Source organism: Chromohalobacter canadensis, assembly GCF_034479555.1.
GTDB classification, from domain to species: domain Bacteria; phylum Pseudomonadota; class Gammaproteobacteria; order Pseudomonadales; family Halomonadaceae; genus Chromohalobacter; species Chromohalobacter canadensis.
The window spans coordinates 567,373-625,043 of sequence record NZ_CP140151.1 but is presented as its reverse complement, the minus strand read 5'-3'; the positions used below and the strand labels follow the sequence as shown (position 1 = coordinate 625,043).

At 60.5% G+C, this 57,671-nt stretch carries 48 protein-coding genes and 3 rRNA genes (2 of these 51 only partly in view); 29 read left to right on the top strand and 22 right to left on the bottom strand.

Going from position 1 to position 57,671, the window contains the following annotated elements:
• The 4 genes from leuC to asd all read left to right on the top strand — a co-directional run.
• A protein-coding gene (gene leuC / locus SR908_RS03020; protein ID WP_246920471.1) for a 3-isopropylmalate dehydratase large subunit crosses the window boundary here: on the top strand, positions 1 to 381 show its end. 1,083 nt of this gene lie to the left of the window's left edge; the window shows 381 of its 1,464 coding nt (coding positions 1,084–1,464); the start codon falls outside the window, past its left edge; its stop codon occupies positions 379 to 381.
• A 2-nt stretch (positions 382 to 383) separates the two neighbouring features.
• The gene (gene leuD, locus SR908_RS03015; protein ID WP_097024127.1) at positions 384 to 1,031 is read left to right on the top strand and encodes a 3-isopropylmalate dehydratase small subunit; all 648 of its coding nucleotides are present in this window, start codon (positions 384 to 386) and stop codon (positions 1,029 to 1,031) included.
• Positions 1,032 to 1,134: 103 nt separating this feature from the next.
• On the top strand, positions 1,135 to 2,214 hold the full coding sequence (leuB, locus tag SR908_RS03010) for a 3-isopropylmalate dehydrogenase (RefSeq protein ID WP_246920473.1): 1,080 nt from the start codon (positions 1,135 to 1,137) through the stop codon (positions 2,212 to 2,214).
• A 56-nt stretch (positions 2,215 to 2,270) separates the two neighbouring features.
• Positions 2,271 to 3,386 carry an aspartate-semialdehyde dehydrogenase gene (asd, locus tag SR908_RS03005; RefSeq protein ID WP_246920476.1) on the top strand — a complete coding sequence of 372 codons (1,116 nt, stop codon included), beginning with the start codon at positions 2,271 to 2,273 and terminating at the stop codon, positions 3,384 to 3,386.
• A 78-nt stretch (positions 3,387 to 3,464) separates the two neighbouring features.
• Here the strand turns inward: asd and aceA are convergent, their stop codons facing one another.
• The 8 genes from aceA to SR908_RS02965 form a co-directional block, all read right to left on the bottom strand.
• Positions 3,465 to 4,775, bottom strand: coding sequence for an isocitrate lyase (gene aceA, locus SR908_RS03000; protein ID WP_097024124.1), 1,311 nt, complete (start codon positions 4,773 to 4,775; stop codon positions 3,465 to 3,467).
• Positions 4,776 to 5,060: 285 nt separating this feature from the next.
• Positions 5,061 to 5,486, bottom strand: a complete 426-nt coding sequence (locus SR908_RS02995) for a GNAT family N-acetyltransferase (protein ID WP_246920479.1) — start codon at positions 5,484 to 5,486, stop codon at positions 5,061 to 5,063.
• Positions 5,479 to 6,672 carry a cupin domain-containing protein gene (locus SR908_RS02990; protein ID WP_246920482.1) on the bottom strand — a complete coding sequence of 398 codons (1,194 nt, stop codon included), beginning with the start codon at positions 6,670 to 6,672 and terminating at the stop codon, positions 5,479 to 5,481. The genes SR908_RS02995 and SR908_RS02990 overlap by 8 nt, the downstream gene beginning before the upstream one ends.
• Before the next feature lie 109 nt (positions 6,673 to 6,781).
• Positions 6,782 to 8,146, bottom strand: a complete 1,365-nt coding sequence (purB, locus tag SR908_RS02985) for an adenylosuccinate lyase (RefSeq protein ID WP_097024121.1) — start codon at positions 8,144 to 8,146, stop codon at positions 6,782 to 6,784.
• Positions 8,147 to 8,192: 46 nt separating this feature from the next.
• A complete protein-coding gene (gene hflD, locus SR908_RS02980; RefSeq protein ID WP_097024120.1) occupies positions 8,193 to 8,837 on the bottom strand; it encodes a high frequency lysogenization protein HflD in 645 nt (214 codons plus the stop codon).
• Positions 8,834 to 9,988 carry a tRNA 2-thiouridine(34) synthase MnmA gene (gene mnmA, locus SR908_RS02975; protein WP_097024119.1) on the bottom strand — a complete coding sequence of 385 codons (1,155 nt, stop codon included), beginning with the start codon at positions 9,986 to 9,988 and terminating at the stop codon, positions 8,834 to 8,836. The genes hflD and mnmA overlap by 4 nt, the downstream gene beginning before the upstream one ends.
• 85 nt (positions 9,989 to 10,073) lie before the next feature.
• On the bottom strand, positions 10,074 to 10,523 hold the full coding sequence (locus tag SR908_RS02970) for an NUDIX hydrolase (protein WP_246920486.1): 450 nt from the start codon (positions 10,521 to 10,523) through the stop codon (positions 10,074 to 10,076).
• Positions 10,520 to 11,119 (bottom strand): pseudouridine synthase, encoded by a 600-nt coding sequence (locus SR908_RS02965; RefSeq protein WP_246920489.1) that lies wholly within the window; start codon positions 11,117 to 11,119, stop codon positions 10,520 to 10,522. Before SR908_RS02965 ends, SR908_RS02970 begins: the two co-directional genes overlap by 4 nt.
• Positions 11,120 to 11,345: 226 nt before the next feature.
• On the opposite strand from SR908_RS02965, the gene clpS reads away from it, so the two are divergent.
• Both clpS and clpA read left to right on the top strand, forming a co-directional pair.
• Positions 11,346 to 11,741: an ATP-dependent Clp protease adapter ClpS gene (clpS, locus tag SR908_RS02960; RefSeq protein WP_097024116.1), complete on the top strand. Its 396-nt coding sequence runs from the start codon at positions 11,346 to 11,348 to the stop codon at positions 11,739 to 11,741.
• Between the two features lie 111 nt (positions 11,742 to 11,852).
• Positions 11,853 to 14,114, top strand: a complete 2,262-nt coding sequence (clpA, locus tag SR908_RS02955; protein WP_097024115.1) for an ATP-dependent Clp protease ATP-binding subunit ClpA — start codon at positions 11,853 to 11,855, stop codon at positions 14,112 to 14,114.
• A gap of 116 nt (positions 14,115 to 14,230) precedes the next feature.
• On the opposite strand, the gene infA is transcribed toward clpA, so the two are convergent.
• The 3 genes from infA to aat form a co-directional block, all read right to left on the bottom strand.
• Complete coding sequence (gene infA / locus SR908_RS02950) at positions 14,231 to 14,449, bottom strand: translation initiation factor IF-1 (RefSeq protein WP_011507732.1); 219 nt, start codon at positions 14,447 to 14,449, stop codon at positions 14,231 to 14,233.
• A gap of 175 nt (positions 14,450 to 14,624) precedes the next feature.
• On the bottom strand, positions 14,625 to 15,380 hold the full coding sequence (locus SR908_RS02945; protein WP_097024114.1) for an arginyltransferase: 756 nt from the start codon (positions 15,378 to 15,380) through the stop codon (positions 14,625 to 14,627).
• Positions 15,377 to 16,102, bottom strand: coding sequence for a leucyl/phenylalanyl-tRNA--protein transferase (aat, locus tag SR908_RS02940; protein ID WP_246920536.1), 726 nt, complete (start codon positions 16,100 to 16,102; stop codon positions 15,377 to 15,379). The genes SR908_RS02945 and aat overlap by 4 nt, the downstream gene beginning before the upstream one ends.
• A 292-nt stretch (positions 16,103 to 16,394) precedes the next feature.
• Here aat and SR908_RS02935 point away from each other — a divergent pair, with 292 nt between their 5' ends.
• The 3 genes from SR908_RS02935 to SR908_RS02925 all read left to right on the top strand — a co-directional run bounded on the left by SR908_RS02935 (position 16,395) and on the right by SR908_RS02925 (position 20,773).
• Entirely contained in the window at positions 16,395 to 19,601 is a 3,207-nt protein-coding gene (locus SR908_RS02935) for a DNA translocase FtsK (RefSeq protein WP_378075363.1), read from the top strand.
• Between the two features lie 127 nt (positions 19,602 to 19,728).
• Positions 19,729 to 20,355 (top strand): outer membrane lipoprotein chaperone LolA, encoded by a 627-nt coding sequence (gene lolA / locus SR908_RS02930; RefSeq protein ID WP_246920491.1) that lies wholly within the window; start codon positions 19,729 to 19,731, stop codon positions 20,353 to 20,355.
• Between the two features lie 112 nt (positions 20,356 to 20,467).
• Positions 20,468 to 20,773 carry an MTH1187 family thiamine-binding protein gene (locus tag SR908_RS02925; RefSeq protein ID WP_246920492.1) on the top strand — a complete coding sequence of 102 codons (306 nt, stop codon included), beginning with the start codon at positions 20,468 to 20,470 and terminating at the stop codon, positions 20,771 to 20,773.
• A 20-nt stretch (positions 20,774 to 20,793) separates the two neighbouring features.
• On the opposite strand, the gene SR908_RS02920 is transcribed toward SR908_RS02925, so the two are convergent.
• Positions 20,794 to 21,702, bottom strand: a complete 909-nt coding sequence (locus tag SR908_RS02920) for a LysR family transcriptional regulator ArgP (RefSeq protein WP_246920493.1) — start codon at positions 21,700 to 21,702, stop codon at positions 20,794 to 20,796.
• Between the two features lie 109 nt (positions 21,703 to 21,811).
• Between SR908_RS02920 and SR908_RS02915 the strand changes: the two genes are divergently transcribed.
• From SR908_RS02915 to SR908_RS02905, 3 genes are all read left to right on the top strand, one after another.
• Positions 21,812 to 22,423, top strand: a complete 612-nt coding sequence (locus SR908_RS02915; RefSeq protein ID WP_246920494.1) for a LysE/ArgO family amino acid transporter — start codon at positions 21,812 to 21,814, stop codon at positions 22,421 to 22,423.
• A gap of 124 nt (positions 22,424 to 22,547) precedes the next feature.
• The gene (locus SR908_RS02910; RefSeq protein WP_246920495.1) at positions 22,548 to 24,359 is read left to right on the top strand and encodes an acyl-CoA dehydrogenase C-terminal domain-containing protein; all 1,812 of its coding nucleotides are present in this window, start codon (positions 22,548 to 22,550) and stop codon (positions 24,357 to 24,359) included.
• A gap of 150 nt (positions 24,360 to 24,509) precedes the next feature.
• A complete protein-coding gene (locus SR908_RS02905; protein WP_097024108.1) occupies positions 24,510 to 25,601 on the top strand; it encodes an AI-2E family transporter in 1,092 nt (363 codons plus the stop codon).
• Between the two features lie 88 nt (positions 25,602 to 25,689).
• Here the strand turns inward: SR908_RS02905 and trxA are convergent, their stop codons facing one another.
• Positions 25,690 to 26,013, bottom strand: coding sequence for a thioredoxin (gene trxA / locus SR908_RS02900; RefSeq protein WP_075369080.1), 324 nt, complete (start codon positions 26,011 to 26,013; stop codon positions 25,690 to 25,692).
• Positions 26,014 to 26,272: 259 nt separating this feature from the next.
• On the opposite strand from trxA, the gene cysB reads away from it, so the two are divergent.
• Positions 26,273 to 27,244, top strand: a complete 972-nt coding sequence (gene cysB / locus SR908_RS02895) for an HTH-type transcriptional regulator CysB (RefSeq protein WP_040242243.1) — start codon at positions 26,273 to 26,275, stop codon at positions 27,242 to 27,244.
• Positions 27,245 to 27,364: 120 nt separating this feature from the next.
• On the opposite strand, the gene SR908_RS02890 is transcribed toward cysB, so the two are convergent.
• The 4 genes from SR908_RS02890 to pabB form a co-directional block, all read right to left on the bottom strand.
• Entirely contained in the window at positions 27,365 to 27,985 is a 621-nt protein-coding gene (locus SR908_RS02890) for a phosphoadenosine phosphosulfate reductase domain-containing protein (protein WP_097024107.1), read from the bottom strand.
• Positions 27,986 to 28,151: 166 nt separating this feature from the next.
• Entirely contained in the window at positions 28,152 to 28,934 is a 783-nt protein-coding gene (locus SR908_RS02885) for an ABC transporter ATP-binding protein (protein WP_097024106.1), read from the bottom strand.
• Positions 28,931 to 29,989: a FecCD family ABC transporter permease gene (locus SR908_RS02880; protein ID WP_246920496.1), complete on the bottom strand. Its 1,059-nt coding sequence runs from the start codon at positions 29,987 to 29,989 to the stop codon at positions 28,931 to 28,933. Before SR908_RS02880 ends, SR908_RS02885 begins: the two co-directional genes overlap by 4 nt.
• An 8-nt stretch (positions 29,990 to 29,997) precedes the next feature.
• On the bottom strand, positions 29,998 to 31,380 hold the full coding sequence (pabB, locus tag SR908_RS02875) for an aminodeoxychorismate synthase component I (protein ID WP_246920498.1): 1,383 nt from the start codon (positions 31,378 to 31,380) through the stop codon (positions 29,998 to 30,000).
• A gap of 174 nt (positions 31,381 to 31,554) precedes the next feature.
• Here pabB and SR908_RS02870 point away from each other — a divergent pair, with 174 nt between their 5' ends.
• From SR908_RS02870 to tusA, 16 genes are all read left to right on the top strand, one after another.
• On the top strand, positions 31,555 to 32,427 hold the full coding sequence (locus SR908_RS02870; protein ID WP_246920500.1) for an alpha/beta fold hydrolase: 873 nt from the start codon (positions 31,555 to 31,557) through the stop codon (positions 32,425 to 32,427).
• 130 nt (positions 32,428 to 32,557) lie between these two features.
• On the top strand, positions 32,558 to 33,334 hold the full coding sequence (locus SR908_RS02865; protein ID WP_246920502.1) for a GntR family transcriptional regulator: 777 nt from the start codon (positions 32,558 to 32,560) through the stop codon (positions 33,332 to 33,334).
• Positions 33,331 to 34,212, top strand: coding sequence for a methylisocitrate lyase (gene prpB, locus SR908_RS02860; RefSeq protein ID WP_246920504.1), 882 nt, complete (start codon positions 33,331 to 33,333; stop codon positions 34,210 to 34,212). Before SR908_RS02865 ends, prpB begins: the two co-directional genes overlap by 4 nt.
• Positions 34,213 to 34,281: 69 nt before the next feature.
• A complete protein-coding gene (gene prpC / locus SR908_RS02855) occupies positions 34,282 to 35,409 on the top strand; it encodes a bifunctional 2-methylcitrate synthase/citrate synthase (protein WP_246920505.1) in 1,128 nt (375 codons plus the stop codon).
• A gap of 68 nt (positions 35,410 to 35,477) precedes the next feature.
• Positions 35,478 to 36,962 (top strand): 2-methylcitrate dehydratase, encoded by a 1,485-nt coding sequence (gene prpD, locus SR908_RS02850; protein WP_246920506.1) that lies wholly within the window; start codon positions 35,478 to 35,480, stop codon positions 36,960 to 36,962.
• Between the two features lie 504 nt (positions 36,963 to 37,466).
• Positions 37,467 to 39,006: ribosomal RNA gene (locus SR908_RS02845) — 16S ribosomal RNA — on the top strand.
• A 165-nt stretch (positions 39,007 to 39,171) separates the two neighbouring features.
• Positions 39,172 to 42,060 (top strand): 23S ribosomal RNA (locus SR908_RS02840).
• Between the two features lie 109 nt (positions 42,061 to 42,169).
• Positions 42,170 to 42,285, top strand: a 5S ribosomal RNA gene (gene rrf, locus SR908_RS02835).
• Together the 16S, 23S and 5S rRNA genes form the textbook arrangement of a ribosomal RNA operon.
• Positions 42,286 to 42,684: 399 nt before the next feature.
• On the top strand, positions 42,685 to 43,398 hold the full coding sequence (locus SR908_RS02830) for a response regulator (protein WP_246925441.1): 714 nt from the start codon (positions 42,685 to 42,687) through the stop codon (positions 43,396 to 43,398).
• Between the two features lie 47 nt (positions 43,399 to 43,445).
• Positions 43,446 to 44,837, top strand: a complete 1,392-nt coding sequence (locus SR908_RS02825) for an ATP-binding protein (RefSeq protein ID WP_281505496.1) — start codon at positions 43,446 to 43,448, stop codon at positions 44,835 to 44,837.
• 358 nt (positions 44,838 to 45,195) lie between these two features.
• Complete coding sequence (locus SR908_RS02820) at positions 45,196 to 46,449, top strand: ABC transporter substrate-binding protein (RefSeq protein ID WP_246925422.1); 1,254 nt, start codon at positions 45,196 to 45,198, stop codon at positions 46,447 to 46,449.
• Positions 46,450 to 46,521: 72 nt separating this feature from the next.
• A complete protein-coding gene (locus tag SR908_RS02815) occupies positions 46,522 to 47,451 on the top strand; it encodes a carbohydrate ABC transporter permease (RefSeq protein WP_246925419.1) in 930 nt (309 codons plus the stop codon).
• Positions 47,444 to 48,322 (top strand): carbohydrate ABC transporter permease, encoded by an 879-nt coding sequence (locus SR908_RS02810; RefSeq protein WP_246925416.1) that lies wholly within the window; start codon positions 47,444 to 47,446, stop codon positions 48,320 to 48,322. The genes SR908_RS02815 and SR908_RS02810 overlap by 8 nt, the downstream gene beginning before the upstream one ends.
• Positions 48,323 to 48,336: 14 nt before the next feature.
• On the top strand, positions 48,337 to 49,470 hold the full coding sequence (locus SR908_RS02805; RefSeq protein WP_246925413.1) for an ABC transporter ATP-binding protein: 1,134 nt from the start codon (positions 48,337 to 48,339) through the stop codon (positions 49,468 to 49,470).
• 116 nt (positions 49,471 to 49,586) lie between these two features.
• Positions 49,587 to 50,660 (top strand): 23S rRNA (cytidine(2498)-2'-O)-methyltransferase RlmM, encoded by a 1,074-nt coding sequence (rlmM, locus tag SR908_RS02800; protein ID WP_246925410.1) that lies wholly within the window; start codon positions 49,587 to 49,589, stop codon positions 50,658 to 50,660.
• Positions 50,661 to 50,717: 57 nt separating this feature from the next.
• Complete coding sequence (tusA, locus tag SR908_RS02795) at positions 50,718 to 50,972, top strand: sulfurtransferase TusA (RefSeq protein WP_040239149.1); 255 nt, start codon at positions 50,718 to 50,720, stop codon at positions 50,970 to 50,972.
• Positions 50,973 to 50,984: 12 nt separating this feature from the next.
• Here the strand turns inward: tusA and SR908_RS02790 are convergent, their stop codons facing one another.
• The 5 genes from SR908_RS02790 to SR908_RS02770 all read right to left on the bottom strand — a co-directional run.
• Entirely contained in the window at positions 50,985 to 51,686 is a 702-nt protein-coding gene (locus SR908_RS02790) for a hypothetical protein (RefSeq protein ID WP_097023097.1), read from the bottom strand.
• Between the two features lie 167 nt (positions 51,687 to 51,853).
• The gene (locus tag SR908_RS02785) at positions 51,854 to 54,031 is read right to left on the bottom strand and encodes a TRAP transporter permease (protein WP_246925408.1); all 2,178 of its coding nucleotides are present in this window, start codon (positions 54,029 to 54,031) and stop codon (positions 51,854 to 51,856) included.
• A gap of 83 nt (positions 54,032 to 54,114) precedes the next feature.
• Positions 54,115 to 55,092 (bottom strand): TAXI family TRAP transporter solute-binding subunit, encoded by a 978-nt coding sequence (locus SR908_RS02780; RefSeq protein ID WP_246925405.1) that lies wholly within the window; start codon positions 55,090 to 55,092, stop codon positions 54,115 to 54,117.
• Positions 55,093 to 55,366: 274 nt separating this feature from the next.
• Complete coding sequence (locus SR908_RS02775) at positions 55,367 to 56,752, bottom strand: sigma-54-dependent transcriptional regulator (RefSeq protein ID WP_246925402.1); 1,386 nt, start codon at positions 56,750 to 56,752, stop codon at positions 55,367 to 55,369.
• Positions 56,745 to 57,671 carry the end of a sensor histidine kinase gene (locus tag SR908_RS02770; protein WP_246925399.1) on the bottom strand. It continues 987 nt past the right edge of the window, so the window shows 927 of its 1,914 coding nt (coding positions 988–1,914); its start codon lies off the right edge, out of view — the gene reads right to left on this strand; it ends in the stop codon at positions 56,745 to 56,747. Before SR908_RS02770 ends, SR908_RS02775 begins: the two co-directional genes overlap by 8 nt.

Genomic DNA, 57,671 nt, shown 5'->3' with positions numbered 1-57,671 from the left:
CGCGAAGCGGCCAAGGTCGCCAAGGGGCGCAAGGTGGCGGATTCCATCCAACTGGCGATGGTCGTACCCGGCTCCGGGCTGGTCAAACGCCAGGCCGAGGAGGAAGGGCTGGACAAAATCTTCCTCGAGGCGGGCTTCGAATGGCGCGAGCCGGGGTGCTCCATGTGCCTGGCGATGAATGCCGACAAGCTGGGTACCGGCGAGCATTGCGCTTCGACGTCCAATCGTAACTTCGAGGGACGCCAGGGCTACGGAGGCCGCACGCATCTGGTGAGCCCCGCCATGGCAGCCGCCGCCGCCATCGCCGGACACTTCGTCGACGTGCGCGATTTTGGGGCCGAGCGTGCCGCCAACGATGACAGCCAAGTACAGGAGGCGTGAGCATGCGACAGTTCGATCGTCATCAGGGCCTCGTGGCGCCCATGGATCGCGCCAACGTGGATACCGACCTGATCATTCCCAAGCAGTTTCTGAAGTCGATCAAGCGTACCGGCTTCGGCCCCAATCTGTTCGACGAGCTGCGCTACCTGGACGAGGGCTATCCGGGCCAGGACGTCGCCAACCGCCCGCTCAATCCGGATTTCGTGCTCAACCAGTCGCGTTACCAGGGCGCCAGTGTATTGCTGGCACGCCGCAACTTCGGCTGCGGCAGTTCGCGCGAGCATGCCCCCTGGGCACTGGAGGACTTCGGATTTCGCGTGATCATCGCACCGAGCTTCGCCGATATCTTCTTCAACAATGCCTTCAAGAACGGCCTGTTGCTGATCACGTTCGACGAAGCCACGGTGGATCGGCTGTTCCAGGAAGCTGAGGCCGAGGAAGGCTATCGGCTGGACGTCGACCTGGAGACGCAGCAGGTCACCACGCCCAGCGGTGAAGTGCTGGCCTTCGAGGTCGACTCGTTCCGCAAGCATTGCCTGCTCGAAGGACTGGACGATATCGGCCTGACGTTGAAGGACGCTGACGCTATCGATGACTTCGAAAAGCGTCATCGCCAGGCGCGGCCATGGTTGTTCCGCCAAGCGAGTTGACGGTAGCTGCCGGCCATTCATGAACCACACGGGCACGCCCGGGACGCCAAGTCATCCGGTGCGCGCCCGAGACGTCATCAGTGATGCATCGAGAGAGTACGCCATGAGTCGCAAGATTCTCGTTCTGCCGGGCGACGGTATCGGCCCGGAAATTACCCGTGAGGCGGTCAAGATCCTCAACGCGTGCCGTGAGGCGGGCCTGGACGTTGACGTCGAAGAAGGCTTGGTCGGCGGGGCGGGGATCGACGCCCATGGCGTGCCGCTTCCCGATGAGACGCTGGCGCGTGCCAAGGCCGCCGATGCGGTGTTGCTGGGTGCCGTGGGTGGCCCCCAGTGGGACAAGATCGAGGATCTTGCCAAGCGCCCCGAGAAAGGGCTTCTGGGGCTGCGAAAGAACCTCAATCTGTTCGGCAACCTGCGCCCGGCGCTGCTGTATCCGCAATTGGCCTCGGCTTCGAGCCTCAAGCCCGAGATTGTCGCCGGGCTGGACATCATGATCGTGCGCGAACTCACCGGCGGGATCTATTTCGGTCAGCCGCGAGGCATCGAAGAACGCGACGGCGAGAAAGTCGGCTTCAATACCTATATCTACGCCGAGCACGAGATCGAGCGTATCGGCCGCGTGGCCTTCGAGATGGCGCGCGCACGCGGTGGCAAGCTCTGCTCGGTGGACAAGGCCAACGTGCTGGAGGCCACCATCCTGTGGCGCGAGGTCATGGAGCGACTGGCGCCGGAGTATCCGGATGTCGAACTGTCGCACATGTACGTCGACAACGCCGCCATGCAGCTGGTGCGCGCGCCGAAGCAGTTCGACGTCATCGTTACCGGCAACATGTTCGGTGATATCCTCTCCGACGCTGCGGCGATGCTGACGGGCTCGATCGGCATGTTGCCCTCGGCATCGCTCAACGAACAACGTCAGGGCATGTACGAGCCCTGTCACGGCAGCGCGCCGGATATTGCCGGGCAAGGCGTCGCCAACCCGTTGGCGACGATCTTGTCCGTGGCCATGATGCTGCGCTATTCCCTCGAGGCGCCGCAGCTCGCCGAGCGCATCGAACGCGCCGTGGGCTCGGTGCTCGATCAGGGGCTGCGTACCGCCGATATCGCCTTCGAGGGCACGGCCCCCGTCTCGACCCAGGCGATGGGCGATGCCGTGTTGGCGGCATTCCAGGCGCAATGAGCGCGGCTCACGTATCATGGCCATACGCCCATTCGTAGATTTCAGGAGGACGACACATGCTTAGAGTCGGTTTTGTCGGTTGGCGGGGAATGGTGGGATCCGTCCTCATGCAACGCATGCGCGAGGATGGCGATTTTGCTGGCCTCGAACCGGTGTTCTTCACGACCTCTCAGGTCGGCCAGCCTGGCCCCGACATCGGGGTTGAAGTGCCGCCCCTCAAGGATGCCCGTGACCTGGAGGCTCTCAAGAGTCTCGACGTGGTGGTCACCGCTCAGGGCGGCGACTACACAGAAAGCGTCTATCGCCCGCTACGCGAGGCCGGCTGGCAAGGCTACTGGATCGACGCCGCCAGCACGCTGCGCATGGCGGACGAGGCAACCATCGTGCTCGATCCGGTCAACCGTCACGTCATTGAACGCAGTCTCGCCAACGGCGGCAAGACGTTCGTGGGCGGCAATTGCACCGTCAGCCTGATGCTGCTGGGCTTGGGCGGCTTGTTCGAGGCCAATATGGTGGAGTGGATGACCTCCATGACCTACCAGGCCGCTTCGGGCTCGGGCGCCAAGCACATGCGCGAGCTGCTTTCCCAGATGGGTGCCCTGCACGGTGCTGCGGCATCCTCGCTGGCGGATCCCGGCAGTGCGATCCTGGATATCGACCGCCAGGTGACGCAGGCCATGCGCGGCGGTGACTTTCCCACCGAGCAGTTCGGTGAGCCACTGGCCGGCAGCCTGTTGCCGTGGATCGACAAGGCGATGGACAACGGTCAGAGCAAGGAAGAGTGGAAAGGCGGGGTCGAGAGCAACAAGATTCTCGCCACCGGCGATTCGCCGATTCCCATCGACGGCTTGTGCGTGCGGATCGGTGCGATGCGCTCGCATAGCCAAGCCTTCACCATCAAGCTCAAGCAGGACGTGCCGCTCGACGAGATCGAAGACCGTCTGGCCAAGCACAACCAGTGGGCGAAGGTGATTCCCAACGATAAGGACGCCACCTTGCAAAGCCTGACACCGGCGGCCGCTACCGGCACGTTGGACGTGCCGGTGGGGCGCCTGCGTAAGCTGGCCATGGGCGGCGAATACCTCTCCGCCTTTTCGGTAGGCGATCAGCTGCTGTGGGGCGCGGCAGAGCCGCTCAAGCGAATGCTCGGCATCCTTCGCGAGCAAGGCTGAACCGCACGCACGCATGAAAAAGCAAGACGAAGGGCGCCCAACGGGCGCCCTTCTCATTTTAGGCGAGTGTGCGGCGTGTCAGAACTGCGCTTCCTCGGTGGAACCCTTGAGGGCGGTCACCGAGGAGACCCCACCCTGGATGATGTTGGTCATGTCGTCGAAGTAGCCGGTGCCGACTTCCTGCTGGTGGGCGACGAAGGTGTAGCCGCGCTCGGCCGCCTCGAATTCCGGCTGCTGAACCTTTTCGACATAATGCTTCATGCCTTCACCTTGGGCGTAGGCGTGGGCGAGATCGAACATGTTGTACCACATGTTGTGAATGCCGGCTAAGGTGATGAATTGGTAGGTGTAGCCCATATCGGCCAGGGCTTTCTGGAAGCCGGCGATCTCGGCGTCGTCTAGATTTTTCTTCCAGTTGAATGACGGCGAGCAGTTATAGGCCAGCAATTGATTGGGGTATTCGCGGTGGATCGCATCGGCGAAACGCTTGGCCTCGTCAAGATCCGGCTTGGCGGTTTCGCACCAGATCACATCCGCGAAGGGCGCGTAGGCCAGGCCTCGGGCGATGGCTTGATCGAGCCCGGCGTTGACCCGGTAGAAGCCTTCGGCGGTGCGCTCGCCGGTGATGAAAGGCTTGTCGTAGTCATCCACGTCGGCGGTAATCAGATCGGCGGCGTTGGCATCGGTGCGTGCGATGACCAGCGTCGATGTGCCCGCCACGTCGGCGGCCAGACGAGCAGCGACCAGTTTCTGCACGGCTTCCTGGGTGGGCACCAGCACCTTGCCCCCCATGTGGCCGCATTTCTTGACCGCGGCGAGTTGATCCTCGAAATGCACGCCGCTGGCGCCGGCGCGAATCATCGCCGTCATCAGCTCATAGGCGTTGAGCACGCCGCCGAACCCCGCCTCGGCATCGGCAACGATGGGCGCGAAGTAATCGACGAAGTCGGCATCGCCGGGATTGGCGCCTTTCTGCCACTGGATCTGGTCCGCACGGCGGAAGCTGTTGTTGATACGCTCAACGACCTTGGGCACCGAATCCACCGGGTAAAGCGACTGATCGGGGTACATCGATAGGTAGCTGTTGTTGTCGGCCGCGACCTGCCAGCCCGATAGATAGATCGCCTCGATACCCGCCTTGACCTGTTGCATGGCCTGGCCGCCGGTCAGCGCGCCGAGACAGTTGACGTAGCCCTTGCGGGCCTCGCCGTTGATCAGGCGCCAGAGCTTTTCGGCGCCTATCGTGGCGAGCGTATACGCTTCATTGACGCTACCACGGAGCCTCACCACTTCCTCGGCACTATACGGACGCGTGACGTCCTTCCAGCGCGGATTCTCTTTCCAATCCTGTTCCAATGCGGCGATTTGCTGTTCGCGTGTCTGGGACATGTCGCTTGCCTCTTGGTCATCGTGAGCGTTCAGAGCGTGCCCGAAAGGGCATTTCACGTTCAGCCGAAGTGCGATCTTTTCCGCTGTGGTACGCGTAATGACGCGGATATTGCGCTGCGGTAAAACAACCGTTTTAACTTCGGCTTTATGAAAAATATGACGCACTCAAGCGAGGCCAACAATGCCTAGTTAGGCGCAGGAAACGTTGTAGTTTGACTACATGACGCCCTAATGGCGCGGCGTCATGTAGTGTTTTTCCGAGAGGTAAGAAAGGCCCGAGGCAACTTATTGAAAATGCAGGCTCATATGGTAATGGGGGATGTTGGCATCGAGGAACTCATTACCATGCGCGGTAAAGCCCAAACGTTCGTAGAAGGGGATTGCGTAGGTCTGGGCATCCAAATGCACGGCATGGTGGCCGGCTTCTCGGGCCGCCACCAGTGTCGCTTCCATCAAATGCAGGCCTAGCCCTTGGCCGCGTGCTTCCTCGAGAATCGCCACGCGGCCGATATGACCGTCCGGCAAGAGACGCGCCGTGCCTACGGCGCGGTCATCTACATGTAGCAGGAAATGCAGGCATTGCGGGTCGCGACCATCCCATTCTTCTGCCTTGGGGACGTTTTGCTCCTCGATGAATACGACCTTGCGGATCGCGCTACATGCCGAACCCTGCGTCTCCCAATCACCGCTGGTGACATGCCGCTCACTCATCGTCGTCTTCCTGCGTCTCGTCTTGCCAGTGGAGGCTGCCATGACTGACCAGCGTGGCGAGCAGCGTCAGTGCCTGATCGTCTAGGTGAGATGCCAGCGTGGCGGCATGCAGTGGCGTGGTATCGGCCAGTAGACGCGCGAGACCAGGCGGGCAGGCATGGCCGTCGCCATCCGTGAACAGCGTGGCGCGGCCGTTCTCCTCGTGAAACGCGAAGCGCGAGCCCAGAGAACGCTCCAAGTAGTGTCCCTTCGCCAATCCTTCGGTGATGGCATCGCTGTCGGTTGGCGTCTCGAGGGGCGCGAGCTGATCGGCATACTTGGGTTGGGTCATTACGCGTCCAAACCATTGTGTCATCTGCGCCGGATCGTCGATCACCGACAGCATCAAGGTGCGCAGACGCACGATGGCGTCGTCATCGACGCGGCCGGCGTGTTCGATGGGGCGCAGATCGGGGTCGGTATAACGCGAGGTCTCGGACTGCATTTCACCGAGGTAGTCGGCGAACGAGGTGATGACTTCGTCGGTAGACGGTGCGCGGAAGCCGATCGAGTAGGTCATGCAGTCGGCGCTCTGGCTGATCCCGTGATGGGCGATACGCGGTGGCAGGTACAGCATGTCGCCGGGCTCGAGCACCCAGTCTTCGTCTGGCGTGACCTCGAAGCGTTCGAGCATGCGAAGGTCAACGCCCGAGACGATGGGGGCATCGTCGGGCTGCTCGCCGCCGAGTTGCCAGCGACGCTGACCACTGCCCTGTAGCAGGAAGACATCATAGCTGTCGACATGAGGGCCAACACTGCCCTGGGGCGGCGCGTAGCTGACCATGACGTCGTCGAGGCGCCAGCGCGGCAGGAAATCGAAGGCCTCGAGCAGGGCGGCGACCTCGGGCACGTAATGATCGACGGCCTGAACCAGCAGGGTCCATTCCCGGTCGGGCAGGCGCGCGAAGGTGGCGTCATCGAAAGGCCCATGGCTGACCTGCCACGGCTTGTCGGGGCCGTGAGCCTCGACAAGCCGGGCCTCGATACCGTCTTCGCACGCCAGGCCGGCAAGTTCCTCCGGTGCGAGCGGCGACTCGAAGTCGGCGAAGGCACCGCGAATCAGCAGCGGTTTTTTTTGCCAGTAGTCACGCAGGAAAGCCTCGGCGGTCAAGCCGCCCAGTATCGCGAGAGGAGTATCGGAAGACATAGGACGTCCCGGGGCGTTGGAAAATCGAAAACGATGAGGTGACGCGTGGGCGATGACAGGGAGTCGTATGACATAGCCTTGCTGACATCGCCCGTATCGAACGGCTTGATTATACCTGGCGCGCTTGCTCGGCGGCATTACCGATATAGGCGGCTGGCGTCAGCGCCTTGAGTTCGGTCTTGACGTCGTCGGGCAGTTCCAGAGAGTCGATGAAAGCCGCGAATCCGGCCTGGTCGACTCGTTTGCCGCGTGTCAGCGTCTTGAGTTTTTCATAGGGCTTTTCGATCCCGTAGCGGCGCATCACGGTCTGGATCGGCTCGGCGAGAACTTCCCAGTTCTGATCGAGATCCTCGTCGAGGCGTGCCGGATTGGCTTCCAGCTTGCTGACCCCCTTGAGCGTGGCCTGGTAGGCGATCAGCCCGTATGCCAGGCCTACGCCGAGGTTACGAAGCACCGTGGAGTCGGTCAGGTCACGTTGCCAGCGAGAAATCGGCAATTTCTCGGCGAGGTGGCCGAGCAACGCGTTGGAGAGCCCGAGGTTGCCCTCGGAGTTCTCGAAATCGATGGGATTGACCTTGTGGGGCATGGTCGAGGAGCCGATCTCGCCCTCGACGGTCTTCTGCTTGAAGTAACCCAGCGAGATATAGCCCCACACGTCGCGATCGAAGTCGATCAAGATGGTGTTGAAGCGGGCGATGGCATCGAACAGTTCGGCGATGTAGTCGTGCGGCTCGATCTGCGTGGTATAGGGGTTGAAGGTCAGCCCCAGGTTCTCGACGAAAACGCGTGCGTTTTCGGCCCAATCGATTTCTGGATAGGTGGTGAGGTGGGCGTTGTAGTTACCCACTGCACCGTTGATCTTGCCGAGGATCTCGGCGGCCTCGATCTGCTTGAGCTGGCGGCGCAGGCGATACGCCACATTGGCCATTTCCTTGCCCAGCGTGGTGGGGCTGGCGGTCTGGCCGTGAGTGCGCGAGAGCATGGGCTGCTCGGCGTGCTCGTGGGCCAGGCGCTCGACTGCGTTGACGACCTCGCGCAGCGTGGGCAGCAGGGTATCGAGGCCACCGCGAAGCATCACGCCATGGGAGAGGTTGTTGATGTCCTCACTGGTGCAGGCGAAATGGATGAACTCCGTGACCGCATGCAGTTCCGGGAAGTCAGCGACCTTTTCCTTCAGGAAGTACTCCACCGCCTTGACGTCATGGTTGGTGGTGCGCTCGATCTCCTTGATGCGCTCGGCGTCGGCGACCGAGAACTCACTCACCAGCTGGCCGAGAAAGGCCGTGGCCTGTGCCGACAGCGGGGGCACTTCGATAATCTGTGGATGCGCGGCGAGACGCTCCAGCCAGCGGACTTCGACGGTCACGCGGGCACGAATCAGGCCGTACTCGCTGAAATGTTCGCGCAAGGCGACGGCCTTGGCGCCATAGCGACCATCAACGGGGGACAGAGCGGTGAGAGCGGAAAGTTCCATGGATGTCGTCTTCCGGGTGGTGAATCGAATCGCGCGGCGAGGACCGTCAGCGGTCGTCGAGGGCATTGAGTGATTTCTTGATGGACTGACGCTGGAGCAGCAGCTTCCAACGGCGGCCACCTTGCTGGTGCCAGAGCAGGGCGAAGCGTACGCCCGTCAGCAAGGCGGCTCGCACGCGTTCGGGCATCATCCGGCTTTGCAGCAAGCTAGGATCGCCTTGCACGACGATGCGGTAACGGAACGTGGACAGCGTGTCCTGGTAGAGCTGGCCGAGGCTGGCGATCACGTTTTCGTGCGTTTCGCCGAAATGCTGGGCCTGGCCCTGAACGCGTCCCAGACGCTCTCCCAGCGAGGCTAGCATGGCATCGTCCTTGCGCAGCTTCTGCATCAGCAACACCAGTGAGAAACCATAGCGCATCACGGCGGGGTCGTTACGCTGGCGGTCCATCACCGCGCTGAGGGTATCGATGCCCAGGCGCAGATTGTTGTGGTGACCGCCGTAGATGGCCGCGAAGCTTTCTGGATTGGTCTCCAGCGTGGCATGAATCAGGGTATTCCAGGCGCGTTCGTCGCACTGTCCGGTACGGGCCATCTCGTCGACCACCGCGGCGGCCTGGAAAACTCCCGCCAGGGCCAGGGCCTGGCGGGCGACGGCGCTTTGTGGTGCGCTTTGGATCGGGGTGGGCGTCATGCGGCGTTGTCTCCTTGGCGCGCGTGTCGATTCCATGTCTGACGAATGACGCCACCGCCCAGGCAAATGTCATCTTCGTAAAGCACCAGCGATTGGCCTGGTGTGACCGCGCGCTGGGCGTCGTCGAAGAGTGCTTCGACGCTGCCGTCCTCGAGCACGCGAACCTGACAGGCGACGTCCTGCTGACGATAGCGGGTCTTGGCCTGTAGGCGTGCCTCCGGTGCCGGCGGCTGACCGGCGACCCACTCCACGGGCTCGGTGCTCAGGCTGTCGGTATACAAGAGCGGATGGTGCTTGCCTTGCACGGCGACCAGGACGTTGCGCTCGAGATCCTTGGCGGCCACGTACCAGGGCGCATCGGGATGATTGGGCAGTCCGCCGATGCCCAGGCCCTGGCGCTGTCCGAGGGTGTAATACATCAGCCCCATGTGCTCGCCGATGACCTCCCCCTCGGGCGTTTCGATGACGCCTGGTTGCGCGGGAAGATATTGCTTCAGGAAGTCGCCAAAGCGCCGCTCACCGATGAAACAGATGCCAGTCGAATCCTTCTTGCGCGCAGTGGCCAGGCCATGGCGCTCGGCGATGGCGCGGACCTCGCTTTTTTCCATCTCGCCGACCGGGAACAGCGTGCGCGCGATGGCGGCCTCCGGCACGGCGTGCAGGAAATAGCTCTGGTCCTTGTTGGCGTCAAGCCCCTTGAGCAACCGGCAGTGGCCGTCGCGCCAGCCCTGGCGAACGTAATGGCCCGTGGCGATCTTCTCGGCACCGAGCATTTCGGCGTACTCGAGGAAGACTTTGAACTTGATCTCGCGGTTGCAAAGAATATCGGGATTGGGTGTCCGGCCGGCCTTGTACTCGGCGAGAAAATGCTCGAAGACGTTATCCCAATACTCAGCGGCGAAGTTCGCTGTATGCAACGTGATGCCCAGGGCGTCGCATACGGCCTGGGCGTCGGCGAGGTCTTCCTTGGCGGTGCAGTACTCGGTGCCGTCGTCCTCGTCCCAGTTCTTCATGAACAGGCCTTCGACCGCATAACCCTGCTCCAGCAGGGTCAAGGCGGTCACGGACGAATCGACGCCGCCCGACATGCCGACGATGACTTTGCACGCGGTGGCGGCCCCCGCGGCCCGGGATCCCGTGGCGTGAGACATGGTCACTCTCGAATGAGTTGAGGATGAATGGGTGTCAAAGCGGCTATTATACCTGAAACCGGCTTCATGCTTCGAATTCGCGGCATCAGCGTTCGTGAATCACGTCGAGGGGAAACTGACGCCCGGCCTGGGCGTCGCGGATCCGCTTGAGTACGAGCGGACTGCGCAGGCGGTGCGAGCGCTCCAAGGTTTCGATCTCGTCGAGTGTCAGCCAATGCGCGGCGACGATGCCACTGTCCAGGTCGTTACCCAGATGGGCGAGAGGAATGCCGACGAAAGCGTGGCTATGAAATGTCAGGTCGTCGGGCGCGGTATAGACGTAAAGCCCCAGATAACCGGTCAGCGTGATATGCCAGGCGGCTTCCTCGCGGGTTTCGCGCTCGGCGGCCTGGGTCAGGCGCTCGCCGGGCTCGAGATGGCCGGCCGGCTGGTTGAATAGACTAAACGGCCCGCCTTTGTCTTCCTCGACCAGAAGGTAACGGCCCGCGCGCTCAATGACGCTGGCGACGGTAACATGCGGGGACCAGCGGCTCATCGGCGACTCCGGCGGTGCTTGTGGGGAGATGCCGGCGCGGTCTGGGCGCGCGGCGCATGCAGGGTTTCGTGACGCCATTCGCCCGGAGATAGCCCCGCGAGGCGCCACGGGCCGATGGCGACCCGTATCAAGCGCAGCGTGGGGTAGCCGACATGCGCTGTCATGCGGCGTACCTGACGGTTGCGCCCCTCGCTCAGGGTGAGCTCGAGCCAGGCGGTTGGCACAGCATCGCGATGTCGCACGGGCGGGTGGCGCGGTGCGATATCGGGCGATTCGAGGCGCCGCACCTTGGCAGGGCGCGTCGGGCCATCTTTTAGTGTAACGCCGCTGCGTAGCGCGTTTAAGGCCGTTTCCCCAGGGTGGCCTTCGACCTGCACCCAGTAGGTTTTAGGCTGCTTGTGGCGCGGGTGACTGATGCGGTGCGCCAACGCGCCGTCCCCAGTGAGCAGCAACAAGCCCTCAGAATCGTAGTCGAGGCGGCCAGCCGGGTAGATGTCGGGCACGTCGATGGCCTCGGCGAGCGTTGCCCTGCCTTGCGTGTCGGTAAACTGCGAGAGCATTTGATAAGGTTTATGAAGCAGGTAAAGCGAACTCATGGGCGGTCTCAGACCTTTCGACAAGCAGCGGCTATGGGCAAAGCCTACTCCGCACCCGGGGCGCGATGCCATACTTGCTCCTGTTCAGGAGCGTGCTTTTTCGTGGCGCCTACCTTGCATCCATGCCCAGCCGGCCGCACATTAAAGACACCGGAGATAGGCGGCGATGTTGACCTAGGGAGCGTCGTCTTGCCTATCCGGCGCGCACTTACGGACATTTCCATCTATGTTTGAATCAGAGAGCCCATTCGTACCTCGAGCGCCTGACGCGGCAGTCATCTTTGGCATGACGCGACCGCCCGGCGAGGATCCCCACGAAGACCCGGAGGGCGACGTATCGGTCCAATCGGCGGACCCGGAGCTGGCCAAGCCGCCGATGTACAAGGTCGTGCTGCACAACGATGATTTCACTCCCATGGAGTTCGTCGTCGAGGTGCTGCAAACCTTCTTTGCGTTGGAGCGGGAGAAAGCCGTGCAGATCATGCTTGTCGTGCATAGCCATGGCAAGGCGACCTGCGGCATTTTCACCCGTGATATCGCGGAAACCAAATGTCACCAAGTCAACGAGTACGCACGCGAATGCGAGCATCCGTTACTGTGCGATATCGACGAGGCGGACTGAGACGGCACTACTGCGTTAAATCGTGGTCCAAGGTAGCACTTGCATAACCTCTGTTTGTGCCCGATTGTGAAAGTGCCGACAGACGCCATAGGCGGCTAAGAGGGGATTGCCATGTTGAGCAAAGAACTTGAACTCACCCTGAACACGGCCTTCACCGTGGCGCGCTCCAAGCGCCATGAGTTCATGACCGTGGAACACCTGCTGCTGGCGTTGTTGGACAATGCCTCCGCGGCCGATGTGTTGCGAGCCTGCGGCGCCAACCTTGAAAAGCTGCGCGCCGATCTGCAGGACTTCATCAATTCCACCACCCCCCTGATCCCCGACGACCAGGAAGATCGTGAAACGCAGCCTACGCTGGGCTTCCAACGCGTACTGCAGCGTGCCGTCTTCCATGTGCAATCCTCGGGGAAATCGGAAGTCACGGGGGCCAACGTCCTGGTCGCTATCTTCTCAGAGCAGGAAAGCCAGGCCGTCTACTTCCTCAAACAGCAGAATGTTGCGCGCGTCGATGCGGTTAATTACATCGCGCATGGCATTTCCAAGGTTGCCGGACATGGCCAGTCTCCCTCCTCGCATGAAAGTGAAGAGGCCGAAGAGGGCGTGTCGGAAGGTAGCCCTCATCCGCTGACGGGCTATGCCACCAACCTCAACGAACAGGCGCGTCTGGGCAAGATCGATCCGTTGATTGGTCGCGACCAGGAACTCGAGCGCGTGATTCAGATCCTCGCACGGCGGCGTAAGAACAATCCGCTGTTAGTAGGTGAAGCGGGTGTCGGCAAGACTGCCATCGCCGAAGGTTTGGCCAAGCGGATCGTCGAGGAAGATGTCCCTGATGTGATCAGCGACGGTGTCGTCTACTCGCTGGACATGGGCACCTTGCTGGCCGGCACCAAGTATCGAGGTGACTTCGAAAAGCGGCTCAAGGGACTGCTGGCCGAGTTGCGCAAACAGCCTAACTCGATCCTGTTCATCGACGAGATTCATACCGTGATCGGTGCCGGCGCGGCATCGGGCGGCGTCATGGATGCCTCCAACCTGCTCAAGCCGTTGTTGTCCTCGGGCGAGCTGCGCTGCATCGGCTCGACCACCTTCCAGGAATATCGTGGCATCTTCGAAAAGGATCGTGCCCTGGCGCGGCGCTTCCAGAAAGTCGACGTGCCTGAGCCGACGGTGGACGACACCATTCGCATCCTCAAGGGGCTGCGTGGGCGCTTTGAGGAGCATCATGCGCTCAAGTACACCGATGGCGCGCTGGATAGCGCGGTACGTCTGGCGGATCGTTATATCAACGATCGCTTCCTGCCGGACAAAGCCATCGATGTGATCGACGAGGCGGGGGCACATCAACGGTTGTTACCGCCGGAAATGCGCGTCTCGACCATCGATGTCGACCAAGTCGAGGCGGTGGTCGCTTCCATTGCGCGGATCCCGCCGAAGAGCGTCTCCAGCTCGGACCGCACGCTGCTGTCGAATCTCGAGCGCGATCTCAAGATGCTGGTGTTCGGTCAGGATGAAGCCATTACCAGCCTCTCGGCGGCGATCAAACTCTCGCGCGCGGGCCTGAAATCGCCCGACAAGCCAGTGGGCAGCTTCCTGTTCTCGGGGCCGACCGGTGTCGGCAAAACCGAGGTGGCGCGCCAGCTGTCGCAGTTGATGGGCATCGAGCTGGTGCGCTTCGATATGTCCGAGTACATGGAGCGTCACACGGTGTCGCGTCTGATCGGCGCTCCTCCTGGCTATGTCGGATACGACCAAGGCGGCTTGCTGACCGAGGCGATCACCAAGCAGCCACATTGCGTGCTGCTGCTCGATGAGATCGAGAAGGCGCATCCCGAGGTCTTCAACCTGCTGCTGCAGGTCATGGACCATGGCCGCCTGACGGACAACAACGGTCGTGAGGCCGATTTCCGTCATGTGATCGTGATCATGACCTCGAATGCCGGGGCCGAGCAGATCGCACGGCGTTCCATCGGCTTCCAGACGCAGGATCACTCCTCGGATGCCATGGAAGTGCTGCGCAAGACCTTCTCGCCCGAGTTCCGCAACCGTCTGGACGGCATCATCCAGTTCCACGGCCTGGCACCCTCGGTGGTACGCAACGTGGTCGACAAGTTCCTGGTCGAACTGCAGGCGCAACTCGACGAAAAACGCGTTCAGTTGGATGTCGACGAATCGGCGCGAGCCTGGCTTGCCGAAGAGGGTTACGATCCGGAAATGGGGGCACGGCCGATGGCGCGTGTCATCCAGGAGAAGCTCAAGAAGCCGCTTGCCGAGATGATTCTGTTCGGCGACCTCGCCGAGCACGGTGGCGTAGTCTACGTCACCCTCGAGGAAGGCGAACTACACTTGGAGACGGAAGCGGCCGTGGCCTGAGCGGCCGCACTACTCACGCCCGTAACGCCGCACGCTTCACGCCCTGTCGACATGACGGGGCGTTTTTCGTGGGGCGCAGTGGCAAGCCAACAGAGCGAGAGCGCCGTGATGGTAGCTCAGCGGGCGCGGTAGACGATGCGACCCTTTGAAAGATCGTACGGAGTCAGCTCGACCTTGACCTTGTCGCCGGTCAGAATGCGGATGTAGTTCTTGCGCATCTTGCCGGAGATGTGGGCCGTCACGACGTGACCGTTTTCCAGTTCGACTCGGAACATGGTGTTAGGAAGGGTATCGACCACGACACCTTCCATTTCAATATGGTCTTCACGTGCCATATTAGGCGTTTCCTCGTATTGCGTTGAAAGCTTCTTCGAAAGTGCGCCACGGTTTGCGTTGCCGTTGTCAGCGCTAATTACCGCCCGTGGCCAGCATCGGTTTTGAAGATAGCCCGATATTCTGCCGCATGCCGAGGGTTAAGGCAAAAATCATGTGCATGCTGTTGCGCTGTCATCATGACAAGGGAGAGTCGGATAAGGGGATTCGACGCCGCCAATATCGGCCATCGAGGTATTCTAGAGGCTGAAAATCCTGCTTGTAGCGCATCTTGCGAGACTGGCGAATCCAGTAACCGAGGTAGACGTGGGGAAGCTCGAGTCGGCGCGCCAGCTCGATCTGGTGGAGGATCGAGTAGGTGCCAAGAGAGCGGCGCTCGAATTCCGCCCCCGGGTCGAAAAAGGTGTAAATGGCCGACACGCCATGGCTCAGCAGATCCGTCGCCGCCACGGCAAGCAGTTGGCCTTCCAGACGAAATTCGATCAAGCGTGCGTAGGGGTGATCCAGGGTCAGGAAGGTGCGGTACTGCTCGTGGCTGGGCGGGAACATGTCGCCATCGGCGTGGCGGGTGCGAATGTAGCGTGCGTAAAGCGCATAATGTTCTTCGTGAAAAGCCGCCGGCCGTATGCGTGTTTCGAGGTCGGCATTGCGTGACATCAGCTTGCGCTGTGTGCGAGAGGCCGCGAAGTCTTGCACCGGGATGCGCACCGAAATGCAAGCTCGGCATCCCTCGCAGTGTGGGCGGTAGAGATGTCGGCCACTGCGCCGAAAGCCCAGCAACGACAGCGCATCGTAGACGCCTTGACCGGGCTGTTCCTGAGGGTCCAGAAATAGCGTGGTCGCCTCGCGGTCCGGAAGATAGCTGCATCCATGCGGGACTGTGAGGAAGAAACGCAGATCGCGCGTGAGTTGGGATGGCGTATTGCTGCTCACGTTGGCTTCGGCTCTTCGACTGGTAAATGGTTGGCCGTAGAGGAAGACCACGGCATCGGTGACCCGTGACCCTCCGCGTATTGGTCAAGATAGTCGATGAATGTTGAGCGGGCGATTCTGCGTGCGCCAAGACTGGCCAGATGGGGCGTATGCACTTGGCAGTCGATCAGTTGTCCGCCGTGTGCCGACAGGTGCCGGGCAAGATGCACCAACGCCACTTTCGACGCATCGGCGACGCGGCTGAACATCGACTCGCCGAAGAACACGCCGCCCAGGCCGATGCCGTAGAGACCGCCGACCAGCTCGCCATCGCGCCATACCTCCACCGAATGGGCAACGCCCTCGGCATGCAAGCGGCAGTAGGCGTGACGCATCTCCGGGGTGATCCAGGTGCCTGCGTGTTCTTCGCGAGGGGCGGCGCAGGCGTCGATGACAGTGCTGAAAGCGTGATCGAAGGTCACCGTGAAGCCGGCGTTGCGTAGGCGCTTGGCGAGGCTGCGGTGCACATGGATCTCGTCGGGAAACAACACCAGACGCGGGTCGGGGCTCCACCACAGGATGGGTTCACCCGGTGCAAACCATGGGAAGATGCCGCGTCGGTAGGCGCAGCGCAGCCAGTCCGGAGAAAGTTCGCCGCCGGCGGCGAGCAGCCCGTCGGGCTCGCGTAACGCTTGTTCGACGGGTGGGAAACCGACCGGGTGGGGAGGTAACCAAGGCAACATGGGCATGCGTCTCTGCTGATATCGTCCAAGGAGGAGTTTCAGCGTACGCCAGGTGCGGCATCGATAACTACCCGCTTCGCCTCCCGGCCGCGTGGCGTCGCCCTTCCGCGACAACGAGAGGTATGGTTTTTCCCCTGTGACGCAGCGCATGGGGTGGGTATGATGGCAAACCAGAAAAGCCCATCGATGAGATGCGAGCCGTTTTCTCGCACGTGGACGACAGGGACGGCACGCGTCGGGCAGTGTCGGCAACATTAGGTATCGCCATACGTGGCGCAAGGGGGATGGCCACTTGAGTGTCAATGGAAAACGCAACGAGCGCGGACAAACGGCGTCCCAGGCCAAGGAGCAGGCACGCCGGGTCGTGATGCATTTGCAGGGGGTGACGCGCGAAGGCGCGGCCATCGTGTTGCTTGCTATCTGTGTCTTTCTCCTGTTGTCGCTTTTCAGTTATGTGCCTGGCGACCCCGGCTGGTCACACAGTGGTCCCAACCAAACGATCAATAACTGGATGGGCCCCGTCGGGGCGTGGCTGTCGGATGTGTTGTATTCGCTATTCGGCGCCAGCGCCCTGTGGTGGCCGAGTATGTTCGGCTTCGCGGCCTGGCGGATGCTGCGTGCGCGGGAAGTCAACATCGCCTGGGACCCGACGGCGCTTTCGGTACGTACCAGCGGCCTGGTACTGCTGTTGCTGAGCACGACCACCCTGGGGGCGCTGCATTTCTATCATCCCGACAGCGAGCTGCCTTACGCAGCGGGCGGTATTCTCGGCGAAGGGCTGGTCGGTGCCCTGCAGCCCTTGCTCAACATGCAGGGCACCACACTGGTCTCGCTGGTGGCTTTCATGTGCGGTTTTACCCTGTTCACCGGCATGACCTGGCTGGCGGTCATGGATGAACTGGGACGTGGCATGTTTCGCCTGCTGGCGTGGGGTCTTGCCAAGTGGCGCGGGAGTCGGCAGCGTCTAGCCCAGCGGCGTGATGCCTATGACGATGACGACATGGACGCCGCCGAGGCTGATTCGGCATTGGAGGAGGATGAGGCGCCGGCGGATGAGAAAAGACGCCCCTCGTGGTGGCAGCGCTGGCGGGCGTCACGACGCCCCCCGCAACTGGCGGGTGCGACTGCGGAGCCATCTTATGCGACGGCCAGTGAGCGCCGTGTGGAACCGTCTTTCGAGCCCACCGAGCCCACGCTTGAAACCTCTGCTTGGCGCAATGATGGCAAGACCGATATTCCCTGGGATGTTCCCGAGCACACGCCTTCCGCCAAGCGCCCGGAGGCTGCCTATACGGCCCGCCAACGTGCCGATGACGAGCGAGCCGGCTCCGCTACCTCGGAGGCACCACAGCGCCATGCGGCCACGGCCACAGCGCCGTATGACCGCTCTCGCAACGCGCGTAGCGAGAGCGAGGAACCTCGCCCTGCGGAGCGTGCGTCTGAGGAGCCCGATGTGGCGTCCCAAACGGATACGGAGTCTGAGGCTCCGATGCGCGCCGACGTCACGCGGCGGCGTATCCCTGAACCGATCCCGGAGCCTCTGACCGCCGACGACGATGACGACGTCCCGCTCGGCGATTGGGGCATCCAGGCCCGTCGCGACGATGATGACGCCGCAACGGCGCCCTCCGCCACGCCAGCGCGCGAGCCGGATGACGCCTCGACGACGGCGTCCGAGGATGCCGTGCCGCCGGAGCCTGCGCCCGAAACGCCATCGGAGCCGCCGCGTCCTCGTATCAGTTGGGACGATGAAGCTTCGGAAGATCGCTCCTCGGCGCCCCCCGAGCCCGAGGTGCCGGACGCGGCGCCGGCGGATGTGCCACAGCCACCGCCGCGTGGCCAGGTGGAAAGCGCACCCGGGGAAACGCCCGATACGCGCGCCGCCGAGCCATCGGTGAGCGACCCGGAGGGCGATGATGAGGTCCCCGCATTGTGGACGGTGGAGCACCTGCAGAATCAGCGTCCCGAGGCCGTGCCATCGACCGAGCCCGAAGGGGCGTTGCCCACGTTGCGGCTGTTGACGCCGACCGGTGAGCAAAAACCCAACTATACCGATGAGCAGTTGGCGGACATGGCCGAGCTGCTGGAAACGCGGCTGCGCGAATACGGCGTCAAGGCGGAGGTCGTCGACACCTGGCCGGGCCCGGTCATCACGCGCTTCGAGATCAAGCCCGCCGCCGGGGTCAAGGTCTCCAAGATCAGCAACTTGTCGAAAGACCTGGCGCGTTCGTTGATGGTCAAGAGCGTACGCGTGGTGGAGATCATTCCAGGACGTCCCACGGTGGGGATCGAAATTCCCAATCCCAACCGTGCCATGATCCGGTTGCGGGAAGTGCTCGACTCGGATGTCTATCAGCAAGCCGAGTCGCCGCTCACGATGGGGCTGGGGCAGGACATCGGCGGCAATCCGGTGGTCGCCAACCTCAACAAGATGCCGCACCTGCTGGTGGCCGGTACCACGGGGTCGGGCAAGTCGGTGGGCGTCAATGCCATGCTCATTTCGATGTTGCTCAAGGCGACGCCGGACGAGGTGCGCATGATCATGGTCGACCCCAAGATGCTGGAACTGTCGGTCTACGATGGCATTCCGCATCTGCTGGCGCCGGTGGTCACTGACATGAAGGAAGCCGCCAATGCGTTGCGCTGGTGCGTGGCCGAAATGGAGCGGCGCTACAAGCTGATGGCGGCGATGGGCGTACGCAATTTGGCGGGCTTCAATGCCAAGCTCGACGAGGCCGAGCGCCACGGCGCCCAGGTCGCCGATCCGCTATGGGAGCCGCAGCCGTGGGAGATGCATCAGCAGCCACCGGTGCTTGAGAAGTTGCCATACATTGTGGTGGTGATCGACGAATTCGCCGACATGTTCATGATCGTCGGCAAGAAGGTCGAAGAGCTGATCGCGCGTCTGGCGCAAAAGGCCCGCGCGGCGGGGATTCACTTGATCCTTGCCACTCAGCGTCCCTCGGTCGACGTGGTTACCGGTTTGATCAAGGCCAACATTCCCACGCGCATGGCGTTTCAGGTGTCCTCCAGGGTGGATTCGCGCACCATCCTCGACCAGGGCGGTGCCGAGAACTTGCTGGGGCACGGCGACATGCTTTATCTGCCGGCAGGGGCCGGTATGCCCACCCGTGTGCACGGGGCCTTCGTCGACGATGACGAAGTTCATCGCATCGTCGAGGACTGGAAGCGGCGCGGTGAACCTGAATACGTCGATGAAATTCTCTCGGGGGGAGTCTCGGCCGATGCCTTGGCGGGGCTCGAGTCGGAAGGTGCTGAAAGCAACGACCCCGAGAGGGACGCGCTCTACGATGAAGCCGTGCAGTTCGTCACCGAGTCACGTCGCGCCTCGATCTCGGCGGTCCAGCGTCGTTTCAAGATCGGCTATAACCGGGCAGCGCGCCTGGTCGAGACCATGGAGTCGGCGGGTGTCGTATCGTCGATGGGCACCAATGGGGCTCGTGAAGTGCTGGCATCGCCGCCCGCTGCCGATCATTGAGTGCGCAAGCATCCCGAGAGGCTAGTGAAAAGTGCAAAGACGGTGGACGTTACCTCGTGTGGCGCAACTTTTTCGCCCGAGGTGGCGTCACACCGTGTCATGCAGGATGAGCAAACAAGGAGTGGTAATGAGAACATTCAAGCTGGCCCTGGCCTTGGGCGCGGCACTCGCGTTGCCGAGTATGGCGCAAGCGGATGGCGTAGAGCGTTTGACGAACTTGTTGGAGCCGCTGGAAAGCTATTCGGCGGATTTCGAACAGCAGATCCTCGATGGTAGCGGCCAGCGTCTGCAGAAGGTCGAAGGCCACATGTGGTTGTCCCGCCCCGGCCAGTTTCACTGGGAAGTCGACGCGCCGTACCAGCAGGTCGTGGTTTCGGATGGCGATAAGGTGTATCTCTACGACCCCGACCTGCAACAGGTCAGTGTTCGCCCGCTCGATACACGGGTGACGCATACGCCAGCGTTGTTGCTATCGGGAAGCGCCGAGGCCCTGACCGAGAACTACGAGGTGACAAGCAGCGAGGAATCCGGCATCGAGACCTTCACGCTCATACCGAAGTCGCCCGACACGTTGTTCGAGAGTCTCGAGCTGACCTTCGAGGGTGACCGCCTGGAGGGCTTGCAGATGGAAGACAGCACGGGGCAGCGTACCGCGATCAACTTCGATGACATCGAGGTCAACGGAGACATTTCGGAATCGCGTTTCGAATTCGATATTCCCGAAGGGGCGGACGTCATCCGCGAAGGCGGTTGACCGACGTCGTCTACTGACACGCCAGGTCCGCGTGGCCTGGCGTTTTGCGTTTTATAGCACGCGTGCCGAGAGTTCTCGAGGCAGGCGAGTATCAAGACGAGGAGGAAGTGCCATGCATGTCATCGTCGATCTATGCGTCGTGCCGCTGGGCGTGGGCGTTTCGGTAGGGGAGCACGTCGCGGCTTGCCAGCGCGTTATCGAGGCCTCGGGGCTCGAGTACCGCATGCACGCCTACGGCACCAACATCGAGGGCCCGTGGGACGACGTCATGGCGGTGGTCAAGGCTTGTCATCAGCGCGTGCACGAGATGGGCGCGCCGCGCATTACCACCACGCTGAAGTTGGGCACGCGCACCGATCGTGAGCAACACATGGATGACAAGGTGGCCAGCGTCGAGCGTCACCTGCAGTCGCCTTGACTCTGGCCCATGAGACGCGTCTAGAGCAGTGGCTGAGACTCTGGCGAGGGCGGCATGAGCCAGGCGCTGCTCATGTCGAGCAGGTGGGCGGTCAAGGCGTCCAGTGTGTCGCCGCCGTGACGCCAGTGATGCCAGTACAACGGCACATCGATGTAGCTGTCCGCGTCGAGGTCGACCAGACGCCCCTCACGTAGTTCGCGCTCCACCTGCCGTTCGGGAATCAATCCGTAGCCCATGCCGGCTAGGGCCAGGTGTACGAAGCCTTCCGAGGACGGGCACAGATGGTGCGGAAAGGATTCCTTATAGGCCCGCATCTCCAGATAACGATGCTGAAGGCGGTCATCGGGCCCAAACACGATGGCCGGCGCCTTGCGCAAGGCATCGTGCGTCAGACCTTCACTGAAATGGCGTGAAACATAGCCAGGGCTGGCGATGGCGCGGTAGCGCATGCTACCCAAGGCGTGCGCACGGGCGCCCTGCACGGGGCGTGGCGTGGCACAGATGCAGCCGGCAACCTCACCATCGCGCATGCGCTTGAGCGCGACGTCCTGATCCTCGACGATCAAATCCAATAAAACGCCTTGGCGCCGACAGAAGTCGCCGGTGGTCGGCGACCACCAGGTGGCCAGGCTGTCGGCATTGATGGCGAGGCGCAGGCGTTGTTCGCGTTCACCAAGTGCCGGAATTTTATCGAGCAGGTCATGCTCGAGAAGCCGAACCTGCTGCACATGATTGAGTAGCCGTCGACCCAGAGGGGTCGGGGATAGCTTGGGCGTGCGTACCAGCACCGGTTGGCCGAGGCGCGCTTCGAGCAACTTGATGCGTTGCGAGACGGCCGACTGGGTAAGCCCCAGGTGATGTGCACCGCGTTCGAAGCCTCCTTGGTCGACCACGACGGCCAGTGCTTCGAGAAGTTTGTAATCGAGCATCAGTAAACGTTATCACCCATTCCTTGAATTAATTTAACTTATTTATGTAGTCAAGCGTATTCTGCGTCATTTATCAACGTATCCCGGTTGAAAAGGGAGGGAATCGGATATGTGGGGCTCCTGGCTCAATGGCCTGTTCGTGGGGGCGGGTTTGATCATTGCCATCGGTGCGCAGAATGCTTTCGTGCTGCAACGTGGACTGACGAATGAATATCCCTGGTGGGTGGCGACCGTCTGTGCGTTGTGTGATCTGATGCTGATAGGTGCGGGTGTGCTGGGGCTGGGGGCCTTGTTGGCGTCGCATGCGGGGCTCATGCAGATGGCACGTTGGGGCGGCGTGGCGTTCTTGAGTTGGCAGGCATGGCAAGCCTGGCAGCGTGTACGTCGTCCTGCCTCGCTCAAGGCCGGTGGTGAGACACGGCCTCGTCTGTGGGGTGTGTTGATGGCGACGCTGGCCGTGACCTTGCTCAACCCGCATGTGTATCTGGATACGGTGATCATGCTCGGTGCTATCGGTGCCCAGCAAGCCGCGCCAGAAGCCTTCGTGGTCGGTGCGGCCATGGCGTCGTTGGGGTGGTTCTTCGGGCTGGTGGGCGGCGCGAGCTGGTTGGCACCGCGTCTGGCCAATCCGCGTGCCTGGCAGGTCATCGAGGGCGGGATCTGCGCCATACTGTTATTGGTGGCATGGCAACTGGCCACGGCGCCATTGGGAGCTGCCTGAGCTTACCACCAATGGTGCTCAAGAGATTCAAACAAACGCTTGACTTGGTGATTGTCGGCGCTTAATTTCAAACGAATGTTTGATGTCCTCGGGACACCTGCCCGTACCGTTCAGGAGCTTCAATATGCCCAGTTATCAGGCGCCGCTACGCGATTTTCGTTTCGTGATGGACGAGGTTCTCGATTACCCCCGTCATTATGCCCAATTGCCTCAGGCTGAAGAGGTCACTCCAGATGTGGTAAGCGCGATTCTGGAAGAAGGCGCACGCTTCACGCGCGAGGTGTTACTGCCGCTCAACCGAACCGGTGACGAGCAAGGGTGTCGACTCGAAGGTGGCGAGGTGCTGACGCCTTCGGGATTCAAGGAAGCCTATGCCCAGTACGTGGAAGGCGGCTGGCCGAGTCTATCCGGCGATACGGCCTATCACGGGCAAGGGTTGCCGACGTCGCTTGGCATGATGCTCTCGGAGATGGTGTGTTCGAGCAATCTGGCGTGGGGCATGTACCCGGGACTTTCCCAGGGCGCCGCCGATGCGCTTCGCCATCATGGTAGCGATGGGCAGAAAGCGCAGTATCTGACCAAGCTCAATGACGGCACCTGGACGGGCTCCATGTGTCTGACCGAGCCGCAATGCGGCACCGACCTTGGCCTGATCAAGACCCGAGCGCGTCCTGACGAGGCGGGTGGTTATCTCATCACCGGGACCAAAATCTTCATCTCCGCGGGCGAGCATGATCTGGCCGAGAACATCGTGCACCTGGTCCTGGCCAAACTGCCCGATGCACCGGAGGGTACCAAGGGGATTTCCCTATTCGTGGTGCCCAAGTATCTGCCCGATGCCGAAGGCGAAGCCGGTGAACGCAATGCCGTCAGCTGCGGTGCCTTGGAGCACAAAATGGGCATTCACGGCAACGCCACTTGCGTGATGAACTTCGATGGCGCGCGAGGGTATCTCGTCGGCGAACCCCACAAGGGGCTGGCCTGTATGTTCACCATGATGAACGTGGCGCGTATCGGCGTCGGCATCCAGGGGCTGGGGCTGATGGAGGTGAGTTTTCAGAATGCCTTGGCCTACGCCCGCGATCGCCTGCAGATGCGCGCACTGTCTGGCGCACGGGAAGCTGACAAGCCAGCCGATCCAATCATCTCGCATCCCGATGTACGCCGCATGCTGCTGACTCAGAAGGCATTTGCCGAGGGCGGGCGCATGCTGGTGCTGCATGCCGCGCAACTCGCGGATCGCGTCGAATGCGTGACCTCCGACGCCGAGCGAGAAGCGGTCGAAACCGAGCTGGGATTGCTGACGCCCATCGTCAAGGCGTTCTTGACCGAGGTGGGGTTCGAGGCCACCAATGAAGGCGTGCAGGTCTTTGGGGGGCACGGCTACATCCGCGAATGGGGCATGGAGCAGTACGTGCGAGATGCCCGCATTACACGCCTCTACGAAGGCACTACGGGTATCCAGGCGCTGGATCTATTGGGCCGCAAAGTGCTGATGAGCCAGGGTGAGGCACTCAAACCCTTCACCAAGCAGATTCACAAGTTCTGCCAGGCCCACGAAGGCGATGCCGCCATGGCGGAGTTCGTCACGCCCTTGGCGAAGCTCAATGCAGAATGGGGCGAGATCACCATGGCGGTGGGCATGAAGGCCATGCAGGATCGCGAAGAAGTGGGCGCCGCGAGTGTCGATTACCTGATGTATTCCGGCTACGTCACCCTGGCGTTTTTCTGGGCCCGCGCGGCGCAGGCGGCGCATCAAGCCCTGGCCGGTAACCCCGACGACGCGGCGTTCTACCGTGCCAAGCTCGATACCGCTCGCTTCTATTATCAGCGTTTGTTGCCGCGTACCCGCGCGCATGCCGAGATGATCCGTGCCGGTGGCGAGTCGTTGATGGCCATGCAGGCTGAGGACTTCGGGCACGGTTTCGCCATTTGATCGTGGCTCTGGCCCGTATATCTGAATGATGCTTGGCGGACCGTTTCGAGGTCCGCCTTGTTTGTCTCTAGCGGTGGGGGCTGGCGTTTGTGCAAGTACCCCCTGCCAGGCAGAATAGGGCCTTGGTTTCGTCAAGGATGCGAACGCACCATGCCCCCCGGACATGACCCCGGTTCACAGAACCTCCCTCTCAACTTGATGCTGACGCTGGCGTCTTTGGTGATCATCGTTGGCGGTATGCAGGCCGGCGCCGACTTGCTGATTCCCATATTGCTGTCGCTGTTCATCGCCGTTATCTGCACATCGCCGGTGCACTGGCTGCATGAGCACGGCCTGGGAATGCGGTTGTCGGTGTTGGTCACGCTGCTGATACTCGGGGTATTGGTGACGCTGTTGGGCGCACTGCTCGGCAATAGTTTCACGACCTTCATGGACGCCTTGCCTAAGCTTCAAGAGCAGCTGCAAGAGCACTATATGACCGTGCTGCGATGGCTGGCGGGGCAGGGGATCTCCATCGACCCCCAGGGTGTCTCGCGGCTTCTCGATGCCTCCCAGGCGACCGATTGGGTCCCCGTTTTTCTGAGCAGTGTGGGTAACCTGCTCTCGCAAAGCGTTGTGATCATGCTGTTGGTGATCTTCATGTTGTTCGAGACATTGGAATTCCGCAACAAGGTCTCACAGGCTTTGCTCAATCCGGCGCCGAGCCTTCAGCGTTTCACCGAATTCAGTCGCAATCTCAAGCGCTACCTGGCCATCAAGACGGTGATCAGCTTGGTGACCGGCGTGCTGGTGTGGGGCTCGTGCATGGTGATCGGTGTCGATTTCGCGCTGCTATGGGGGACCCTGGCGTTCTGTCTCAATTACATTCCCAATATCGGCTCGGCCTTGGCGGCCGTTCCTGCCGTGCTCTTGACCTTGGCGATGCCGGAAGGTGGCCCCTTCAAGGCGATGCTGCTGGCAAGTGCCTATCTGGCGATCAATTTTCTAATGGGCAATATCATCGAGCCACGGATCATGGGGCGCACGATGGGGCTTTCCACGCTGGTGGCATTCTTGTCGCTGGTGGTATGGGGATGGATCTTCGGGCCGGTGGGTATGTTGCTATCGGTGCCGTTGACCATGACGCTCAAGATTGCTCTGGATAGTCATCCCGAGACGCGTTGGTTAGCGAAATTGCTGAGTCCTTCCGAACGCGTGCGGCACCGTCGTGCCGAGGTCACCCCGGAGCCGCCTCCCGAGTAGCCTATGTCTCCGACAGTCCTTGTAACGACAATCGCCCCACATGAGCGGGGCGATTGTCAGCGTTCTTCAAAAGCTTAACGCCGTGGTCTCAGGCGTTCTGATCGATGAACTGTGTCAGCTGTGACTTGGACTGCGCACCGACCAAGGAAGCCACCTTGGCGCCGGACTTGAACATCATCACGGTCGGAACGCCGCGGACACCTTGCTCGGCGGCGATTTCCGGTGCGTCGTCGACGTTGATGCTGACGACCTTGAGGCCACCGGCTTTCTCGTCGGCGACTTCATCGACCACGGGGGCCATCATCTTGCAAGGGCCGCACCACGGTGCCCAGAACTTGAGCAGTACGGGCTGTTCGGCGTTGACGACTTCCTGCTCGAAGTTAGCGGAGGTGACATCGACATTATTAGCCATTACGAATCTCTCCAGTATTCCATTGCGCTTTTGCGAGCGTAGATGAGGCGATGGTAGCCGCTGACCATGGCCCTGGCAAATGCCCCATCGGTATGGTGACAATAGCATCAGCCTATCATGTTGGCGCTTTTCCACGCACCACCACGGTGCGGTATTGCCAGGCTGTCGGCGCTCTTCTACTCTCGCACCATATGCTTTAAAGTAATCACAAATTTAAATTTTATGCCATAAAAGATTGCCAGGTCGGGAGGCATTACTCATGAAACTCCAGCAGCTGCGCTATATCTGGGAAGTTGCCCGGCACAACCTCAACGTCTCAGCCACCGCGCAGAGTCTGTTTACTTCTCAGCCGGGTATTTCCAAGCAGATACGTTTGTTGGAGGATGAGCTGGGGGTAGAGATCTTCGCGCGTAGCGGCAAGCATCTGACCCGTGTGACACCAGCCGGTGAGGCAATCATCGAGTTGGCCGGCAAAGTGTTACGCACCGTCGACAACATCAAGCACGTCTCGCAGGAGCACAGCGACGAGCGGCGCGGTAGCCTATCGATCGCCACGACCCATACCCAGGCGCGTTATGCCTTGCCGCCGGTCATTCATGAGTTTCGGCAGAAGTATCCCGATGTCGCCTTGCACATGCAGCAGGGCACGCCCAAGCAGATCGCCCAGATGGTCAGTGAAGGGCAGGCCGATTTCGCGATCTGCACCGAGTCGCTGGAGCTTTTTACCGACTTGGTGCTATTGCCATGCTATCGCTGGAACCGTTGCGTGCTGGTCCCTCAAGATCACCCCTTGGCGTCGGTCGAAACATTGACGCTCGAAGCCCTGGCCGAGTATCCGCTGGTGACTTACCTGTTCGGCTTTACCGGTCGCTCGCAGCTCGACGATGCCTTCAAAGCGCATGATCTGACGCCCAACGTGGTACTCACCGCCGCCGATGCCGATGTCATCAAGACCTACGTTCGCCTGGGGCTCGGCGTTGGGATTGTGGCGCATATGGCGGTCGACCCTGTCGTCGATCGCGACTTGGTGGCACTCGATGCCAGCCACCTGTTCGCCAGCTCGACAACCAAGATCGGCATTCGTCGTGGCACCTTCATGCGCGGCTTCATGTTCGACTTCGTCAATCGCTTTGCCCCCCACCTCGATCGAGACAGCATTGAAGCTGCGCTGGCGGCGGGACCACGTCACGAACAGGTTCTGTTCGAAGGAATCGAGCTGCCGGTGCGCTAAGAGCGGCCTGGCAATACGAGAATGCCGATGCCCCGTGGAGGCGGCATCGGCATGGCGCGCATTCGTGTCATCTATTCGATGGTTAGGCTCAGCGCCTAGTGCTGCCTCGTGCTGCTTAGTTTAGTGCTGAAGGTGCAGCCCGCATTCACGCTTGTCTTCCACCTTGGTCGGGTCGAAGTAATCGAAGTTGTTGGGCAGGTCATGCTTCTGCAGGTACTGATACATGTCCTTGGCGGTCCAGTGCAGCACGGGCGCGACCTTGATCAAGCCATCCTGATTGATCGATACCGGCTGCATCTGGGCACGTTCGGCGGTGTCCTCGGCGCGCAGTGCGGTGAGCCAGACACGCGGCGCGGCCTCGCGCAGCGCCCGCTGGAACGGCTCGAGCTTGACTTCCTCCGTGAACGCCGCGTGACGCGGATCGTCGATGGTCGGAAACTCGCCCTCGACGGCATCGCGATGCGCGCGTGAACGGCGGGGATGATAAATCGTCAAGTTGAGGTCCAGCTGTTGGCTGATCTCTTCGGCGAAGCGATAAGTGGCCTCGGTGTTGTAGCCGGAATCCATCCAGATCACGGGAATGTCCGGCTGGACCTGCGTGATCATATGCAGGATCACTGCCTCGAAAGGCCGAAAGTTGGTAGTGCAGATCGCCTTGCCATCGAGCGAGAGCGCCCAGCGAACCAGGGCCTCCGGGTCGTGACCAAGCTCGCGATTGATGGCATCGATATCGAGCGACATGATGAGCTCCTGTGGAAGGTGGCGTGAAGTCTGTCGACTTCAACGAATGGCCATACCCTAGCAAACCGCCGAAACGATCCCCCAATATCGATTGGTTCGAAGCTTATATGCCTTTAACGAAGGCAGTGATTGTCCTGTTAGAACCTAACTGCATGAACGTTGGCAGTCATCGCCCCAGCGAGTGAATCGCTGTGAGGGGCGTAATACGGGGCGGCTCGTCGTCCGGCCATTCGATGTGTGCCTCGATGGCATAGACATCGCGCAGACGCGCATGGGTCAGGACGTCGCCGGGAGTGCCGCTGGCGGCGACACGGCCTGCCTTGAGCATCCATACATGCTGGGCGAAACGCGCTGCCAGGCTCAGGTCATGAATGGCGATGACGATGATGATATGGCGCTGTGCAGCGAGGCGGGTCAGCCAGTCGAGCACCTGCAATTGATGATGAAGATCCAACGCGCTGGTCGGTTCGTCGAGCAGTAGCAGCGAAGGTTCGCGCGTCACGGCTTGGGCAATGGCGACGCGTTGTCGTTGCCCACCCGAGAGCTGGTTCAGTTCGCGCTCGGCCAGTGGCTCCAACTCCAGCGCCTGAAGCGTCGCCTGCACCTTGAGCAGTGCGCGTTCATGCGGTTCGTGAATGCAAGTACGGCGCGCCAGCAAGACGGCTTCGAACACACTGAGCACGGCACGTGAGCCGAGCTCTTGAGGTAAGTAATAAAGATATCGGGAACGTCGTTCGAGCGATAGCGTCATCAATTCCTGGTCATGCAACATGAGCGAGCCGTCGGCACGTTCGAGGCCGGCGATGGCCTTGAGCAGTGTCGATTTTCCCGCGCCGTTAGGGCCGACCAGAGCGGTGATCTCGCCGGGGCGTGCCTCGAGATCGGCGATGCTCTCGAGGACGGGCGTGCCACCCAATCGGCAATCGAGATGCTTGAGCGTTAGCGTCATCCCCACATCTCCTTGCGGCTGCGCAGGATCAACGAGACGAAAAACGGCAGCCCGATGAGTGCGGTGAGCAGGCCGATCGGAATCAGAATGCCGGGCACCAGGGTTTTTGAGAGGATCGAGGTGACGGACATGATCAGCGCCCCGCTGAGTGCGGACATGGGCAGAAAGACGCGCTGGTCCTCGCCTACCAGCAAGCGCGCGATATGCGGGCCCACCAGGCCGACAAAACCGATCGTCCCCACGAAGGCCACGGCGGTGGCGGCCAGCAGCGAGCAACACAGCAGAATACGCAGCCGCAAGCGCGCGACATCGATGCCCATGGCCTGGGCGTGAAGATCACCCAGACGCAGCGCGGTGAGTCGCCAGCCGGCATGGAGGAATACCGGCAGCGTCACGCAAAGCGCTAGTGTCGCCAGGCCGACTTTCCCCCAACTGGCCTTGCCGAGACTGCCCAGCGACCAGAACACCAGTTGCTGCAAGGCCTCGGCGGAGGCGACGTACTGCATCAACCCGAGCATGGCGTTGAAGAAAAACATGATGGCGATGCCCATCAACACCAAGGTCTGCACGCTGACACCGCGCAGGCGACTGACACCCCAGATGACCAGCGACGCGGCCAGGGCCAGCAAGAACGCGTTGCCGGTGACCAGTAACGTATCGGCGAAAGGCACGATGCCGACGCCGAGGGTGATGGCGAGCGCAGCGCCGACACTTGCCGCCGAGGAAATGCCCAGCGTGAACGGGTCGGCCAGGGGATTGTTGAGGATGGTCTGCATCTCGGCGCCGGCGAGCGCCAGGCTCACACCGACGACGATTGCCATCAAGGCCACCGGCAGACGAATGTCCCACACGATGACGCGCAGCGCGTCCGAGGCGCCACTCGGCGCGACGAGGGTCATGAGCACATCGCGCAACGAGTAGTGGCCCGGGCCGGTGGCGATATCGACGATAACCATGGCGAGCGTCAGCACGGCGACGCCGACGATGAGATGCCGCTGGCGCCGCCGTCGCATGTGATACCGGGTGACGCTGTCGATAGCAGAGGACTCAGGCATTGCGGTTGTCATTCGCTCAGGATACGCGATTCGTCGCGCTCATGGGCCCCATCGGCGCCGAGCGCCTCCATCAGGCGCGAGATCTTGGCGAGTGTCTCCTGGTACTCGGCCTCCTCGTCGGAGTCGGCGACCAGGCCGCCGCCGCCCCATAGGTGGAGTTGACCGGCATCCGCCACGGCGGTGCGGATAGCGATGGAGGTATCCATTCGCCCGCGCGTATCGACGTAGCCGATGCTCCCGCAATACACGCTGCGGCGGCTGGGTTCGAGGTTGTCGATGAGTTGCATGGCGCGGACCTTGGGTGCGCCGGTGATCGAGCCGCCGGGAAATGCTGCTCCCAGCAGGTCCAGCGCATGCCGTGTCTCATCGAGTTCACCGGTTACCACGCTGACCAAGTGATGGACGTTGGCGTAGCTCTCCAGGCCGCACAATTGGGGAACGCGGACGCTTCCCGGCTGACAGACGCGCCCCAGATCATTGCGTAGCAAGTCGACGATCATCACGTTTTCGGCGGTATCCTTGAGGCTGTCGCGCAGCTCGCGGGCGTAGCGTCGGTCCTGAATAGAGGTGTTGCCGCGCGGCCGGGTGCCTTTGATGGGGCGTGTTTCCACGCGTCCTTCGACGACTTCGAGGAAGCGTTCCGGCGACAACGATAGAATGCCCTTGTCGCCCCAGGCGAGATAGGCGCCATAAGGCGTCGGCGTGGCTTGGCGCAGCCGCCGATAGGCGTGCCATAAGTCGCCCTGGTAGTGAGCGCTGAAACGCTGGGCCAGATTGATCTGGTAACAATCGCCGCTGCGGATGTAATGCTGCACGGTACGGAAGCGCTCGCCGTAGGTGTCGCGGTCGAGTTCGCCTCGAAAGGGGGAAAGCAGCTGAAACGTCGAGGTCGGCGATGGTGCGGCTTGTAGCCATGCCAGCACCTGGGCGCGGCGTGCCGGCGTGGCCACGAGCCAGGCTTGGCGGGCGTAATGATCGTGGATGAGGGCCCAATCGTAGAGTCCGACACGGCTATGGGGCAGCGTGACCGCCTCGCAGGCATGGCCTGAAACAGCCTCCAGGTGTCGCCCGAAATCGTAGCTCCAATAGCCGATCAAGCCGCCCAGAAACGGCAGCTCGCTCGTTACGTCGGGGGTAGGAAGGCGCTCGAGCAAGGCACGCTGAGCGGCAAGCGGATCGCCGGGAATATCCGCGACGTCACTAGTGACCTGGCCGTCTCGGTTCACCTCCAGCCATGCGATGGGGTCGCTAGCAAGGATGTCGTAACGCCCACCGGGAGCCGTCGGGAAGCCGCTGTCCAGCAGCACGGCGCCGGGGCGTTGGCGCAGGCGCTCGAAGCGTGCCAGCGGATCGCCATGATAGGGCAGGGGCGTCAATTCGAGTGTCGGCATCGGTCCAGGCTTCCTGTCGCGGGCGGCCTATTCTAGCAGCCTGTCGGGCTTGGCCGGTCGTCTCGTGAGAAACGGATTTCGAGTCAAGTTTATCGATTTGTCCGCCCGCGAGGGTGGGCGGATAATGGCGGCCATTCAACGCCCCTGGGGTGCGGTACACAGAGGATGACGAATATGACAAGTTCGCCGGACGAGGGCGAGATGCGACAAGGCACACTGGCGCGCCCGGATCAGCAATGCCATTGGCGTCGCCTCGAGCGTCGCGCAGGCACGGGGACGGTCGTCATGCTGCACGGTGCCGGAGTGGCGGCCGAGCTGACTTGGGGGCCGATGGTGACGTATCTCGATGCCTGGCGGACGTTCCTGATGCCCGACTTGCGGGGCATGGGGGAGACGCGTGCGGCGGATGGTCATGAGCGGCCGTTCTCGCTGGATGAAGTCGTCGACGATGTCGAAGCCTTGCTCGACGCCCAGGATATCGATCGATGCGATGTCATGGGCTATTCATTTGGCGGCCTGGTGGCGATGCGGCTCAAGCAGCGTTTGGGAGCCCGTATCGGGCGCACTATGCTGCTCGAACCGGCACTTCTGGAACGCGAGGATCGCGCGACGATGGTGCGTGTGCGCGATGGCTATGCCGAAGCGGCGCGTGCCATGCGCGAGGCGCCGACGCCGGAAGCGGGTATCGTCGCCTTTCTGGATTTGATTGCACCCAATCGATCGCGCAACCCACGGGCCGAGCGCATGATGATACGCCGCCTCGCGCACCGCCCTCTGGGATTCGCCAATGCGCTGGATTGCGTGACCGATGCCGTTCGGCATCTCGACCGCGACGCCTTGCTTGAAGCGCAGCGTAACGTGACGAGTATCGTAGGCGGCAAAAGCCTCGCTGCTATGCAGGCCTACCACTCAACATTGGCGCAGCGACGGTCCGACTGGCGTTACATCGAACTGCCGGGCACTGACCATTCCCTGCCGTTTCAAAAACCCCGGCGACTCGCCTCCCTGTTGCAAGAAGCGTCTTCGCTTTACAATGATGGCGATTGATTGTCGACAATATGGCTGCCGGTGTACGCTGCCTATGCGGCGAAAGATGTAGAAGCGCCGGGCTTCAGGCGGTTGACCCTTTTGGGGTAGGTTACTAAAGTAATACTTATTCTTTATTGTCGACAATTACATGACGCTTCCTCCTTTTTCGCATAACACCGATTCTCATGACGCTTGGCAGTCGGCGACTGGGCATGACGACGCTCCCGAAGTGCGCACACTCGCCGAGCGCGTCTTTCATCAACTTCAAAGCGCCATCGTGCGGGGTGAACTGGCACCCGGTGCCAAGATCACCGAGCCAGGCCTGGCCAAGACGTATGGCATCTCGCGCGGCCCGTTGCGCGAAGCGATGCGCCGCCTGGAAGCCCATCGCTTGATCGAGCGCATCCCGCATGTCGGCGCACGCGTGGTCAAGCTCTCCATGCGTGAACTGCTTGAGTTGTTCGATCTGCGCGAGGCTCTGGAGAGCATGGCGGCACGCCTGGCGGCGCGGCACATGACGGCGTCGGAAATCGCTGGACTGCGCGAGGTGCTGGCAGTTCACGAACGTCAGGAGAACCTGCAGCGCGACGAGGCCTATTTCCAGCGAGAGGGTGATCTGGATTTCCATTACTGCATCGTGCAGGGCAGCCACAATCGCATGCTGATGACCATGCTCTGTGACGACCTTTATTACCTGGTGCGCCTTTACCGCACGCAATTCAGTGCCAGCGGCGCCCGTCCGCAGCGTGCCTTCGTCGAGCACCACCGTATCGTCGACGCCATCGAGGCGGGCGACGAGGAACTGGCCGAACTCTTGATGCGTCGCCACGTCAGCGCGTCTCGCGAAAATGTCGCCAAGCATTATGCCGAGACACTCGAGGAGCAGGCTGCCCATGTCAATTTCGAGGAGAATACGACGTCATGAGTCATCCTGCTCCCGGCGCGCGTTTCCGTGCGGCGCTCGACGCGCATCGTCCCTTGCCGATCGTCGGCACCATCAATGCCTATACGGCTCTCATGGCCGAGAAGGTGGGGCATCCGGCGATTTACCTCTCCGGGGGCGGCGTGGCCAATGCGTCCTTCGGCATGCCCGATCTAGGCATGACCACGATGAACGACGTCGCCGAGGACGCCCGGCGTATTACGGCGGCCTCGGAAACCCCGCTGCTGGTCGATATTGATACAGGCTGGGGCGGGGCGTTCAATATCGCGCGAACCATCAAGGAAATGCAGCGCGCTGGTGTGGCGGCGGTGCACCTGGAAGACCAGGTCGCACAGAAGCGCTGTGGACACCGGCCCAACAAGGCCATCGTGTCGCAGCAAGAGATGGTGGATCGCATCAAGGCGGCAGCCGATGCACGTCTGGATGACGATTTTTATTTGATTGCGCGTACCGATGCCTTCCAGAAGGAAGGCTTGGAAGCAGCCATCGAGCGCGCCAATGCCTGTCTCGAAGCCGGTGCCGATGCCATCTTCGCCGAGGCCGTGCATAGCCTCGAGGACTACCGTGCATTCTGCATGGGCGTCAATGCGCCGATTCTGGCCAATATCACCGAGTTCGGCGCCACGCCGCTGTTCACCCAGCAGGAACTGCATGACGTGGGCTGCCGCATGGTGCTGTATCCGCTGTCGGCCTTCCGTGCCATGAATGCTGCGGCACTCGAGGTGTATCGCAGCATTCACGACAATGGGCATCAGCGCGATGTCCTCGACAAGATGCAGACGCGCGATGAGCTTTACGAGTTTCTCGATTACCACGCCTTCGAGCGCAAGCTGGATGCCTTGTTCGACGAGAACCAGTGAAGCGATCGGTGTGGCTGGCGCTATCAGCGTAAGGCAAAACGATAACGATCTGGCACAAGGAGGCTCGCCATGGCGGATAACACGCCCACCAGTACCGGCTTGCGCGGCATGAGCGCCGGCAGCACTGCGTTATGCACTGTTGGCCAGTCGGGCTCCGGATTGACATACCGTGGCTATGACATTCACGACCTCGCCGAGAACGCTCGCTTCGAGGAAGTCGCCTATTTGTTGTTCAAGGGCAAGTTGCCCAACCAGAAGGAGCTGGACGCCTACGTGGCCAGGCTCAAGTCGCTGCGCGGCCTTCCCGCATCGCTGAAGGCGGTGCTCGAGCAGATTCCCGCCGATGCCCATCCGATGGATGTGATGCGTACCGGGGCCTCGATGCTGGGCAATCTCGAGACCGAGGAGAGCTTCGCCGAGCAGCAGGATAAAAGCGACCGAATGCTGGCGGCGTTCCCCTCGATCATTAACTACTGGTATCGCTTCAGCCATGACGGCGTGCGCATCGATACCGAAACCGACGATGACTCGGTGGGCGGCCATTTCCTGCATTTGCTGCACGGCAAGCCCGCTTCTGAGTTACATGCACGGGTGATGAACGTTTCGTTGATTCTTTACGCCGAGCACGAGTTCAATGCCTCGACCTTCACCGCCCGTGTGTGCGCCTCGACGCTGTCGGATATTCATTCCTGTGTGACCGGCGCTATCGGCTCGTTACGCGGCCCGTTGCATGGTGGAGCCAACGAAGCGGCGATGGCGATGATCGAGGACTGGCAAACGCCTGAAGAGGCCGAGCGCGAGCTGCTGGGCATGCTCGAGCGCAAGGAAAAGGTCATGGGCTTCGGGCACGCAATCTATCGCGAATCCGACCCGCGCAACGCCATCATCAAGCAGTGGTCAAAGCGTCTCGCCGACGATGTGGGCGACTCGCGGCTTTACCCTGTCTCCGAGCGTGTCGAGGCGGTGATGTGGCGTGAGAAGAAGCTGTTCTGCAATGCCGACTTCTTCCACGCCAGTGCCTACCACTTCATGGGCATTCCCACCAAGCTGTTCACGCCGATCTTCGTGTGTTCACGGCTGACTGGCTGGTGCGCCCATGTGTTCGAGCAGCGCGAGAACAACCGCATCATCCGACCCAGCGCGGATTATGTGGGGCCTGAAAAGCAAGGGTGGCTACCGATCGGGCAGCGTCAATAATACTGGCTTCGAGCTTCGAGCTTCGAGCTTCGAGCTTCGAGCTTCGAGCCTGACTTCAAGGAATCAACATGAGTGCCAACGTCGAACAGAACCAGCGCCCTGACTACGATCCCGAGCTGCAGGCGATCGCCGATTATGTGCTGGAATATCGTGTCACCGGTCAGGAGGCACTGGAAACCGCCCGCTACTGCTTGATGGATACACTGGGATGCGGCTTGTTGGCACTACGCTTTCCCGAGTGCACCAAGCATCTAGGGCCGTTGGTCGAGGGGACCGTTGTGCCTCACGGTGCACGGGTGCCGGGCACCCAGCTGCGTCTTGACCCGGTCAAGGCGGCCTGGGATATCGGCGCCATCATTCGCTGGCTGGATTACAACGATACCTGGCTGGCGGCGGAGTGGGGGCATCCCTCGGACAACCTGGGGGGAATCCTGGCGATTGCCGATCATCTGTCGCAAAAGCGCGTGGCCGAAGGCGAGGCGCCGCTGACCGTGCGTGATGTACTCGAGGCGATGGTCATGGCCCATGAGATTCAGGGTGTGCTGGCGCTAGAGAACTCGTTCAATCGGGTAGGGCTCGATCACGTTGCCTTGGTCAAGGTAGCCTCGACTGCGGTGGTCGCCAAGCTGATGGGGGCGGATCGCGAACAGCTGCTCGCCGCGTTGTCGCATGCCTTCGTCGACGGCCAGAGCCTGCGCACTTATCGGCATGCACCGAACGCCGGGTCACGTAAGTCCTGGGCGGCGGGCGATGCAACCTCGCGTGGCGTGCGCCTGGCGGATATCGCCATGCGTGGCGAAATGGGTATCCCCGGTGTGCTGAGTGCACCGCAATGGGGCTTCTATGATGTGCTGTTCACGAAGACCAACAAGGACCAGCAGCTCAAACCGGAAGATGATCGCCATTTCCGTATCAGTCAGGACTACGGTTCCTATGTCATGGAAAACGTGCTGTTCAAGATCAGCTTTCCGGCGGAGTTTCATGCCCAGACCGCCTGCGAAGCAGCCGTGACGCTGCATCCTCAGGTCAAGGACCGTCTGGAGGACATCGACAGGGTCGTGATCACTACCCATGAGTCGGCGATTCGCATCATTTCCAAGGAAGGGCGTCTGGCCAATCCTGCCGATCGCGATCATTGCCTTCAGTACATGACGGCCGTCCCCTTGATCTTCGGACACTTGGTTGCCGAGCACTACGAGGATGCCTTCCATGCGGCGAACACTGTCATCGATCGATTGCGTGACAAGATGGAAGTGATCGAGGACGCGCGTTACAGCCGTGAGTATCTCGAGGCCGATAAACGTTCCATCGCCAATGCGATTCAGGTGTTCTTCAAGGATGGAAGTAAGACCGATCAAGTGGCCGTCGAATACCCCATCGGGCATCGCCGCCGCCGAGCGGAAGGTATGCCACTGCTGGAAGAGAAGTTTCACGCCAACCTCGCGACACGTTTCCCGCCACGTCACTGCGATGAGATTCTGGCGCTGTGCGCAGATCAGGCGCGTCTGGAAAGCACGCCGGTACATCGTTTCGTTGATCGTTTCGTGATCTGAGAAAAACCCCTTGCGTTCGCGCCGTCAGGTCCGTAAAGTACGCATCCGCTGCCGGCGACGGACCTCGTGGCCAGCGGTGGAAAGGTAGCGCAAGTGGCTGACGTGCTTGAGAAATTCAAACCTTCGGGTGGCTTTCTCGCTTGACAGTGACGCCGGTTTCGGTAAAATGCGCCGCACCTCGAAAGGCCCCTGACAACGCCGCGGTTCAAGGCGATGTCAGCGATTGTCACCTCGGCTAACGCCTTGACAATCACGGCGCTTTCGGTAGAATACGCCTTCCTTGCGAGGCGCCCATTGGGCACACGCAAGCGCTCCGCTTCTCGTTTTGCGAGCCCGGAGCCGCTCTTTAACAATCGATCAGGTAATTCATGTGGGCGTTTGCTCAGGATAGGGGTGCCAGTCACGACCTATCAAGGCAAGCGACTCGTCAGAGACCTTCGGGTCTTTTTGAGAACGTTTTAGTCTTGAACCAAGTTTGGTCCGCTCAACGGACTATCAGACTTTCAACTGAAGAGTTTGATCATGGCTCAGATTGAACGCTGGCGGCAGGCCTAACACATGCAAGTCGAGCGGTAACAGGTCCAGCTTGCTGGACGCTGACGAGCGGCGGACGGGTGAGTAATGCATAGGAATCTACCCAGTCGTGGGGGATAACCTGGGGAAACCCAGGCTAATACCGCATACGTCCTACGGGAGAAAGCGGGGGCTCTTCGGACCTCGCGCGATTGGATGAGCCTATGTCGGATTAGCTGGTTGGTGGGGTAACGGCTCACCAAGGCGACGATCCGTAGCTGGTCTGAGAGGATGATCAGCCACACCGGGACTGAGACACGGCCCGGACTCCTACGGGAGGCAGCAGTGGGGAATATTGGACAATGGGCGAAAGCCTGATCCAGCCATGCCGCGTGTGTGAAGAAGGCTTTCGGGTTGTAAAGCACTTTCAGCGAGGAAGAAAGCGTGCCGGCCAATACCCGGTACGGACGACATCACTCGCAGAAGAAGCACCGGCTAACTCCGTGCCAGCAGCCGCGGTAATACGGAGGGTGCAAGCGTTAATCGGAATTACTGGGCGTAAAGCGCGCGTAGGCGGCGTGTCACGCCGGGTGTGAAAGCCCCGGGCTCAACCTGGGAACGGCATCCGGAACGGGCAGGCTAGAGTGCAGGAGAGGAAGGTAGAATTCCCGGTGTAGCGGTGAAATGCGTAGAGATCGGGAGGAATACCAGTGGCGAAGGCGGCCTTCTGGACTGACACTGACGCTGAGGTGCGAAAGCGTGGGTAGCAAACAGGATTAGATACCCTGGTAGTCCACGCCGTAAACGATGTCGACTAGCCGTTGGGTCCCTTGAGGACTTAGTGGCGCAGTTAACGCGATAAGTCGACCGCCTGGGGAGTACGGCCGCAAGGTTAAAACTCAAATGAATTGACGGGGGCCCGCACAAGCGGTGGAGCATGTGGTTTAATTCGATGCAACGCGAAGAACCTTACCTACCCTTGACATCCTGCGAACCCGGAAGAGATTCCGGGGTGCCTTCGGGAGCGCAGAGACAGGTGCTGCATGGCTGTCGTCAGCTCGTGTTGTGAAATGTTGGGTTAAGTCCCGTAACGAGCGCAACCCTTGTCCCTATTTGCCAGCGATTCGGTCGGGAACTCTAGGGAGACTGCCGGTGACAAACCGGAGGAAGGTGGGGACGACGTCAAGTCATCATGGCCCTTACGGGTAGGGCTACACACGTGCTACAATGGCCGGTACAAAGGGTTGCGAAAGCGCGAGCTGAAGCTAATCCCGAAAAGCCGGTCTCAGTCCGGATCGGAGTCTGCAACTCGACTCCGCGAAGTCGGAATCGCTAGTAATCGTGCATCAGAATGGCACGGTGAATACGTTCCCGGGCCTTGTACACACCGCCCGTCACACCATGGAAGTGGACTGCACCAGAAGTGGTTAGCTTAACCTTCGGGAGAGCGATCACCACGGTGTGGTTCATGACTGGGGTGAAGTCGTAACAAGGTAGCCGTAGGGGAACCTGCGGCTGGATCACCTCCTTAAACGACCGCGCATCCCCCCTGGGTAAGCGCTCACAATGAATTACCTGATCGAATAGAGCAATGCTCTTTAACAATGTGGAATAAGCTGACAAAGCAAGACGATACGTCTCAAGCGTATCCGGCAAAATCGTGTTCGTCGCCAGGCCAGACCCTTTGGGGTTATATGGTCAAGCGATGAAGCGCATACGGTGGATGCCTAGGCAGCCAGAGGCGATGAAAGACGTTGTAGCCTGCGATAAGGCTCGGTGAGGTGGCAAACAACCTACGACCCGGGCATTTCTGAATGGGGAAACCCACCCAGCATCAGCTGGGTATCCCACCCTGAATTCATAGGGGTTGGGAGGCGAACCGGGGGAACTGAAACATCTAAGTACCCCGAGGAAAAGAAATCAACCGAGATTCCCTGAGTAGCGGCGAGCGAACGGGGACTAGCCCTTAAGTCAATGCACGGTTAGGTGAACGGCCTGGAAAGGCCGGCCATAGTGGGTGATAGTCCCGTAACCGAAAACCCGCATTGGTGAAATCGAGTAGGTCGGGGCACGTGAAACCTTGACTGAAGACGGGGGGACCATCCTCCAAGGCTAAATACTCCTGGCTGACCGATAGTGAACCAGTACCGTGAGGGAAAGGCGAAAAGAACCCCGGCGAGGGGAGTGAAATAGATCCTGAAACCGTATGCGTACAAGCAGTAGGAGCAGACTCGTTCTGTGACTGCGTACCTTTTGTATAATGGGTCAGCGACTTATATTCAGTGGCGAGCTTAACCGACTAGGGGAGGCGTAGGGAAACCGAGTCTTAACAGGGCGATGAGTCGCTGGATATAGACCCGAAACCGGGCGATCTATCCATGGCCAGAGTGAAGGTCAGGTAACACTGACTGGAGGCTCGAACCCAAGTATGTTGAAAAATGCTGGGATGAGCTGTGGATCGGAGTGAAAGGCTAATCAAGCCCGGAGATAGCTGGTTCTCCTCGAAAGCTATTTAGGTAGCGCCTCACGTATCACCGTCGGGGGTAGAGCACTGTTTCGGCTAGGGGGCCATCCCGGCTTACCAACCCGAGGCAAACTCCGAATACCGATGAGTGCAGCGTGGGAGACACACAGCGGGTGCTAACGTCCGTTGTGAAAAGGGAAACAACCCAGACCGTCAGCTAAGGCCCCCAAATTCTGGTTAAGTGGGAAACGATGTGGGAAGGCTTAGACAGCTAGGAGGTTGGCTTAGAAGCAGCCATCCTTTAAAGAAAGCGTAATAGCTCACTAGTCGAGTCGGCCTGCGCGGAAGATGTAACGGGGCTCAAACCAGGTGCCGAAGCTACGGACTCATCCTCTGGATGAGTGGTAGAGGAGCGTCGTGTAAGTCTGTGAAGGGGCGTTGAGAAGCGCGCTGGAGATATCACGAGTGCGAATGCTGACATGAGTAACGATAATGCGGGTGAAAACCCCGCACGCCGGAAGACCAAGGGTTTCTGTTCGACGTCAATCGGAGCAGAGTGAGTCGGCCCCTAAGGCGAGGCCGAAAGGCGTAGTCGATGGGAAACGGGTTAATATTCCCGTACCGGATGTGATTGCGATGGGGGGACGAAGAAGGCTAGGTGAGCCAGGCGTTGGTTGTCCTGGTGAAAGCCGGTAGGCCGAGGGTTCAGGGAAATCCGGATCCTCAAGGCCGAGAGGCGAGACGAACAGACTACGGTCTGGAAGTCATCGATGCCACGCTTCCAGGAAAAGCCTCTAAGCTTCAGATCACATGCGACCGTACCCCAAACCGACACAGGTGGTCAGGGTGAGAATCCCAAGGCGCTTGAGAGAACTCGGGTGAAGGAACTAGGCAAAATGGCACCGTAACTTCGGGAGAAGGTGCGCCGGCATAGGGTGACGGACTTCGCGTTCTGAGCTCGAGCCGGTCGAAGATACCAGGTGGCTGCAACTGTTTATTAAAAACACAGCACTCTGCTAACGCGTAAGCGGACGTATAGGGTGTGACGCCTGCCCGGTGCCGGAAGGTTAATTGATGGCGTTAGCTCCGGCGAAGCGCTTGATCGAAGCCCCGGTAAACGGCGGCCGTAACTATAACGGTCCTAAGGTAGCGAAATTCCTTGTCGGGTAAGTTCCGACCTGCACGAATGGCGTAATGATGGCCACGCTGTCTCCACCCGAGACTCAGTGAAATTGAAATCGCCGTGAAGATGCGGTGTCCCCGCGGCTAGACGGAAAGACCCCGTGAACCTTTACTATAGCTTCACACTGGATGCTGATGTTGCTTGTGTAGGATAGCTGGGAGGCTTGGAACCTGGGACGCCAGTCCCAGGGGAGCCACCCTTGAAATACCAGCCTGGCATCATTGGCGTTCTAACTTGGGCCCGTTATCCGGGTCGAGGACAGTGTGTGGTGGGTAGTTTGACTGGGGCGGTCTCCTCCCAAAGCGTAACGGAGGAGCACGAAGGTACCCTCAGCACGGTTGGAAATCGTGCATCGAGTGCAAGAGCATAAGGGTGCTTGACTGCGAGACAGACACGTCGAGCAGGTGCGAAAGCAGGTTCTAGTGATCCGGTGGTTCTGTATGGAAGGGCCATCGCTCAACGGATAAAAGGTACTCCGGGGATAACAGGCTGATACCGCCCAAGAGTTCACATCGACGGCGGTGTTTGGCACCTCGATGTCGGCTCATCACATCCTGGGGCTGAAGTCGGTCCCAAGGGTATGGCTGTTCGCCATTTAAAGTGGTACGCGAGCTGGGTTTAGAACGTCGTGAGACAGTTCGGTCCCTATCTGCCGTGGGCGTTGGAGATTTGAGAAGGGCTGCTCCTAGTACGAGAGGACCGGAGTGGACGCACCTCTGGTGTTCCGGTTGTCACGCCAGTGGCATTGCCGGGTAGCTATGTGCGGACGGGATAACCGCTGAAAGCATCTAAGCGGGAAGCCCCCTTCAAGATGAGATCTCCCCGAGGCCTCGAGCCTCCTGAAGGGCCCAGCGAGACCAGCTGGTTGATAGGCACGGTGTGGAAGCGCTGCAAGGCGTTGAGCTAACGTGTACTAATGGCCCGTGAGGCTTGACCATATAACACCCAAAGGGTCTGGTGACGAGCCGATCCCGGATGCGTGTGAGACGATCGCGTCAGCTTATTCCCGATTGCGTTGTGGCCCTGAGGGCCACGACACCTGTTTCGCCTGACGACCATAGCGAGCGTGTCCCACCTGATCCCATGCCGAACTCAGCAGTGAAACCGCTTAGCGCCGATGGTAGTGTGGGGCTTCCCCATGCGAGAGTAGGTCATCGTCAGGCATTTATTCCGAACCCCGGCCTTTGGTCGGGGTTCACTCGTTTAGGGGCCTCCCCACGGCGAGTCCCGGCGCGCCGGCCGGGTCATGCGTCAGGCATTTATTCTAAAACCCCAGCTTCATGCGAAGCTGGGGTTTTGTCGTTTATGGGGCTGAAAAAACAATGCGTTTGATGCTGTCGAATGAAAAGCTACTACGTCGAGTATCGTCACAGCGCTCATAAAACTCACCCATATTGCGTATGTACGTTATATTCCTCCCCCTTTGGTCGTGTCGCCCCATGATTCGCTTGATGAGTAGGGGAGGCCATCGCATCATCGATAAAGAATCGCGACGATAACCAACAAATATCCGCAGTGCCTTCTGTCGAATTGGGAAGCAGCGGCAGGGAGCGTCTCCCACTATGACGATGAATCATACGACAGTGGCCGTCATCGATGACGACGCCGAAATTTGTGAACTGTTGCAAACTTACCTCGAGCGACATGGCTTCAAGGTCGTATTGGGGGAAGACGGCGATGCCTTACCTACCTTGATACGCGATGAAGATCCCGATTTACTGATACTCGACATCATGATGCCGGGAGAAGATGGATTGTCGCTTTGTCGCGATCTTCGCCGGCATAGCAGCTTGCCCATCATCATGCTGACCGCGAGTGTGGATGAAACCGACCGTATTCTCGGACTCGAACTAGGAGCCGACGACTATTTGGCCAAGCCGTTCAATCCGCGTGAACTACTGGCGCGCGTCAAAGCGATCTTGCGCCGCGTCAAGCCATTACCAGCCGCGGCCACACGCATCGTCCGATTCGGACCCTGGTCGCTCGATAGGATTACGCGTGAGTTGATCGACGATGCGGGTAACCGAAGTCATCTATCGGGAGCGGATTATCAACTGCTGGGTGTATTTCTGGATCATCCCGAGCAGGTGCTGTCCCGCGAGCGCTTGTTCGACCTTAGCCGGGGACGCCGAGCGCCGCCCTTGGATCGCTCCATCGATGTACACGTCTGCCGCTTGCGTCAGCGCCTGGGAGAAGATGCCCAGCATTCGCAATTGATCCGTACCGTGCGCGGAGCAGGTTATGTCCTGGCAGCCCCCGTGGAATCGGTGATGTGAAGCGGTGGTGGCGTCCGCGAACCCTCAGGGGTCGCTTCGTATTGATCATGCTGCTGGGCGTGTTAGGTGCGCAGATTGCCAGCTACGGGATCTGGAGTTGGCAGGAAAACCGTGAGCGCCTGGTGCGGCTCGATACTCTGTCGCGTCATCTAGCCGAAAGTTTGGCCGCCACCGTACGTTATTTCAGTTCGTTGCCATATGAGTATCGGCACATCGTGCTCGATCAATTGCGCGATATGGGCGGGACTCGCTTCTTCGTCAGCGTCAACGATCACCGCATCGCCTTGCCGAGTACGAGTGGGGGCAACGCACGTGAGATGGTGGCCGCTAATTTGCGAGATGGGCTCGAGCAAGAGCTTGGGCAACGCGAGATGTACATCGGGTTTTCACAGCCCGGCGACCTGCGTGTATTCAATAATGAAGTTCCCCTCGCGGAGCTTCCCGCACATTGGGCGCACCGCAGCTTGGCTATCACACCGTTGTCGACGCCAATCCTCGTTGTGCAAATGCCTCTCGAAGGGGGCAATTGGTTGTTCGTCGCGACCTCCTTGCCCATGGCGGAGTCCCTGGAAGATGCCACTTGGTTATCCGGGGATCGACTTTTCGTCTCCATGGCCGTCTTGCTGACGGTCATCATGTTGTCGTTATGGGGAATACGCAGGTCGACGCGGCCGCTCTCGATCCTGGCCAAAGCGGCAAGACGTCTGGGAGACGATCTGGAATCCCCGCCGCTTGCCGAACGCGGACCACGTGAATTGCGCGATACTGCGATGGCGTTCAATCGCATGAGTGAACGGATTCGCCATCAGGTCGAGGAGCGTGAACGCTTGTTTTCCGCCATTTCGCATGATCTCAAAACCCCCATCACACGCTTACGCCTGCGCGCCGAGATGCTCGACTCACCCGCTCAGCGTGAGGCTTTCATACACTCCTTGGATGAAATGAATCAGTTGGTGAAAGGGGCCTTGGCTTCGGTGAAAGGATTGGATCTCCATGAGACGGCCTCCGCGATCGACGTAGACGCACTGGTGAAAGATCTCATGGAGGAGCTTGCCGTGCATGAAGGTGCTTCGATCCATCTTGAAGGGCATGCGGGGTGGCTGTCGGCGAAACCCTTGGCACTCAAGCGTTGTCTGGCCAATCTCATAGAGAACGCCATTTTTTATGCGCAGCATGTGGATATCGCTCTTCACCGGGATTACGAGCATATCGTCATCGGCATCAGTGACGATGGGCCGGGTATTCCCCAGGCACAGCGGGAACGTGTCTTCGAGCCTTTCGTGCGGCTCGAGCCTTCACGGAGTCGTCACACGGGGGGCAGTGGCCTGGGGCTTGCCATTGCGCGGCATATCGTGCGCGCCCATGGTGGTGAGATCTACTTGAATGAGTCCAGCGAAGGAGGATTGAGCGTTCAGCTAAGCCTACCCTTGGCGCATTGAGTTCCCTAGATGTGGCTGAGTTGAATATTACAGAGCTGCAATATGTCGCCAAGACTTTGTAAGACTCGGTAACCCAAACGCATGTTGGCATACGCTACGCTCGAACCCAGGGATCGGGGGCGTTCGATCCGCTGGCTCATGGTCGCCAACAAGGGACTGACGTAATAACGATAACAGTCACGGATTGCGCCATTCATTCGAGCGTGAACAGTGCTGGGCATGACCGCCCTTTGGGCCTTCTTTCTCTCTTTCTTGCCCCGTCGACGCTTCGCTGGCCGCTCCCAAAACTGGTAAGACACGGGGCATCCCCTCGTGATGAGCGACCCATGTCGCGATAACAACCATAAGGAGTTACGCCATGAAAACGATCCATGCGCTCGCCGCAGGTGCTCTGCTGTCTGCTGCCGTGGGGCAGGCCAATGCCGCTGAAATCGAGGTTCTCCATTGGTGGACCTCGGGAGGCGAAGCCAAGGCCGCCAATCTGCTCAAGGAAAAGCTCGAGGCCAAGGGCCACACCTGGAAAGATTTCGCGGTGGCCGGCGGCGCGGGCGATAGCGCCATGACGGTACTCAAATCGCGTGCGATTTCGGGAAATCCACCGGCGGTGGCGCAAATCAAGGGGCCTTTGATTAAAGAGTGGGGCGACATGGGATTCCTCGGCAATATCGATAAAGCTGCCGAAGCCGATGGTTGGGACGATTTCCTCCCCGAAGAAGTCGCCGCCGCCGATAAAGTCGAAGGGCATTATGCGGCCGTTCCCGTGAATATTCACCGTATCAACTGGATCTGGGCCAACCCCGAGGTTCTAGAAGATTCGGGTGTTGATCACGTGCCGCAGACCTGGGACGAGTTCTTTGACGCGGCCGACAAGATTCGCGAGGCGGGCTACATTCCGCTCGCTCACGGTGGCCAGCCCTGGCAGGACGCGACCGTTTTCGAAGTGGTCATGATGGGGATCGGGGGTGGCGATTTCTATCGCAAGGCGTTCGTCGATCTGGACCCTGAGGCGCTGACCAGTGACACCATGATCGAGTCGCTCAAGACCTTCAAGAAGCTACGCGGCACGATGGACGACAACATCGCTGGCCGTGACTGGAACATCGCCACATCGATGGTCATCGGTGGCAAGGCGGCCATGCAGATCATGGGCGACTGGGCCAAGGGAGAGTTCACCGCTGCGGGCATGACGCCGGGCGAGGACTATGAATGTGTCGCCCCGCCGATGACCGAAAGCATGTTCTCCTACAACACCGATAGCCTGGCCATGTTCGATGTTGACGACGAAGGTCAGCAACAGGCCCAACTGGACCTGGCGAGTATCGTTCTGTCGAAGGATTTCCAGGTCCAGTTCAACCAAGCCAAAGGGTCGATCCCGGTGCGCTTGGACGTCTCCCTCGACGATTTCGATGCCTGCGCCAAGGCTTCGCGTGAAGCCTTCGATGTCGCCATGGACGAAAAGGGGCTGGTGCCTAGTCTGGCGCATGGCATGGCGGTGTCGGACAGCCAGCAAGGTGCGGTATTCGATGTCATCACCAACTTCTTCAATGATCCTGACATGAAGGCCGAGACCGCCTCAGAGCGACTGGTCAGCGCCGTACGCGCGGCCGAGTGAGGTGAGTCGTTGCTCGCTGCCGAGGCTTGAGTCGGCAGCGAGCAATCGTGTCTTGTCAAAAGGATATCGTCGATGCCATCAAATGTACCTGCGCCTGCTACCGTCGAGCGACGACACCGTCGCTCTCTGGCCGGCCATATCGAACGTGTATTGCCCCGTCTTGTCGTTGCGCCCTCGCTCGGGGTGGCGTTGTTTTTCGTCTATGGCTACATGCTCTGGACGTTTCTGCTTTCACTGACCAACTCGCGGATGTTGCCGCAATACGATTTCGTGGGTTTCGCGCAGTACGCGCGACTTTTTGCCAATGAACGCTGGCACGTGGCGGCTACTAACCTGGTGGTGTTCGGTGGCTTGTTCATCGTGAGCTGTCTGGTGATAGGGCTACTGCTCGCGATTTTTCTCGATCAGCGTATCCGACAGGAAGGCGCGCTGCGCACGATTTATCTCTACCCGATGGCGCTTTCCTTGATCGTGACCGGGGTCGTCTGGCGCTGGTTGCTCAACCCAGGGTTGGGTATCCAGGCGATGGTGCGTGGCTGGGGATTCGAAGACTTTACCTTCAACTGGCTCGTCGATAGCGACATGGCTATTTACACCTTGGTGATCGCCGCCGTATGGCAAGCATCCGGGTTCGTGATGGCCTTGTTCCTGGCCGGTCTCAGGAGTATCGACGACAGCCTCTTTCAGGCGGCGGCGCTGGATGGCGCCAGTTTGCCACGTATCTACACACGCATCGTCCTGCCGAGCCTACGCCCCGTGGTGTTCAGTGCCGTGATGATTCTCGCCCATATCGCCATCAAGAGTTTCGATCTGGTCATGGCGCTGACGGGAGGCGGACCCGGCTACGCGACCGACCTGCCCGCCACTTTCATGTACGCCCACACCTTTACACGGGGGCAGATCGGCCTGGGGTCGGCGAGCGCGATCATGATGCTGTGTGGCGTGTTGGCGATCCTGGTGCCGTATCTGTATTCCGAATTGCGAGGGCAGCGACATGGCTAACATGGTACGTCGACATACGACCTCGGCACGGCTATGGCGAGGCGGGCTATATACGCTGCTGATCGTGGCGGCGCTGGTGTATCTATTGCCGCTCGTGGTAATGCTTCTGACGTCGCTTAAACCCCTGGATGACATTCGTGCCGGTGGCCTCTTGTCGCTGCCCAGCACGATTTCCTTCGAAGCCTGGAGCAAGGCATGGGGGTCGGCCTGTACCGGTATGCGGTGCGATGGCATGTCGGGGTATTTCCTCAACTCGATAGCCATCGTCGTGCCCGCCGTGGCGATTTCCTCTTTCGTGGGCGCGCTTAATGGCTATGTGTTGACCAAATGGCGTTTTCGCGGCGCGAACCTGTGCTTTGCACTGCTGCTGTTCGGTTGTTTCGTCCCGTTCCAGGTGGTGCTCATGCCCATGGCGAGGACGTTGGGCTGGCTGGGGCTGGCTAGTTCCACCAGTGGCTTGGTGCTTGTGCATGTGGTGTATGGCATCGCGTTCACGACGCTTTTCTTCCGTAACTATTACGTGTCGATACCCGATGAAATGATCGCCGCCGCCAAGCTAGACGGCGCGGGTTTCTGGCGCATTTTCTGGCGCATTCTGCTGCCGGTATCGGGTCCCATCATCACCGTGACGGTCATCTGGCAATTCACCCAGATCTGGAATGACTTCTTGTTTGGGGTGTCGTTCGCGGGTTTCGACTCGCAGCCGGTGACGGTGGCACTCAACAATATGGTCAACACCTCCACCGGCGTTAAGGAGTACAACGTCGACATGGCAGCGGCCATGATCGCCGCCTTGCCGACATTGGTGGTGTATGTGCTGGCCGGAAAATATTTCGTGCGCGGGTTGACCGCGGGATCCGTCAAGGGTTGATTACAGAGGTCATTATGTCCGCTTTGAACATCCGTCACGTCAACAAGACGTTCGGTAGCACGCAGGTACTCAAGGATATTTCCCTGGCGATCGATTCCGGGGAGTTCCTGATCCTGGTCGGCCCCTCGGGCTGCGGGAAATCGACATTGATGAACACCATCGCAGGGCTCGAGCCCGTCACTAGTGGCGAAATACGCATCGGTGATGAAGACGTGACTTGGCATACGCCGTCCGAGCGCGATATTGCCATGGTGTTTCAGTCCTATGCACTCTATCCGAGCATGAACGTGCGGCAGAACATTTCCTTCGGATTGGAGATGCGCAAGATGCCCAAGGCCCAGCGTGAGGAGGCTGTCTCGCGTGTGGCCGAGCTGTTGCAAATCACGCCGCTGCTTGACCGCAAGCCTTCGCAACTCTCGGGTGGGCAGCGCCAGCGCGTGGCCATGGGCCGCGCCTTGGCGCGCGAGCCGCAGATCTATCTGTTCGACGAACCGCTCTCGAACCTGGATGCCAAGCTGCGCGTGGAAATGCGCACCGAGATCAAGAAATTGCACCAGCGCCTCGGGACCACCATCGTCTATGTCACGCACGATCAGATCGAGGCCATGACGCTGGCCGATCGAATCGCGGTGATGCGCGATGGAGAAATCCTGCAGCTAGGTACGCCCCATGAGGTGTATAACGATCCCGTGGACATGTTCGTGGCAGGCTTCATGGGTTCGCCATCGATGAACTTCCTTCCCGTCACGCTCGTGAGTCATGCAGGGGCAAGCGGTTATGCCTTGCAAGTCCACGATGAGGAACAAGGCGAGGTGGCGTTGACGTTGCCGTGGCCCGTGGAGCGTGACACCCAGGAATTATCGGCCCGCGTCGGCGAGCGTCTGATTCTGGGATTGCGGCCCGAGCATTTTCTCGAAGACGACGCCATACAAGAAACGTCAGGTGAGGGCACGCGGCTTGAGGTGACGGCGACGGTGGTCGAGCCGACCGGCGCGGATACCTTGCTGCAAGCGTGGCTGGGTGGCAACGAGATAACTGCCCGCCTCGGTCCGAAGAGTCGCGTAGTGGCGGGCGACAGAGTGGCATTGCGCGCCGACTTGAGTCGCGCCGTCTTGTTCGATGAAAAGACCCAGCGGCGCCTGGCGTAGAAAGGCGTCAGACGTGCGTGGTACGAACAGTACTGGAATAGGGCGCGAGGCATGATTGCTTGCCTCGCGTACTCTCCGCTCGTTAGACTGCCGGCCCGCCGATTCTGGAGTCCAACATGGCCGTCTGTCCGCACGAGTGGCTACTCTATTGCCGTCCCGGTTTCGAGAAGGACCTGAGCGCCGAACTCTCGGACAAGGTCGCCGACATGGGGCAGGTGGGATACCCCATCGCGGCGCCGGGCAGCGGCCATGTGCGTTTCGTGCTCGACCCCGTTACACCTGCCAATGACGTGCATCGTCGCCTACCGCTCGAGGCTCTGGTGTTCGCGCGACAATCGCTGGTGGCGTTTCCGCCCTTGGAAGACTTGCCACGCGACGACCGGCTGACGGCGATCATCGAGCTCGTCGTCGCCAGCGGCTGGTCGTTTGAATCGGTCTGGCAGGAAACGCCGGATACCAACGAAGAGAAGGCGCTGGCCGGTTTGATGAAAGCCTTGAGCAAGCCGTTGGAAAGCACGCTCAAAAAACGCGGTGCGTTGCGTCGTAAGGCGGGTGGCCGGCGCTTGCATCTATTCTGGACGGCGGGGGATCGTGTCCAGCTGGCGATCAGCTTCCCTGGTAACCGTGCCGAGCATCTCGGCGGCATATGGCGCCTGAAGTTCCCGCGTGAAGCGCCGAGTCGCTCGACCCTCAAGCTCGAAGAAGCCTGGCATGTCTTCGTACCGCGTGACGCCTGGCCGGCACGCCTCAACGATGCCATGCAGGCGGCCGATCTCGGCGCCGCCCCCGGAGGCTGGACCTATCAGCTCGTGCGCCAAGGCATGTATGTCTATGCCATCGACAATGGCCCCATGGACGCGACGCTGATGGCCACGGGGCAAGTCGAGCACCTGCGCGAGGATGCCTTCGTCTGGGAGCCCCCGATGCGTCTAGACTGGTTAGTGTGTGACATCGTCGACAAACCCATGCGTGTCATCGACATGGTGGAGCGCTGGTTGATCCAGAAGTGGTGCCGTGAAGCGATCTTCAACCTGAAACTGCCCATGAAGAAGCGCTGGGAAGAAGTGGCACGTTGCCTGGCACGCCTTGAGGATAGCCTGCATCGAGCCGGTGTGCGGGCACGGATACGCGCTCGACACCTTTACCACGATCGCGAGGAAGTGACCGTGCATGTGTACTTGCAGGATTGAGGTCGCCACGGCGATAGCGCATCATCGAACCTGAGCGAACACGAGGTTACGTCATTTATGTCCGATCCCGATACGTCCCTGCCCACGCCGGATGCCGTGCTGGATACTTCCGGCCTGTATTGTCCCGAACCGATCATGATGATGCACAATCAGGTGCGGGACATGAACGTTGGCCAACTTCTGGAAGTCATCGCCACGGATCCTGCCACGACGCGCGACGTCCCCAAGTTCTGCACCTTCCTGGGCCATGAACTCGTCGCCCAGTCGCAGGAAGAAGACGAGCGTTACCGCTATGTCATTCGTCTAGCGTGACGCGCCTCTCCGTCAAGACGATGAGGAAGGCGTCGTCATCACGGCGAGGGCCTCCATTGTGGTGGGGTCCTGTTGCTTGATCTGATTGGCGATATGACGCTGGAAGTAATACACCGTCGCATGGCGGCTATGGCCGGCATAGAGGCAGGCATCGCCAGCCACGATCGGCGTCTGCTCGACACGTTTTTCATCGACGAGTAGCGATTCCACATTGCCGTCGTTGTACAAGCGCCAGCCAAATACCTGCTTGAGTTGCCAGCTCTCCCCGTCGCTGGCGAGGCACAGCGCATGCGTACCCTGGGTATCGGGCAACTGCTGTATCAGGGTCGGTGCCGACGTTTCTTCGTAATCGAAATACGCGGCGGCATGTTCCAGTTCATAGACTTTATGCTCGGGCGGCGAGTGGAAGATTTCTTCCGTTTCGGGATCGCGATAGCCGAAAAAGTGCCCATGATCGGGACTGTCCATCTCATGGCAGGCGGTCAGGGCCTCCATCCAAGGCACCAAGCCAACCACCTCGCCGCTTTCGCGTAGTCCCCAAGCCAACAGCGGCATGCCATACAGTGTCTCTGGGTCCGAAGCCAGATGATACAGCATCTCGAGGCCATCCAGTTCAGGCGCCAGGCGTAGAATGCGGCGCTGGGCCTGACGTCGCTGCCTCATGGTGTCCAGGTCAATGACCCGGGCGGTGCGTGGGGACGAAACGTTACCCATGGCAACCTCCTTGCGCAGCAGTAATAGGCCAAGACCTCACTTCACTATTAGCACAGGCCAACGTGGAAAGTTAAGCACCGAGGTCGTGTTTTTTCGGTTACTACACATCACGCCCCCGAACGGCCAAGCCGAACGGGGGCATGTGGAGGTGGCACGATCCCCGCAAGTCAGTGCGGCGTGGCGGTAGACGTGCCATTCCGAGTGCGTTGCATAGCGAACAGCCCCACGCCGATCATCAGGCCGATGATATCGGTGTAGATGCCGCCATAAATCATGCACAGCGCACCTATCAGCATCACCAGGCGCTGCCATGCCTTGACCGGTCCGAAGAACCACGCTTGCACGGTGGCTGACAGCAGCACGATGCCGAGTGTCGCAGTGACACCGACACGCAGGATCTGTAGCCACGAGCCCTCCATCAGCATGGCTGGGCTGTAGAAGAACATGAACGGCACGATGAAGGCCGCCAGGCCGATCTTGAACGAGGCCACGGAGGTTCCCATGGCGTTGTCGCCCGAGATTCCCGCTGCCGCGTAGGACGCCAGCGCCACCGGCGGTGTGATGGCTGACACGACCGCGAAATAGAACACGAAGAAGTGTGCCACCAGTGGCTGAATGCCGATGTCGATCAAGCCGGGAGCCACCACGGATGCCGCGACGGCGTAAGCGGCGGTGGTCGGCATGCCCATGCCCAGCAGGATACTGATGCACATGGCGAAGATCAGCGCTAACAATTGGCTGACGCCTGCCAGGCCGAGCAGCAACGACGAGAAGCGCGCTCCAACCCCTGTCAGCGCGATCACGCCGACGATCAACCCGGCACAGGCGCACACGGCGATGATCTGAATCGACATCGTCCCGGCCAGCTGGAGTGCCTTGAGGATGGCACGTATTCCCATCTTGTTAGGCGAGACCCAACTCACCACGGCGGCGGATGCCGTCGCCAGCGTGCCCGCGCGAATCACCGAGTAACCCATGAACAGCGCCGCGATCAGAATGATGATCGGCGCGAACAGGTAGACGTGTTTGACGAGTTTCGAGAAACGCGGGATCTCGTCCTTGCGCATGCCCCGCATGCCTTTGCGAGCGGCCTCGAAATCGACCATGAAATAGACCGAGGCGAAGTACAGGATGGCCGGGATCAATGCGGCGATGGCAATCTCGGTGTAAGGAATGCCGGTGATCTCGGCCATGATGAAGGCCCCAGCGCCCATGATCGGGGGCATGATCTGCCCGCCGGTGGAAGCGGCCGCCTCGATGGCCCCGGCACTGCGTGGCGGATAGCCCACCTTCTTCATCAGCGGGATGGTCAGCGAGCCGGTGGAAACCACGTTGCCGGCGGAGGTGCCATTGATCATGCCCATCAAGCCAGAGGCGAAAATGGAAACCTTGGCGGGTCCGCCACGCGCTCGTCCCGCGGCGGCGAAGGCGAAGTTGACGAAATAGTCACCGACTTTGGACGCCTGCAGAAACGCCGCGAAGATGATGAACAAGATGATGTACGTCGAGGACACGGCAGTGGTGGGGCCGAGAATGCCGGCATCGGTGTAGACCTGGCTGAAGAATCGACCCACCGAGAGGCCCGGGTAGCCAAGAAACCCTGGAAGATGCGGGCCGACGAAGACATAAACCAGGAATATCGTGGAGATGATTACCAGTGCCAGACCGGCGACGCGACGTGTCAACTCAAGAATCAGCAGCGAACCGGCGATGGCCGCATAGGACATCCCCATGGGGGCGAAGGACGTACCGGTAGAGGCGCGTAGCTGGCTGTTGAACATCACCAGCAGATAGCCGGCCACGGCCAGCGAGCAGACCATCAACACTGCATCCGCCGGCGACAGCCCGTCACGTACCTGGCGATAGCTCCACGACAGCACGATGCCTGCCACGGTGGCCAGCAGCAACGGATAGCCGAAGTGCCAAGCCTCGATCTCGGGGGCAATGCGCATGGCGCCATCGTTCATCGTTTGATACATCATCGCCGTGCGAACCAAGGCGTAGAACGCCGGAATCAACATGGCGTAGCTCAACCAGCGCATCCAGGCGCTCGAGCGCGCTTGCGGGGTCTCGGCGAAATGTGTACCGGCGTAGAAGCCATAGCCCAGGATCAGGGCGCCGGCGATGTGCAGAATGCGAAACGACCAAGTCTCGAGAGGGTAGATGTTGAGCGAGACCAGGTGAAATAGCGAATAGACGATGGCCAGGGCGCCGAAGAGCCACCATTGCCATCCGTCGTAGAGGCGTCGGTTGGATTCGACAGCGACCTCATCGACGCCGTCGGCATTGACGGACTGGACGACGTCGTCGGCTCCCTCGTCACGGGATTGGGAACGTTGAGACATGAAAACACCCTTGGGTGTGAGTGGGAGGAGATGCATGCCGCCCCACATCTTGATGCGGGGCGGCATTTAGATACACGACCGACTTAGCGCTTCAGTTCCTCAGGGATCTCGTAGCCATTTTCCTCGTACCAGCGCACCGCACCCGGATGGAAGGGCAGTACGGTGTTGTACTTGAGGTTCTCGGGAATGCTGAATTCGGCGCTGCGGTGGATATCACGCATCTTGTCGTTGTTTTCCATGCTCAGCTTGGTGATCTCGTAGACGAGGTCCTCGGGGAGATTGCAGCCGGCGATGGTGAAGTTCCACATGGAGACCGCGCGAGCATCTTCCTCGAGGGTCTGGTAGGTATCGGCAGGAATCGAGAATGCCGAGACCGGGAATTCCTCCATCACCTTCGCCTGCTCTTCCTCGGTGAACTCGACGATATTGACGTCGGTTTGTACCTCGAGTTGGCTGACGGCGGGAATCGGAATACCGGCAGCGAAGGCGATGACGTCGATCAGGCCGTCCTGCAATTGGCCGCCCAGGTCATTCCAGCCGCCGTTACGACGGTCGAATTCGACGCCCAGGGTCTCGAGCATGGCCGGGAAATAGGTGTCCGATGTGGAGGCCGCCGGGCCAAAGCCGATGCTGGCGCCGTCGGGGATATCGGAGATCGACTCGATACCGCTGTCGGCAAGCGTGGTGATGGAAAACGGCGTCTCGTACATCGGGAACAAGGCGCAGACGTTATCCATTTTTACGCCCGGTGCCAGCGAGCTCTTGCCGGCCACGGCATCGGCAGCCGGACCCATCGTCGTCAAGCCGAGGGCGACATCACCGTTTTGCACCAGAGCCAGGTTCTGATTGGGGCCGCCGGTGACTTCGCCGCCGCCCGAAAGCCCTAGTTCATCGGCGATCATATTGGCCCAGCCGGAGCCATACACGAAGTAAGTGCCGCCTTGGCTGGCGGTGCCTACGGTAAAGTTTTCCGGCCAATCCTCACGGTCGGCTTGTGCCACAGTGGCGAAGCACATGGCCCCCGCAAGAGTGGCGGTCACGGCGTGTGTCTTGATAGACATGGCGAATTCTCCCGATATCGATTGTGGTTATGCGTATCCCTTACCGAGCTGTGCGGGGCATCAAACTCGTCAAATACGTACTATCAGGGCAACCGCCATTCCATCTTTTGATTAGACTTTAATTTTCAGTTAGTTACGATTTTTTGTTTCGACGAAGGTAGAAGAAGGGTCGGCCCTTAATGGCTGGCAATCCGCACAAAGCGGCCTAACGTTTGTGTGGATTTCCGCACAGGGGCGCTGGGGGCCTAGATTGGGACTGCATCGAGCGCCGAGGTTACTCCGTCTCGACGATGTGGCGATAATCCTCGGCCTTCAACCCATGCTTCTTGAGTTTGTCGTAAAGTGTCTTGCGGGGAACGCCGAGACGCGTGCAGATATCGGGAACGCAGCCCTGGTGGCGCACCAGCGCCTGGTTGATCACGCTCTTTTCGAACACTTCGACCTGTTGGGCAAGCGGCAGGTCGCCGTTATCTTTATGCGCGCCTTGAAGTAGAGTCTCGAGGCGATAATCACAGGTCGCCCCCAGCAACACGTAGCGCTCGGCGACATTGCGCAGCTCGCGGACATTGCCGGGCCAATCGTGCGCGAGCAGCGCGGAGATTCCCTGACTATCGAGCGGTGGTGCCTCCAGCCCGCTACGGCTGGCAGAGACGGCGATGAAGTGCTGGAAGAGCAAGGGGATATCTTCGCGCCGTTCGCGTAGCGAGGGAATCGGTAGCGTCACCACATTGAGGCGATAATAGAGGTCCTCGCGAAACTGGCCCGCCTCGGCGGCGAGCTTGAGATCCGTCTTGGTCGCGGCGATCACGCGTATGTCGAGCGTGACCAGGTCATTCGACCCGAGCCGCTCCACAGCACGTTCCTGGAGTACACGCAGCAGCTTGACCTGCAGCGATAGTGGCATCGACTCGATTTCGTCGAGAAACACGGTGCCGCCGTTGGCGTGCTCGAATTTGCCCACGCGACGTTCCACGGCGCCGGTAAAGGCGCCTTTTTCATGCCCGAATAACTCGGATTCGATGGTGCTTTCCGGCACGGCCCCGCAATTGATGGCAACAAAGGGTTTGCCTCCGCGCGAACTGCGCTCGTGAATGGCGCGTGCCACCAGATCCTTGCCCGTGCCTGTCTCTCCGAAGAGCAACACATCGGTTTCGACTTGGCTGATGCGCTGCACCATCGAGGCCAGTTGCTGAATGGCGGGCGCGCGTCCCACCAGGCGGGGCCCCGGGATCGATTGCTGTGCCTCGAGCTCAGCCTTCAGGTGACGATTCTCCAGGCTCAGGCGACGCTTCTCGATGCCACGCCGCACGACCTCCACCAGGCGTTCTCCCGCGAAGGGCTTCTCCAGAAAGTCCCAGGCGCCATCGCGCATGGCTTCCACGGCGGTGGAAATATCGCCGTGTCCGGTGATCAACACCACCGGCAAGTCGGGGTCGCGATGACGGACCTCGCGCAGCAAGGCCATGCCATCCATGCCGGGCATGCGGATGTCGCTGACCAGCACCCCGGGAAAGTCCGTGCTCAATGCCGCGAGCGCGGACTCCGCGCTTTCATGCACGTCGGGTGCATAGCCCGCCAATTCCAATGTCTGGCTGGCGGTGATACGTAGATGAGCTTCGTCGTCGACGAGCATGACGGGGATGGCGGACGTTTCATGCATGAGAGCTTTCCTCGGGTCGCGCGGGATCATCGGGGTCCGCGATGCGGGGAAGTGTGACACGGAAATGGGCACCGCCGTCGTCATGATCGCCGGCGTCGAGCTGGCCACCGAGGTCCTCGATGATACGTCGCGAGATCGAAAGCCCTAGCCCCAGTCCGCTGCCCATGGTTTTCGTGGTATAGAAAGGCTCGAAAATGCGTGTTAAATGCGCTTCGGGAATTCCTGGCCCGTTATCGATGACATCCAGATGGACGCATGTGGCCTCGGTGACGATCGCGAGCGTCAGGAGTGGCTCGGGCGTCTCGCTCATTGCTTGCAGGGCATTGCCGATGAGATTCACCAGCACCTGCTCGAGCCGCACCGGGTCGGCACGTACCCATGCTTCCTGCGTGGGCCAATGCTGCGCGATGGTGACCTGGCTTTCCTGGATGCGCGATTGGAACAAGCGCAACGCGTACGCAAAGCAGGGTGTGACGGCCACTGCCGTGAGATTGTCACCGCTCTTGCGCGAGAACTGGCGCAACTGAGCGCTGATATCCGCCATGCGCTCGGTGAGTTCGAGGACTTGTGACAGATTGGCGTCGGCGCTCTCGATACGTTGTCGAGCGATGAAAGCACGTGCATTCTCGGTATAGGCGCGAATCGCCGCCAGGGGTTGGTTGAGTTCGTGATTGATGCCGGCGGCCAATTGCCCCAGGACGGCGAGCTTGGCGGCTTGAATCAGCTCATCCCGCGTGGCGCGTAGGCTATCTTCGGCACGCTGGCGCTCCTCGATCTCCGCCGATAGCCGGCGGTTGGTGGAGACCAGGTCACGGGTCCGGCTTTCCACGTGGCGCTCGAGCTCGTCCCGTGCCTGGGCCAGGGTACGTCGCTCACGCTCGGCGAAGCGTTCCCGCTCGCGACGCAGACGTAGGCGCTG

Coding starts and splice junctions, on each gene's coding strand:
- leuD (WP_097024127.1), top strand. CDS start 384: ATGCGACAGTTCGATCGTCATCAGGGCCTCGTGGCGCCCATGGATCGC.
- leuB (WP_246920473.1), top strand. CDS start 1,135: ATGAGTCGCAAGATTCTCGTTCTGCCGGGCGACGGTATCGGCCCGGAA.
- asd (WP_246920476.1), top strand. CDS start 2,271: ATGCTTAGAGTCGGTTTTGTCGGTTGGCGGGGAATGGTGGGATCCGTC.
- aceA (WP_097024124.1), bottom strand. CDS start 4,775: ATGTCCCAGACACGCGAACAGCAAATCGCCGCATTGGAACAGGATTGG.
- SR908_RS02995 (WP_246920479.1), bottom strand. CDS start 5,486: ATGAGTGAGCGGCATGTCACCAGCGGTGATTGGGAGACGCAGGGTTCG.
- SR908_RS02990 (WP_246920482.1), bottom strand. CDS start 6,672: ATGTCTTCCGATACTCCTCTCGCGATACTGGGCGGCTTGACCGCCGAG.
- purB (WP_097024121.1), bottom strand. CDS start 8,146: ATGGAACTTTCCGCTCTCACCGCTCTGTCCCCCGTTGATGGTCGCTAT.
- hflD (WP_097024120.1), bottom strand. CDS start 8,837: ATGACGCCCACCCCGATCCAAAGCGCACCACAAAGCGCCGTCGCCCGC.
- mnmA (WP_097024119.1), bottom strand. CDS start 9,988: ATGTCTCACGCCACGGGATCCCGGGCCGCGGGGGCCGCCACCGCGTGC.
- SR908_RS02970 (WP_246920486.1), bottom strand. CDS start 10,523: ATGAGCCGCTGGTCCCCGCATGTTACCGTCGCCAGCGTCATTGAGCGC.
- SR908_RS02965 (WP_246920489.1), bottom strand. CDS start 11,119: ATGAGTTCGCTTTACCTGCTTCATAAACCTTATCAAATGCTCTCGCAG.
- clpS (WP_097024116.1), top strand. CDS start 11,346: ATGTTTGAATCAGAGAGCCCATTCGTACCTCGAGCGCCTGACGCGGCA.
- clpA (WP_097024115.1), top strand. CDS start 11,853: ATGTTGAGCAAAGAACTTGAACTCACCCTGAACACGGCCTTCACCGTG.
- infA (WP_011507732.1), bottom strand. CDS start 14,449: ATGGCACGTGAAGACCATATTGAAATGGAAGGTGTCGTGGTCGATACC.
- aat (WP_246920536.1), bottom strand. CDS start 16,102: ATGTTGCCTTGGTTACCTCCCCACCCGGTCGGTTTCCCACCCGTCGAA.
- lolA (WP_246920491.1), top strand. CDS start 19,729: ATGAGAACATTCAAGCTGGCCCTGGCCTTGGGCGCGGCACTCGCGTTG.
- SR908_RS02925 (WP_246920492.1), top strand. CDS start 20,468: ATGCATGTCATCGTCGATCTATGCGTCGTGCCGCTGGGCGTGGGCGTT.
- SR908_RS02920 (WP_246920493.1), bottom strand. CDS start 21,702: ATGCTCGATTACAAACTTCTCGAAGCACTGGCCGTCGTGGTCGACCAA.
- SR908_RS02915 (WP_246920494.1), top strand. CDS start 21,812: ATGTGGGGCTCCTGGCTCAATGGCCTGTTCGTGGGGGCGGGTTTGATC.
- SR908_RS02910 (WP_246920495.1), top strand. CDS start 22,548: ATGCCCAGTTATCAGGCGCCGCTACGCGATTTTCGTTTCGTGATGGAC.
- SR908_RS02905 (WP_097024108.1), top strand. CDS start 24,510: ATGCCCCCCGGACATGACCCCGGTTCACAGAACCTCCCTCTCAACTTG.
- trxA (WP_075369080.1), bottom strand. CDS start 26,013: ATGGCTAATAATGTCGATGTCACCTCCGCTAACTTCGAGCAGGAAGTC.
- cysB (WP_040242243.1), top strand. CDS start 26,273: ATGAAACTCCAGCAGCTGCGCTATATCTGGGAAGTTGCCCGGCACAAC.
- SR908_RS02890 (WP_097024107.1), bottom strand. CDS start 27,985: ATGTCGCTCGATATCGATGCCATCAATCGCGAGCTTGGTCACGACCCG.
- SR908_RS02885 (WP_097024106.1), bottom strand. CDS start 28,934: ATGACGCTAACGCTCAAGCATCTCGATTGCCGATTGGGTGGCACGCCC.
- SR908_RS02880 (WP_246920496.1), bottom strand. CDS start 29,989: ATGCCTGAGTCCTCTGCTATCGACAGCGTCACCCGGTATCACATGCGA.
- pabB (WP_246920498.1), bottom strand. CDS start 31,380: ATGCCGACACTCGAATTGACGCCCCTGCCCTATCATGGCGATCCGCTG.
- SR908_RS02870 (WP_246920500.1), top strand. CDS start 31,555: ATGACAAGTTCGCCGGACGAGGGCGAGATGCGACAAGGCACACTGGCG.
- SR908_RS02865 (WP_246920502.1), top strand. CDS start 32,558: ATGACGCTTCCTCCTTTTTCGCATAACACCGATTCTCATGACGCTTGG.
- prpB (WP_246920504.1), top strand. CDS start 33,331: ATGAGTCATCCTGCTCCCGGCGCGCGTTTCCGTGCGGCGCTCGACGCG.
- prpC (WP_246920505.1), top strand. CDS start 34,282: ATGGCGGATAACACGCCCACCAGTACCGGCTTGCGCGGCATGAGCGCC.
- prpD (WP_246920506.1), top strand. CDS start 35,478: ATGAGTGCCAACGTCGAACAGAACCAGCGCCCTGACTACGATCCCGAG.
- SR908_RS02830 (WP_246925441.1), top strand. CDS start 42,685: ATGACGATGAATCATACGACAGTGGCCGTCATCGATGACGACGCCGAA.
- SR908_RS02825 (WP_281505496.1), top strand. CDS start 43,446: ATGCTGCTGGGCGTGTTAGGTGCGCAGATTGCCAGCTACGGGATCTGG.
- SR908_RS02820 (WP_246925422.1), top strand. CDS start 45,196: ATGAAAACGATCCATGCGCTCGCCGCAGGTGCTCTGCTGTCTGCTGCC.
- SR908_RS02815 (WP_246925419.1), top strand. CDS start 46,522: ATGCCATCAAATGTACCTGCGCCTGCTACCGTCGAGCGACGACACCGT.
- SR908_RS02810 (WP_246925416.1), top strand. CDS start 47,444: ATGGCTAACATGGTACGTCGACATACGACCTCGGCACGGCTATGGCGA.
- SR908_RS02805 (WP_246925413.1), top strand. CDS start 48,337: ATGTCCGCTTTGAACATCCGTCACGTCAACAAGACGTTCGGTAGCACG.
- rlmM (WP_246925410.1), top strand. CDS start 49,587: ATGGCCGTCTGTCCGCACGAGTGGCTACTCTATTGCCGTCCCGGTTTC.
- tusA (WP_040239149.1), top strand. CDS start 50,718: ATGTCCGATCCCGATACGTCCCTGCCCACGCCGGATGCCGTGCTGGAT.
- SR908_RS02790 (WP_097023097.1), bottom strand. CDS start 51,686: ATGGGTAACGTTTCGTCCCCACGCACCGCCCGGGTCATTGACCTGGAC.
- SR908_RS02785 (WP_246925408.1), bottom strand. CDS start 54,031: ATGTCTCAACGTTCCCAATCCCGTGACGAGGGAGCCGACGACGTCGTC.
- SR908_RS02780 (WP_246925405.1), bottom strand. CDS start 55,092: ATGTCTATCAAGACACACGCCGTGACCGCCACTCTTGCGGGGGCCATG.
- SR908_RS02775 (WP_246925402.1), bottom strand. CDS start 56,752: ATGCATGAAACGTCCGCCATCCCCGTCATGCTCGTCGACGACGAAGCT.